This window comes from Pseudomonas sp. NBB, from assembly GCF_032701105.1.
Classification (GTDB): domain Bacteria; phylum Pseudomonadota; class Gammaproteobacteria; order Pseudomonadales; family Pseudomonadaceae; genus Aquipseudomonas; species Aquipseudomonas asiatica.
In genome coordinates this window covers 1,308,464-1,365,152 of sequence record NZ_CP103994.1, presented here as the reverse complement: position 1 = coordinate 1,365,152, position 56,689 = coordinate 1,308,464, and the positions used below count along the sequence as shown (strand labels likewise).

The 56,689-nt window shown below is 62.9% G+C and carries 54 protein-coding genes (2 of these 54 cut by a window edge); 20 read left to right on the top strand and 34 right to left on the bottom strand.

The window, feature by feature from the left end:
- Nucleotides 1-6 carry the 5' end (the start) of a hypothetical protein gene (locus tag NY023_RS06295; RefSeq protein ID WP_038408972.1) on the bottom strand. It extends 294 nt beyond the left edge of the window, so 6 of the gene's 300 nt are visible here — the first part of the coding sequence; its start codon is at nt 4-6; its stop codon lies beyond the left edge, outside the window.
- Between the two features lie 182 nt (nt 7-188).
- On the opposite strand from NY023_RS06295, the gene NY023_RS06290 reads away from it, so the two are divergent.
- From NY023_RS06290 to fdxA, 10 genes are all read left to right on the top strand, one after another.
- Nucleotides 189-518, top strand: a complete 330-nt coding sequence (locus NY023_RS06290; protein WP_013971285.1) for a hypothetical protein — start codon at nt 189-191, stop codon at nt 516-518.
- Nucleotides 515-868 (top strand): DUF4884 domain-containing protein, encoded by a 354-nt coding sequence (locus NY023_RS06285; protein ID WP_038408969.1) that lies wholly within the window; start codon nt 515-517, stop codon nt 866-868. Before NY023_RS06290 ends, NY023_RS06285 begins: the two co-directional genes overlap by 4 nt.
- Complete coding sequence (locus NY023_RS06280) at nt 865-1,377, top strand: hypothetical protein (RefSeq protein ID WP_013971283.1); 513 nt, start codon at nt 865-867, stop codon at nt 1,375-1,377. The genes NY023_RS06285 and NY023_RS06280 overlap by 4 nt, the downstream gene beginning before the upstream one ends.
- Nucleotides 1,374-1,769, top strand: coding sequence for a phage protein NinX family protein (locus NY023_RS06275; protein WP_038408967.1), 396 nt, complete (start codon nt 1,374-1,376; stop codon nt 1,767-1,769). The genes NY023_RS06280 and NY023_RS06275 overlap by 4 nt, the downstream gene beginning before the upstream one ends.
- Nucleotides 1,766-1,954, top strand: a complete 189-nt coding sequence (locus NY023_RS06270) for a hypothetical protein (protein WP_038408963.1) — start codon at nt 1,766-1,768, stop codon at nt 1,952-1,954. The genes NY023_RS06275 and NY023_RS06270 overlap by 4 nt, the downstream gene beginning before the upstream one ends.
- A gap of 176 nt (nt 1,955-2,130) precedes the next feature.
- On the top strand, nt 2,131-2,490 hold the full coding sequence (locus tag NY023_RS06265; RefSeq protein WP_013971281.1) for a hypothetical protein: 360 nt from the start codon (nt 2,131-2,133) through the stop codon (nt 2,488-2,490).
- Nucleotides 2,491-2,528: 38 nt separating this feature from the next.
- The gene (locus tag NY023_RS06260) at nt 2,529-2,723 is read left to right on the top strand and encodes a DUF4224 domain-containing protein (RefSeq protein WP_013971280.1); all 195 of its coding nucleotides are present in this window, start codon (nt 2,529-2,531) and stop codon (nt 2,721-2,723) included.
- A gap of 12 nt (nt 2,724-2,735) precedes the next feature.
- Entirely contained in the window at nt 2,736-3,713 is a 978-nt protein-coding gene (locus tag NY023_RS06255) for a tyrosine-type recombinase/integrase (RefSeq protein WP_038408956.1), read from the top strand.
- Between the two features lie 50 nt (nt 3,714-3,763).
- Complete coding sequence (gene mutS, locus NY023_RS06250) at nt 3,764-6,337, top strand: DNA mismatch repair protein MutS (protein ID WP_038408954.1); 2,574 nt, start codon at nt 3,764-3,766, stop codon at nt 6,335-6,337.
- A 140-nt stretch (nt 6,338-6,477) separates the two neighbouring features.
- Nucleotides 6,478-6,801, top strand: a complete 324-nt coding sequence (fdxA, locus tag NY023_RS06245; RefSeq protein WP_004375459.1) for a ferredoxin FdxA — start codon at nt 6,478-6,480, stop codon at nt 6,799-6,801.
- A 616-nt stretch (nt 6,802-7,417) separates the two neighbouring features.
- Here fdxA and rpoS read toward each other — a convergent pair.
- The 8 genes from rpoS to NY023_RS06205 form a co-directional block, all read right to left on the bottom strand.
- Nucleotides 7,418-8,425, bottom strand: a complete 1,008-nt coding sequence (rpoS, locus tag NY023_RS06240; protein ID WP_013971277.1) for an RNA polymerase sigma factor RpoS — start codon at nt 8,423-8,425, stop codon at nt 7,418-7,420.
- A gap of 108 nt (nt 8,426-8,533) precedes the next feature.
- Complete coding sequence (locus NY023_RS06235) at nt 8,534-9,391, bottom strand: peptidoglycan DD-metalloendopeptidase family protein (RefSeq protein WP_023662488.1); 858 nt, start codon at nt 9,389-9,391, stop codon at nt 8,534-8,536.
- Between the two features lie 217 nt (nt 9,392-9,608).
- Nucleotides 9,609-10,247 (bottom strand): protein-L-isoaspartate(D-aspartate) O-methyltransferase, encoded by a 639-nt coding sequence (locus NY023_RS06230; RefSeq protein ID WP_015269209.1) that lies wholly within the window; start codon nt 10,245-10,247, stop codon nt 9,609-9,611.
- A gap of 35 nt (nt 10,248-10,282) precedes the next feature.
- The gene (gene surE / locus NY023_RS06225) at nt 10,283-11,032 is read right to left on the bottom strand and encodes a 5'/3'-nucleotidase SurE (protein WP_013971274.1); all 750 of its coding nucleotides are present in this window, start codon (nt 11,030-11,032) and stop codon (nt 10,283-10,285) included.
- Entirely contained in the window at nt 11,020-12,078 is a 1,059-nt protein-coding gene (truD, locus tag NY023_RS06220) for a tRNA pseudouridine(13) synthase TruD (RefSeq protein ID WP_013971273.1), read from the bottom strand. Before truD ends, surE begins: the two co-directional genes overlap by 13 nt.
- Complete coding sequence (gene ispF / locus NY023_RS06215; protein ID WP_013971272.1) at nt 12,075-12,548, bottom strand: 2-C-methyl-D-erythritol 2,4-cyclodiphosphate synthase; 474 nt, start codon at nt 12,546-12,548, stop codon at nt 12,075-12,077. The genes truD and ispF overlap by 4 nt, the downstream gene beginning before the upstream one ends.
- 176 nt (nt 12,549-12,724) lie before the next feature.
- Nucleotides 12,725-13,579 carry an S-formylglutathione hydrolase gene (fghA, locus tag NY023_RS06210; RefSeq protein WP_013971271.1) on the bottom strand — a complete coding sequence of 285 codons (855 nt, stop codon included), beginning with the start codon at nt 13,577-13,579 and terminating at the stop codon, nt 12,725-12,727.
- A gap of 8 nt (nt 13,580-13,587) precedes the next feature.
- A complete protein-coding gene (locus NY023_RS06205; RefSeq protein ID WP_013971270.1) occupies nt 13,588-14,700 on the bottom strand; it encodes an S-(hydroxymethyl)glutathione dehydrogenase/class III alcohol dehydrogenase in 1,113 nt (370 codons plus the stop codon).
- A 107-nt stretch (nt 14,701-14,807) separates the two neighbouring features.
- Here NY023_RS06205 and NY023_RS06200 point away from each other — a divergent pair, with 107 nt between their 5' ends.
- Nucleotides 14,808-15,704: a LysR substrate-binding domain-containing protein gene (locus NY023_RS06200; protein ID WP_013971269.1), complete on the top strand. Its 897-nt coding sequence runs from the start codon at nt 14,808-14,810 to the stop codon at nt 15,702-15,704.
- 132 nt (nt 15,705-15,836) lie between these two features.
- Here NY023_RS06200 and ispD read toward each other — a convergent pair whose 3' ends face one another.
- The 23 genes from ispD to rpsB form a co-directional block, all read right to left on the bottom strand.
- A complete protein-coding gene (gene ispD, locus NY023_RS06195; RefSeq protein ID WP_013971268.1) occupies nt 15,837-16,544 on the bottom strand; it encodes a 2-C-methyl-D-erythritol 4-phosphate cytidylyltransferase in 708 nt (235 codons plus the stop codon).
- Nucleotides 16,541-16,822, bottom strand: a complete 282-nt coding sequence (gene ftsB, locus NY023_RS06190) for a cell division protein FtsB (RefSeq protein WP_004375443.1) — start codon at nt 16,820-16,822, stop codon at nt 16,541-16,543. Before ftsB ends, ispD begins: the two co-directional genes overlap by 4 nt.
- A gap of 167 nt (nt 16,823-16,989) precedes the next feature.
- Complete coding sequence (gene eno, locus NY023_RS06185) at nt 16,990-18,279, bottom strand: phosphopyruvate hydratase (protein ID WP_013971266.1); 1,290 nt, start codon at nt 18,277-18,279, stop codon at nt 16,990-16,992.
- 153 nt (nt 18,280-18,432) lie between these two features.
- Nucleotides 18,433-19,278 carry a 3-deoxy-8-phosphooctulonate synthase gene (gene kdsA / locus NY023_RS06180; protein WP_013971265.1) on the bottom strand — a complete coding sequence of 282 codons (846 nt, stop codon included), beginning with the start codon at nt 19,276-19,278 and terminating at the stop codon, nt 18,433-18,435.
- Between the two features lie 3 nt (nt 19,279-19,281).
- Nucleotides 19,282-20,910 (bottom strand): CTP synthase, encoded by a 1,629-nt coding sequence (locus NY023_RS06175; RefSeq protein WP_004375437.1) that lies wholly within the window; start codon nt 20,908-20,910, stop codon nt 19,282-19,284.
- Between the two features lie 269 nt (nt 20,911-21,179).
- On the bottom strand, nt 21,180-22,463 hold the full coding sequence (tilS, locus tag NY023_RS06170) for a tRNA lysidine(34) synthetase TilS (RefSeq protein ID WP_013971264.1): 1,284 nt from the start codon (nt 22,461-22,463) through the stop codon (nt 21,180-21,182).
- Nucleotides 22,464-22,598: 135 nt separating this feature from the next.
- Nucleotides 22,599-23,546: an acetyl-CoA carboxylase carboxyl transferase subunit alpha gene (gene accA, locus NY023_RS06165; RefSeq protein WP_013971263.1), complete on the bottom strand. Its 948-nt coding sequence runs from the start codon at nt 23,544-23,546 to the stop codon at nt 22,599-22,601.
- A 106-nt stretch (nt 23,547-23,652) separates the two neighbouring features.
- Nucleotides 23,653-27,177 carry a DNA polymerase III subunit alpha gene (dnaE, locus tag NY023_RS06160; RefSeq protein ID WP_013971262.1) on the bottom strand — a complete coding sequence of 1,175 codons (3,525 nt, stop codon included), beginning with the start codon at nt 27,175-27,177 and terminating at the stop codon, nt 23,653-23,655.
- A gap of 251 nt (nt 27,178-27,428) precedes the next feature.
- Nucleotides 27,429-28,052: a ribonuclease HII gene (rnhB, locus tag NY023_RS06155; RefSeq protein WP_013971261.1), complete on the bottom strand. Its 624-nt coding sequence runs from the start codon at nt 28,050-28,052 to the stop codon at nt 27,429-27,431.
- Between the two features lies 1 nt (nt 28,053).
- On the bottom strand, nt 28,054-29,181 hold the full coding sequence (lpxB, locus tag NY023_RS06150; protein WP_013971260.1) for a lipid-A-disaccharide synthase: 1,128 nt from the start codon (nt 29,179-29,181) through the stop codon (nt 28,054-28,056).
- Between the two features lies 1 nt (nt 29,182).
- Nucleotides 29,183-29,959 carry an acyl-ACP--UDP-N-acetylglucosamine O-acyltransferase gene (gene lpxA, locus NY023_RS06145; protein WP_013971259.1) on the bottom strand — a complete coding sequence of 259 codons (777 nt, stop codon included), beginning with the start codon at nt 29,957-29,959 and terminating at the stop codon, nt 29,183-29,185.
- Complete coding sequence (gene fabZ, locus NY023_RS06140; protein ID WP_004375427.1) at nt 29,956-30,396, bottom strand: 3-hydroxyacyl-ACP dehydratase FabZ; 441 nt, start codon at nt 30,394-30,396, stop codon at nt 29,956-29,958. The genes lpxA and fabZ overlap by 4 nt, the downstream gene beginning before the upstream one ends.
- A 114-nt stretch (nt 30,397-30,510) precedes the next feature.
- Complete coding sequence (gene lpxD, locus NY023_RS06135; RefSeq protein ID WP_013971258.1) at nt 30,511-31,566, bottom strand: UDP-3-O-(3-hydroxymyristoyl)glucosamine N-acyltransferase; 1,056 nt, start codon at nt 31,564-31,566, stop codon at nt 30,511-30,513.
- Nucleotide 31,567: 1 nt separating this feature from the next.
- Nucleotides 31,568-32,071 (bottom strand): OmpH family outer membrane protein, encoded by a 504-nt coding sequence (locus NY023_RS06130; protein ID WP_015269197.1) that lies wholly within the window; start codon nt 32,069-32,071, stop codon nt 31,568-31,570.
- Nucleotides 32,072-32,115: 44 nt separating this feature from the next.
- Nucleotides 32,116-34,476 (bottom strand): outer membrane protein assembly factor BamA, encoded by a 2,361-nt coding sequence (gene bamA / locus NY023_RS06125; protein ID WP_013971256.1) that lies wholly within the window; start codon nt 34,474-34,476, stop codon nt 32,116-32,118.
- Nucleotides 34,477-34,550: 74 nt separating this feature from the next.
- On the bottom strand, nt 34,551-35,903 hold the full coding sequence (gene rseP, locus NY023_RS06120; protein ID WP_038408813.1) for an RIP metalloprotease RseP: 1,353 nt from the start codon (nt 35,901-35,903) through the stop codon (nt 34,551-34,553).
- Between the two features lie 71 nt (nt 35,904-35,974).
- Nucleotides 35,975-37,165 (bottom strand): 1-deoxy-D-xylulose-5-phosphate reductoisomerase, encoded by a 1,191-nt coding sequence (ispC, locus tag NY023_RS06115; RefSeq protein ID WP_013971254.1) that lies wholly within the window; start codon nt 37,163-37,165, stop codon nt 35,975-35,977.
- Nucleotides 37,162-37,977 (bottom strand): phosphatidate cytidylyltransferase, encoded by an 816-nt coding sequence (locus NY023_RS06110; RefSeq protein ID WP_013971253.1) that lies wholly within the window; start codon nt 37,975-37,977, stop codon nt 37,162-37,164. Before NY023_RS06110 ends, ispC begins: the two co-directional genes overlap by 4 nt.
- The gene (gene uppS, locus NY023_RS06105; RefSeq protein WP_013971252.1) at nt 37,977-38,732 is read right to left on the bottom strand and encodes a polyprenyl diphosphate synthase; all 756 of its coding nucleotides are present in this window, start codon (nt 38,730-38,732) and stop codon (nt 37,977-37,979) included. Before uppS ends, NY023_RS06110 begins: the two co-directional genes overlap by 1 nt.
- A gap of 15 nt (nt 38,733-38,747) precedes the next feature.
- The gene (gene frr, locus NY023_RS06100) at nt 38,748-39,305 is read right to left on the bottom strand and encodes a ribosome recycling factor (RefSeq protein ID WP_013971251.1); all 558 of its coding nucleotides are present in this window, start codon (nt 39,303-39,305) and stop codon (nt 38,748-38,750) included.
- The gene (gene pyrH / locus NY023_RS06095; protein WP_003252294.1) at nt 39,302-40,045 is read right to left on the bottom strand and encodes a UMP kinase; all 744 of its coding nucleotides are present in this window, start codon (nt 40,043-40,045) and stop codon (nt 39,302-39,304) included. The genes frr and pyrH overlap by 4 nt, the downstream gene beginning before the upstream one ends.
- Before the next feature lie 180 nt (nt 40,046-40,225).
- Nucleotides 40,226-41,089, bottom strand: a complete 864-nt coding sequence (tsf, locus tag NY023_RS06090; RefSeq protein WP_013971250.1) for a translation elongation factor Ts — start codon at nt 41,087-41,089, stop codon at nt 40,226-40,228.
- Between the two features lie 186 nt (nt 41,090-41,275).
- Nucleotides 41,276-42,013, bottom strand: coding sequence for a 30S ribosomal protein S2 (rpsB, locus tag NY023_RS06085; protein WP_003252287.1), 738 nt, complete (start codon nt 42,011-42,013; stop codon nt 41,276-41,278).
- A 346-nt stretch (nt 42,014-42,359) separates the two neighbouring features.
- Between rpsB and map the strand changes: the two genes are divergently transcribed.
- From map to dapC, 3 genes are read left to right on the top strand one after another with little or no spacing between them, the layout of a single operon-like run.
- Entirely contained in the window at nt 42,360-43,142 is a 783-nt protein-coding gene (gene map, locus NY023_RS06080; protein ID WP_004375406.1) for a type I methionyl aminopeptidase, read from the top strand.
- A gap of 42 nt (nt 43,143-43,184) precedes the next feature.
- Nucleotides 43,185-45,887, top strand: coding sequence for a [protein-PII] uridylyltransferase (locus NY023_RS06075; RefSeq protein ID WP_023662319.1), 2,703 nt, complete (start codon nt 43,185-43,187; stop codon nt 45,885-45,887).
- A gap of 30 nt (nt 45,888-45,917) precedes the next feature.
- The gene (gene dapC / locus NY023_RS06070) at nt 45,918-47,114 is read left to right on the top strand and encodes a succinyldiaminopimelate transaminase (protein WP_013971248.1); all 1,197 of its coding nucleotides are present in this window, start codon (nt 45,918-45,920) and stop codon (nt 47,112-47,114) included.
- A 151-nt stretch (nt 47,115-47,265) separates the two neighbouring features.
- On the opposite strand, the gene NY023_RS06065 is transcribed toward dapC, so the two are convergent.
- Nucleotides 47,266-48,912 carry a Na+/H+ antiporter gene (locus tag NY023_RS06065; protein WP_013971247.1) on the bottom strand — a complete coding sequence of 549 codons (1,647 nt, stop codon included), beginning with the start codon at nt 48,910-48,912 and terminating at the stop codon, nt 47,266-47,268.
- 371 nt (nt 48,913-49,283) lie between these two features.
- On the opposite strand from NY023_RS06065, the gene NY023_RS06060 reads away from it, so the two are divergent.
- The 4 genes from NY023_RS06060 to NY023_RS06045 all read left to right on the top strand — a co-directional run bounded on the left by NY023_RS06060 (nt 49,284) and on the right by NY023_RS06045 (nt 52,430).
- Nucleotides 49,284-49,631, top strand: coding sequence for an ArsC family reductase (locus NY023_RS06060; protein ID WP_013971246.1), 348 nt, complete (start codon nt 49,284-49,286; stop codon nt 49,629-49,631).
- Between the two features lie 31 nt (nt 49,632-49,662).
- Nucleotides 49,663-50,697 (top strand): 2,3,4,5-tetrahydropyridine-2,6-dicarboxylate N-succinyltransferase, encoded by a 1,035-nt coding sequence (gene dapD, locus NY023_RS06055; protein ID WP_013971245.1) that lies wholly within the window; start codon nt 49,663-49,665, stop codon nt 50,695-50,697.
- Nucleotides 50,698-50,817: 120 nt separating this feature from the next.
- Nucleotides 50,818-52,023, top strand: a complete 1,206-nt coding sequence (locus NY023_RS06050; protein ID WP_013971244.1) for a cysteine desulfurase — start codon at nt 50,818-50,820, stop codon at nt 52,021-52,023.
- Nucleotides 52,020-52,430, top strand: coding sequence for a SufE family protein (locus tag NY023_RS06045; RefSeq protein WP_013971243.1), 411 nt, complete (start codon nt 52,020-52,022; stop codon nt 52,428-52,430). The genes NY023_RS06050 and NY023_RS06045 overlap by 4 nt, the downstream gene beginning before the upstream one ends.
- Nucleotides 52,431-52,541: 111 nt before the next feature.
- Here NY023_RS06045 and tcdA read toward each other — a convergent pair whose 3' ends face one another.
- On the bottom strand, nt 52,542-53,351 hold the full coding sequence (gene tcdA, locus NY023_RS06040; RefSeq protein WP_161795758.1) for a tRNA cyclic N6-threonylcarbamoyladenosine(37) synthase TcdA: 810 nt from the start codon (nt 53,349-53,351) through the stop codon (nt 52,542-52,544).
- A gap of 119 nt (nt 53,352-53,470) precedes the next feature.
- Here tcdA and NY023_RS06035 point away from each other — a divergent pair, with 119 nt between their 5' ends.
- Nucleotides 53,471-56,062: a glycosyltransferase gene (locus NY023_RS06035; protein ID WP_013971241.1), complete on the top strand. Its 2,592-nt coding sequence runs from the start codon at nt 53,471-53,473 to the stop codon at nt 56,060-56,062.
- 198 nt (nt 56,063-56,260) lie between these two features.
- Nucleotides 56,261-56,689: the 5' end (the start) of a succinyl-diaminopimelate desuccinylase gene (dapE, locus tag NY023_RS06030; RefSeq protein ID WP_013971240.1), read on the top strand. Its footprint extends 723 nt past the window's final position; the window shows 429 of its 1,152 coding nt (coding positions 1-429); it begins with the start codon at nt 56,261-56,263; its stop codon lies beyond the right edge, outside the window.

The following is a 56,689-nucleotide window of genomic DNA, read 5'->3' as shown; positions in this document are numbered from 1 at the left end:
CCTCATGTCGGCCTCCTACGACTTTAGTTGTATGCCACAGGTGAACCCTCACCATAGCCAAAGCGAGGCGAGACGCAATCTCGGTATCGCAGCTTGAGAACTGAATCGGACCACCGGCCGATTTTCTTGTACCGAACCAAACCACTTGTACAACTTACTGCCGCGATATGGCGGCTAAGGACGAAGTCATGCCTGAAGAAAAGCAACTGATCCAGCCGCTGCAGGTTGAGCGCGACGAATACGGCTTCTGGACCCACCCGGCCTGGCCGGACGACGGCGACGAATGCGCGCTTCCGTTCAGCTGGTTCGGCGACCACGGCCTGGAGTACTGCGTGGTCGAGATGGAAAACGACGGCCCGGAAGAACTGAATGCGGAATGGCTCGACGCCGGCGGCGACTATGACTGCACGCCCTGGCAGCCAAGCAAGCCGGTCGGTGATGGCTGGTTCACCTTCTCGATCCACGACACCGAAGACGGCCCTGTTTGCGTGTGGGTCCGCCACAAGGTGGCGGCATGACCCGCCTCGCCCTCTGCCTACTGCTGCTGGCCACCCTGGCCGGCTGCCAAGGGGAAGCTGAATCAACCACGAGCGCCGGCTCGGATTTCAAGGTCGACCGGCTCTTCAAGGTCGATGGCTGCACCGTCTACCGATTCCACGACGGCGGCCGGGCCCGGTACTTCACCAACTGCGCCGGCTCCACCCAGTGGGAAGAGAGCTGCGGGAAGAACTGCTCGCAGCAGAGCGGCGTCACCGGCAGCAACTACCAGGCCAGCAACGAGCGCCAGCTCTCCCCGCACGAAACCCAACCCGAACCTACACCCGCTCTGGCGCCTGGGCGCTGGATTGATGAGAGGTATCAGCTGTGACAGAAGACGACATCATCAAGCTGTCGGCCAAGGCCATGGGCTTCGAGCTGGAGTACCGGCGCGGCAGTGACGCCTTCTACTACGACGACCCCGAGACGGGCCGGGAGGTTTGGCTGCCGATGCAGGATGACCGGCAGACGATGCTCATCATCTCGAAGTTGAAGGTGGACATCTGCTCCCTTCACAGCCGCGCTCGCGCAACTGCCTTCGTGCCGTACACCGGCTACAAGGCGTGCGAGATTCCGCATGCAGATGAGCCAGCGGCTCGCCGCGCAGCTCTGCGCCTGGCTATCGCCACAGTGGCAGCCAAGTACGCGGAAAACATGATCGACGGCGGCCCTGATGAGCGGGTCCTGGTGCACCTGCTTGGCATCGAGGGATCAACGGCCCACGCCATGTGCGGGACCATCCGCGAATCTCGCGAGGAGATCAGCAAGGCATGTCAGCGCCTGAAGCGAAAGGGCCTGGTGACCAACAAGGGGCCGTTCTGGCAGGCGGTGCAGCGATGACCGACCTGATCGAAGTGAGGTTATCCAACCTGGTCGGCGCGGCGCTGGACTGGGCTGTGGCCATGGCCGATGGCTTCGGCACAGACCCCGAGTGCCGGACCACAATCTGGATCACCAGGACTGACCCTACCAGCGTCAGCATCCGAGGCGCGGCCGAGGGCTTCGGCTATCGCCCTTCCAGCAACTGGGATCACGGCGGGCCGCTGATCGACAAATACCAGGGAAGCTTGAGCCATGACCGGTATCTGTCAGGCGGACCATGTGGTTGGAGCGCAGGCCCGCACAACTCGACTTGGCTTTCAGGCCCGACTCCCCTTATCGCCTTCTGCAGAGCCCTGGTCCACGCGAAGTTCGGACAGTCCGTCAAAGTGCCGCAAGAGCTCATGCCATGATTGAGCAATTCACCCTTTACGAATTGGAGGCCGCTCTGAAAGGCCGCGCCATTCCCGGCGACCTGCGATGTGGCGAGTCCATCGCCCAGTATCTGCACCGCGAGATTCAGCGGCTGGCCACCGAACGCGACAACCTTCGGCAAGACCGCGACGGCCTGCTGGAAGGCGGAGCTCACCTTCTATGACCCTACCCCTGAAAGCTCTCGTCCTCGGCTTCGCCGCCGGGCTTGGATTCATGATTGCGCAGGATTTCTGGTGGCTCATCACCGGCTTGCTGAGCATCTGCCGCGGCTGACCTCCCCCTTTCTAAACCTCTACCCGTAAATCCCGCCGACATGCGCGGGAATGGAGAGCTATTGCCATGACGAAGCATAAGTACACGCCGGGCCCATGGTTCGTTGAGTCCAGCGACAAAACCCCGATCTACGTCTCGCCAGTTGATCGCCACGAGCAGATCGCCATCTGCAATGTGATGGTCATCGATGAGGATAGCGAGAGCGACTCGGGCGAATGGTTCAACGGCGAACAGACCAAGGACAACGCCAAGCTTATCGCCGCTGCCCCCCTGCTTCTGGCTGATCTGTCCGAAGCTGCCGCCCAGCTGCGCAAGTACGAAACCCTGCACCGGGCCAAGGGCACTCAGGACAGCCTGGCCAAGGCGGAGGTCAACGCCGAACTTGCCTCGCGCTTCGAGCAGACCATTGCCGCGGCCACGGCCTGACCACCAACCTGCCGCCACCGGCGGCGTGGAGTGAAACCATGTTCATGACCCCGGATGAGGTAGCCGACATGACGGGCTACCTTCGCCCCAAGGACCAGGTTCGCTGGCTGCAGGGTGAAAAATTTGGCTATGTGATGGGTGCCGACGGAAAACCGAAGGTGCTGAGGCAAGTCGTGATCGCCCGCCTGGGCGGTAAGTCTGAGAAGAAAGGGCCGGAACTCCGGCTTGGATAGAAGGGACGACCGATGCGGCCGCGAAAGAAGGATAGGCATCTACCCCCGTGCATGTACATGAAGCACGGGGCGTACTACCTGGTCAGGAAGGGAAAGTGGGAGCGCCTCGACAAGGATTATCAAGGCGCCCTGCTGGAATATGCCAAGATCATGGGTGGCAAAGGCCAAGGCGCAATGCCGAAGCTGATTGATGACGCCCTGGACGCCATGCGCGGGCGCCTGGCAGAGAACACCGTAAAGCAATATGAGGCGGCGGCCGAGCGGCTGAAGAAGTACTTGGCCGAGTTCGAGCCCCGCCAGGTGCTGCCAAGGCATGTGGCAGCCTTAAAGCTGCACATGTCAGACACGCCGAACATGGCGAACCGGGTTATCTCGTTCCTGCGGATGGTGTTCAACTTCGCATTGGAGCAGCAGATAGTCGACTCAAACCCATGCACAGGAATCAAGCGGCACACCGAGAAAAAGCGGGACCGCTATATCACCGACGAGGAATTTTCGGCGATCTGCGATGCATCGTCACCGTACATCCGGGCAATTCTCGAAATGTGCTATCTCACTGGGCAGCGCATTGGCGACGTGCTGGCCATCAAGCTCTCGGACATCAGCGAGAAAGGCATCGCCTTTGACCAGCAAAAGACCGGGGCCAAGCTGATCGTTGGCATGACACCGGATCTGGAGCAACTGATCGCACGGGCGAAGGCCATACCCAGGAAAGTGCGCGGGCTCACGCTGTTCTGTACCAGGGGCGGCGGTAAGCCGGTCTCATACGATACGGTGAAGGATGCCTTCAAGAAGGCTTGCGAGAAGGCAAAGGTCACCGGCGCCACCATACACGACCTCAGGGCGAAATCGCTGACCGACACCGACGACCAAGGCAACGATGCGCAAAAGCTCGGCGGCCACACAAACGCCAAGATGACCGAGCGCTATCTCCGCCTGCGTAAAATTGACATCGCACAGCCTCCAGCAATGCCGAAAAAAAGCCTGTAGTATTAGACACTTTGCGATTGTCTAATAGACGCTTAGCTCCAAGGCCTTGAATGTCCAGTCTTTCCGACCACACCCCGATGATGCAGCAGTACTGGAAGCTGAAGAACCAGCACCCGGACCAGCTGATGTTCTACCGCATGGGCGACTTCTACGAGATCTTCTACGAAGATGCGAAAAAAGCCGCGAAACTGCTGGACATCACCCTGACCGCGCGCGGTCAGTCGGCCGGCCAGTCCATCCCAATGTGCGGGATTCCGTTCCATTCGCTGGAAGGCTACCTGGCCAAGCTGGTCAAGCTCGGCGAATCGGTGGTGATCTGCGAGCAGATTGGCGACCCTGCCACCAGCAAGGGCCCGGTGGAACGTCAGGTTGTGCGCATCATCACCCCGGGTACGGTCAGCGACGAGGCCCTGCTCGACGAGCGTCGCGACAACCTGATTGCCGCGCTGCTCGGGGACGAGCGCCTGTTCGGCCTGGCCGTACTGGACATCACCAGTGGCAACTTCAGCGTGCAGGAGATCAAGGGCTGGGAAAACCTGCTGGCCGAGCTCGAGCGCCTCAACCCGGTCGAGCTGTTGATCCCCGACGACTGGCCGCGCGACCTGCCGGCCGAGAAACGACCGGGCGCCCGTCGCCGTGCGCCATGGGACTTCGACCGCGACTCGGCGCGCAAGGCCCTGTGCCAGCAGTTCGCGACCAAGGACCTCAAGGGCTTTGGCTGCGACAAGCTGACCCTGGCCATCGGTGCCGCCGGTTGCCTGCTGATCTATGCCAAGGAAACCCAGCGCACCGCCCTGCCACACCTGCGCAGCCTGCGCCACGAACGCCTGGACGACACGGTCATTCTCGACGGTGCCAGCCGCCGCAACCTGGAGCTGGACATCAACCTGGCCGGCGGCCGAGACAACACCCTGCAGTCGGTGATCGACCGCTGCCAGACCGCCATGGCCAGCCGTTTGCTGAGCCGCTGGTTGAACCGCCCGTTGCGCGATCTCAAGGTGCTGCAGGCGCGCCAGGACTCGATCCGCTGCCTGCTCGACGGCTACCGCTTCGAGAAGCTGCAGCCGCAGCTCAAGGAAATTGGCGATATCGAGCGGATTCTCGCCCGTATCGGCCTGCGCAATGCCCGCCCACGCGATCTGGCACGCCTGCGCGATGCACTTGGGGCGCTGCCCGAGTTGCAGAATGCCATGGCCGAGCTGGAGGCACCGCACCTGGCGCGTCTGGCCGCCATTACCGGCACCTATCCCGAACTGGCTAGCCTGCTGGAGCGGGCGATCATAGACAACCCGCCGGCGGTGATCCGCGATGGCGGCGTGCTCAAGGCCGGCTATGACAACGAACTGGACGAGTTGCTGGCGATCAGCGAAAACGCCGGCCAATTCCTGATCGATCTGGAAGCGCGGGAAAAGGCCCGTACTGGCCTTGCCAACCTCAAGGTCGGCTACAACCGGGTGCACGGCTACTTCATCGAACTACCGACCAAGCAGGCCGAGCAGGCCCCGGGTGACTACATCCGCCGTCAGACCCTAAAGGGCGCCGAGCGCTTCATCACCCCGGAGCTGAAGGCGTTCGAGGACAAGGCACTGTCGGCCAAGAGCCGCGCCCTGGCACGCGAGAAGATGCTCTACGATGCCCTGCTGGAAACCCTGATCAGCCACCTGGCACCGCTGCAGGACAGCGCCGCCGCCCTGGCCGAACTGGACGTGCTCAGCAACCTGGCCGAACGAGCACTGAACCTCGACCTGAACTGCCCACGCTTCGTAGACGAGCCGTGCCTGCGCATCGAGCAGGGCCGTCACCCAGTGGTGGAACAGGTACTGACCACACCCTTCGTGGCCAACGACCTGGGCTTGGACAACAGCACGCGCATGCTGATCATCACCGGCCCGAACATGGGCGGTAAGTCCACCTACATGCGCCAGACCGCCCTGATCGTGCTGCTGGCGCATATCGGCAGCTTCGTGCCGGCTGCCAGCTGCGAGCTGTCGCTGGTCGACCGCATCTTCACCCGCATCGGCTCCAGCGACGACCTGGCCGGTGGCCGCTCGACCTTCATGGTCGAGATGAGCGAAACCGCCAACATCCTGCACAACGCCACCGACCGCAGCCTGGTGCTGATGGATGAAGTGGGCCGCGGCACCAGTACCTTCGACGGCCTGTCGCTGGCCTGGGCCGCCGCAGAGCGCCTGGCCCAGCTGCGCGCCTACACGCTGTTCGCCACGCACTACTTCGAACTCACCGTGCTGCCGGAAAGCGAGCCACTGGTGGCCAACGTGCACCTGAACGCCACCGAACACAACGAACGCATCGTATTCCTGCACCACGTGCTGCCTGGTCCTGCCAGCCAGAGCTACGGTCTGGCCGTGGCGCAGCTGGCCGGCGTGCCGACGGCCGTCATCCAGCGTGCCCGTGAACACTTGGCGAGGCTGGAAACCACCAGCCTGCCGCATGAACAACCCACGGCCCAAAAGGCCAAGGACGTGCCACAGGTCCCGCACCAGAGCGACCTGTTCGCCAGCCTGCCACACCCGGCCATAGAGAAGCTGGGCAAGCTGCAGCTGGACGAAATGACACCGCGTCAAGCTATCGAAATGCTATATCAACTAAAGAACCTGTTATAACGGCGCCCACTACAAGCTGGTAGAATCCGCCGCGGTTTGCTGGTGCTGCAGGTTATTAGCCTGGCCTGCAGCCACATACCCGTAAACCGCGCGGCCCTGAGAGGAAGGGCCGCCGCCGTCGCCTGAGGAGAGAATTAGAAATGACCTTCGTCGTCACCGACAACTGCATCAAATGCAAATACACCGACTGCGTGGAAGTCTGTCCGGTGGACTGCTTCTACGAAGGCCCGAACTTCCTGGTCATCCACCCGGACGAGTGCATCGACTGTGCCCTGTGCGAGCCGGAATGCCCAGCGCAAGCCATCTTCTCGGAAGACGAAGTGCCTGCGGGCATGGAAAACTTCATCGAGCTGAACGCCGAACTGGCGGAAATCTGGCCGAACATCACCGAGCGTAAGGACGCCCTGCCGGACGCTGAGGAATGGGATGGCAAGACTGGCAAGATTGCCGATCTGGAGCGCTGATAGCGTCCGGACACTAAAAAGGCCCTTTGGGGCCTTTTTTGTTTTCTGCGGGCAAAAAAAGGGGCGGTTTGACCCGCCCACATTTTTTCCGTAGTCCCTGCTTGTCCCAAACATCATCCTGATGAAATCGCGTCTTGCGATGTCCCTGGCTTTCCTCCTGAAAGCCTGTGCATGTCCCTGTGCACAGTTCGAATACTAGCGACTTGAGCCTGGCCGGCAACCGCGAAACCTCACAGGGTGTTGCAGGTGACACATCTCCTCACAGCTGAATAAGTCCGGATTTTCAATGAGTTGGGAAAACGCAGGATCTGGATACGACAATGATTTACTGAAGCGTGCATAAAAGGCTTACAGAACAAGTAAGCAAAGGCTTACACGCGATGTTATTGGGGTAGCGCAGTACATAATGTCTTGGGGCTGCTTTGCAGCCCTTTCGCGACACAAGGCCGCTCCCACAGGATAGTGGTGCATTCAAAGGCGATGAAATACCTGTGGGAGCGGCCTTGTGTCGCGAAAGGGGCGCAAAGCGCCCCCGCAATTTTGAATGGGACACCTCTGATCGCCACATACAAAAACGCCCCGAAATCATCGGGGCGCTTTGTGTTACAGACTTCCGCTACTGGAACAACGACTCACTGGACAGGCCGTTCTTCTCGAGAATCTCACGCAAACGCTTGAGCCCCTCGACCTGGATCTGCCGCACCCGTTCGCGGGTCAGGCCAATCTCCAGTCCAACATCTTCCAGGGTGCTGCTTTCATGCCCGCGCAAGCCAAAGCGGCGCACCACCACTTCACGCTGCTTGTCGGTCAACTCGCCCAGCCACTGGTCGATACTCTGCGACAGGTCATCATCCTGCAGCAGTTCGCATGGGTCGGTCGGGCGGTCGTCGGTCAAGGTATCGAGCAGGGTCTTGTCCGAGTCTGGGCCGAGCGACACATCCACCGAAGACACCCGCTCGTTCAGGCCCAGCATACGCTTGACCTCGGCGACCGGCTTCTCCAGCAGCGTGGCTATTTCTTCTGGCGAGGGTTCGTGGTCCAGTTTCTGGGTCAGCTCGCGCGCAGCGCGCAGGTAGACGTTCAGTTCCTTGACCACGTGGATCGGCAGGCGAATGGTGCGGGTCTGGTTCATGATCGCCCGTTCGATGGTCTGGCGAATCCACCAGGTCGCATAAGTCGAGAACCGGAAACCACGCTCCGGGTCGAACTTCTCGACCGCACGGATCAGCCCAAGGTTGCCCTCCTCGATCAGGTCGAGCAGCGACAGGCCGCGGTTCACGTAACGACGGGCAATTTTTACAACCAGGCGCAGGTTGCTTTCGATCATGCGCTTGCGGCCGGCAGGGTCGCCCTTTTGCGACAGGCGCGCAAAGTGCACTTCCTCTTCCGGCGAAAGCAGAGGCGAGAATCCTATCTCGTTGAGATACAACTGGGTGGCATCGAGCGCCCGGCTGTAATCGATGTACTTGTGTTGCTTGAGCGAAGAGCCCGACTTGGCCCTCGTCCGAACCGAAGATACAGCAGGTTCGTCTGACACCACATCCGTTTCCAAAACGATACCCGTCTCCATCAGAAGCAGGTCATCGTCGATGTCAAACTCCGGCACTTCTTTACTGAGAGCCATTGTTATAGTCCTTTGCTGAGTTCGAACTCAGACTCGAGCGGCACCTATCTCCTTGGCAGCGCTGGAGCCTGTCCCCTCTACATCACAGGAACAGGCCGGGTACAACGGTCAACGACGTGGCAGGAACTGGAGCGGATCGACGGGTTTGCCCTGGCGGCGAATCTCGAAATGCAGCTTCACCCGATCTGTGCCCGTGGACCCCATTTCAGCAATCGACTGCCCTGCCTTGACCTGCTGCCCCTCCCGAACCAACAGCCTGCGGTTATGGCCGTAGGCACTGACGTAGGTATCGCTGTGCTTGATGATGATCAGTTCGCCGTAGCCCCTCAAGCCACTCCCGGCGTACACCACTGCACCATCAGACGCAGCAAAAACAGGCTGTCCCAAATCACCGGCGATATCAATGCCTTTATTCAAACTACCGTTTGAAGCGAATTTTCCAATCAGCACGCCGTTGGCGGGCCAGGTCCAGCCACCTACCGCACGCTCCGCGGCAGGCACCGTGGCGACCACCGGGGCGCTGCTGGAGGCTGCCGGCGTGGCCGGTTTGCTGGTGTTGCCAGGAGGTGTGCTGGTGCTTCCCACAGGCCGCCGGATGACCGTGGTCTTGCTCGACGACGACGGGCTGGACACCACCGTGGTGCTGCCGGTAGAGCCGCTGCTGAAACGAATCGCTTGCCCCGGGCGAATGGTGTAGGGCGCCGCGATACCGTTGCGCGCAGCCAGCTCCTTGTAGTCCCAGCCATAACGGAAGGCGATGGAGAACAGCGTATCGCCAGGTTTGACGATGTACTGCCCGGTGGTTACTGCCGGGCGCTTGGGCACGGTGTTGTTGCGGTCGACCACCCGCGCGCTGTTGCTGCTGGTGCTCGAGCAACCTACCAGTAGCGTGCCCATGGCCAGTGCAATCACCAGAAGCGTGAAACCCGACCCGTCCTTGCGCTGCCGAATGACTGTGTGACCCACCCGCGCTCCCCTCATGGTGCCGAAAACGAAATGACAACAAATGCAATATTATTGCAATTATAACCAAGCCCGCCCGCATTGGCAGGGTTGGTGAAAGACTGCTGCAAAGCCTTGCAACACGCTGTGCGCTAGCGCTTCACCCCGCCAGATAGACAGGGCGTTGCAGCAAGAATTCGGTGCTGGCGCAAAAATATCGCGCGACTCGAACCAGCAGTGTTCAGGCCAGCGGGCCGTTGAGCAGCGGTACGAAGCGCACGGCCCCCAGCACGCGGCGGGAGAATCCATGCTCCTCGCGCACGATCAGCATCAGCTGCTGGGTTTCGCCGGCTGGGCCCACCGGGATCACCATACGGCCACCCGGCGCAAGCTGGTCGAGCAGTGCCTGCGGCACTTCCGGCGCTACGGCGGTGACGATGATGCCGTTGTACGGCGCCAGCGCCGGCCAGCCTTCGCAACCATCCCCCCAGCGGAACACCACGTTGCGCAGGTTCAGCTCCACCAGGCGCTCCTTGGCCCGGTCCTGCAACACCTTGATGCGTTCCACCGAGAACACCCGCTCGACCAACTGAGCCAGGATTGCCGTCTGGTAGCCCGAGCCGGTGCCGATCTCGAGCACCTTGTCCAGCGGCCCGGCCTCGAGCAGCAGTTCACTCATGTGGGCAACCATGAACGGTTGCGAGATCGTCTGGTTGTGGCCGATCGGCAGCGCGGTGTCTTCGTAGGCGCGATGCGCCAGCGCCTCGTCGACGAACAGGTGGCGCGGGGTACGACGGATGACGTCGAGCACCTTGGTGTTCGAAACGCCCTCCTCGCACAGGCGCTGGATCAGCCGCTCCCGGGTGCGCTGGGAGGTCATGCCGATGCCACGCCGCAGCATATCGTCCTCACGCATCAGAGCAGGCCCTCCAGCCAACCGTCGAGCTGCTCGAAGGCATCACTGAAGGTGCGGTCGAGCTGCAGCGGAGTGATCGATACATAGCCTTGCATCACCGCGTGGAAGTCGGTCCCCGGGCCACCGTCCTCGGCATCCCCGGCGACAGCGATCCAGTAGCCTTCCTTGCCGCGTGGGTTGACCACCTTGGTCGGCGCCGCCGCCCGCGCCCGGTGACCGAGGCGGGTGAGCTGGATGCCACGAATGTGCTCCAGCGGCAGGTTGGGGATATTGACGTTGAGCACGGTGCGCGGTGGCAAGGCCAGGCGCGACTGAGCCTCGACCAGGCGGCGGGCGATGTGGGCCGCGGTGGGCAGGTTGTCCGGCTGGCGCGACAACAGCGAAAACGCCAGCGAGGTACCGCCGAGGAAACGGCCTTCCAACGCGGCCGCGACCGTGCCCGAATAGAGCACGTCGTCACCCAGGTTGGCACCGAGGTTGATCCCCGACACAACCATGTCCGGCGCCTGTGGCAACAGCCCATTGAGCCCCAGATGCACGCAGTCGGTCGGCGTGCCGTTGAGGCTGATGAAGCCATTGGCCAAGGTCTGCGGGTGCAGTGGCCGGTCCAGCGTCAGCGAACTGCTGGCGCCGCTCTTGTCTTGATCCGGGGCAATAACCACGCACTCGGCGTAATCCACCAGCGCAGCATGCAGCGCGGCGATGCCGGGTGCGGTAACACCGTCGTCGTTCGAAATCAGAATACGCATGAGCTGTCCGTCTGCCCCGCCGACACCAGATCCACGATTTCGCGCACCACCACGGTGGCGAAACATCCGGCCGGAAGGACGAATTCCAGTTGCAGGATATCAGGCTCGGGATAATGCCACGTAAGACCGCCAATAGGGAGCCGCAGAATGCGTCGTTCGTGATCCATGCCCGCCAGGGCCAGCCACTGGCAAAGTGCCGGCTGCCGTGCGGCGATCGCATCCTCTTGTTGCGCAGTACTCCCCGTAGCCGGCGAATCGCCTGCCCCCCACAGCGGGCCGGTCGGATGCAGGTCAAGAATCGCCAGCCGAGGATCGGAACATTCCGACTCCCCAGCAGGAAAGAAGCTACGACTCGTGGTGAACGCCAACAGGTCGCCCACCTGCGCACGCGCCCAGCTGCCGTCGGCAACACGGGCTGCCAGCACCTGGTTGAACAGGTAGCTGCGCCCGGCCGAGAGCAACCGCGAACGCACGTTGCGCTGTTCGGGCAGGGCATTGCGTGCGGCCCAATCAAGAGCGTCGTGAACGTTGCCGCCACCGTGGCCGAAGCGCTGGGTGCCGAAATAATTCGGCACACCGTACTGCTTGAGCTGTTCCAGGCGCGCATCCACCGCTTGGTGATCGGCAGCCAGGGCAGTCAGGCGCAGCGTGAAGCCATTGGCCGAATGCGCACCGCGCTGCAGCTTGCGCTGGTGGCGCACCTGCTTGAGCACACGCAGGCTGGCATCCTCGGCACGCGACAGGTCCGGGTCGGCCTTGCCGGGCAGGTGCAGGCTGAACCACTGGCGGGTCAGGGCCTGGCGGTCCTTGAGGCCGGCGTAGCTGATCGTGCGCACCGGCACCCCTGCGGCACGGGCCAGGCGGCGGGCCGCCTCCTCGGTGTTCAGGTCACGCTTTTCGACCCACAGCCACAAGTGCTCGCCCTGTCCCGACAGCGGGATGTCCAGCACTTCGTCGACTTGGAAATCTTCGGCCACTGCCTTGAGAACGGCGGTACCCAGTGGTTCGCCCGATGCACGCGGGCCCAACAGTTCCAGTTCGGTCATGCTGGCAGCAACAGGGCTACCGAATGCACGGCGATGCCCTCCTCGCGGCCGGTGAAGCCGAGCTTCTCGGTGGTGGTAGCCTTGACATTGACCTGGTCGAGTTCGACCTGCAGGTCTTCGGCGATCAGTTTGCGCATGGTTTCGATGTGCGGTGCCATCTTCGGCGCCTGGGCGACGATGGTGGCGTCGATGTTGCCGACCTTCCAGCCCTTGGCCTGGACGATGCCGACCACATGGCGCAGCAGAACACGGCTGTTGGCGCCTTTGAACTGCGGGTCGGTGTCGGGGAAATGCTTGCCGATGTCACCCAGCGCTGCCGCGCCAAGCAAGGCATCGCTCAGGGCGTGCAGCAGCACGTCGCCATCGGAGTGGGCCAGGAGGCCGTATTTGTGGGGGATACGCACCCCGCCCAGGGTAATGAAATCACCGTCGCAGAAACGGTGCACATCGTAGCCGTGGCCAATACGCATAGAAAAACGCCCTGAATGAGTCAGGGCGTGATTCTACCTGCTTTTGAGGCATTGGGGCTGCTTCGCAGCCCATCGCCGGCATGCCAGCTCCCACAGGTATGGCACGGGGCCCGAGGGCCATGCAGTCGAGGTGGGAGCTGGCTTGCCAGCGATGAAGCAAGCACCACAGCTACGCCTTACACCCGCCCCAAGGCCACCGCATGATGACGCAGGTGCTCCTCGATGAAGCTGGCGATGAAGTAGTAGCTGTGGTCATAGCCAGGCTGCAGGCGCAGGGTCAGTTCATGCCCACCTTTGCGTGCCGCCTGCTCCAAGGCTTCAGGCTTAAGCTGCTTCTCGAGGAAGTCGTCGCGGTCGCCCTGGTCCACCAGCAACGGCGGGCATTCGCCGGCCGGAGCCTCGGCCAGCAGCACGCTGGCATCCCACTCGCGCCAGCGCGCCCGGTCTTCACCCAGGTAGCGGCTGAAGGCTTTCTCGCCCCACGGGCAATCCATCGGGTTGCTGATCGGCGAGAACGCCGACACCGAGCGGTAGCGCCCCGGGTTGCGCAAGGCGCACACCAGCGCGCCATGCCCACCCATGGAGTGGCCACTGATGCTGCGCTCGCCCGAAGCCGGGAAGTGCGCCTCGATCAACGCGGGCAATTCCTCCACCACATAGTCGTGCATGCGGTAGTGCTGGGCCCAGGGCTGCTGAGTGGCATTGAGGTAGAACCCGGCACCCAGGCCGAAGTCCCAGGCACCGTCCGGGTCGCTCGGCACCTGCTCACCACGCGGGCTGGTGTCGGGGGCTACGATGATCAACCCAAGCTCCGCAGCCAGGCGCTGGGCGCCGGCTTTCTGCATGAAGTTCTCGTCGGTGCAGGTGAGGCCGCTGAGCCAGTACAGCACCGGCAGCTTCTCGCCCTGTTCGGCCTGCGGCGGCAGGTAGACGGCGAACACCATGTCGCAACCCAGCACCTTGGAGTGATGCCGGTAACGCTTGTGCCAGCCGCCGAAGCTCTTCTGGCAGGAGATGTTATCCAGGCTCATGGCAAACCTCAGAAGTGGATGACGCTGCGGATGCTCTTGCCTTCATGCATCAGGTCGAAGGCCTTGTTGATGTCTTCCAGGCCCATGGTGTGGGTGATGAAGGTATCCAGCGGGATCTCGCCCTTCTCGGACATTTCCACGTAGCTCGGCAGCTCGCTACGACCACGCACGCCACCGAACGCCGAACCACGCCATACGCGACCGGTAACCAGCTGGAACGGACGGGTGGCGATTTCCTGGCCGGCACCGGCCACGCCGATGATCACCGACTCACCCCAGCCCTTGTGGCAGCATTCCAGCGCAGCACGCATCAGCTGCACGTTGCCGATGCACTCGAACGAGAAGTCCACGCCGCCGTCGGTGAGATCGACGATCACTTCCTGGATCGGGCGGTCGTAGTCTTTCGGGTTGATGCAGTCGGTAGCACCCAGCTGACGGGCGATCTCGAACTTGGCCGGGTTGATATCGATGGCAATGATGCGCGACGCCTTGGCCTTGACCGCACCGATCACTGCCGACAGGCCGATGCCGCCCAGACCGAAGATGGCCACGGTGTCACCCGCCTTGACCTTGGCGGTGTTGAGCACCGCGCCGATACCGGTGGTGACGCCGCAACCCAGCAGGCAGACCTTTTCCAGCGGCGCTTCTTTCTGGATCTTGGCCACGGAGATTTCCGGCAGCACGGTGTACTCGGAGAAGGTCGAGGTACCCATGTAGTGGAACAGTTGCTGGCCTTTGTAGGAGAAGCGCGTGGTGCCGTCCGGCATCAGGCCCTTGCCCTGGGTGGCGCGGATGGCCTGGCAAAGGTTGGTCTTGCCCGAGAGGCAGAACTTGCACTTGCCGCATTCCGGGGTGTACAGCGGAATGACGTGGTCACCGACGGCGACCGAGGTGACGCCCTCGCCTACCGCCTCGACGATCGCGCCACCTTCGTGACCGAGGATCGACGGGAAGATGCCCTCCGGGTCGGCGCCCGACAGGGTGTAGGCGTCGGTGTGGCAGACACCGCTGGCGACCACGCGCAGCAGCACTTCACCGGCCTTGGGCATGGCCACGTCGACTTCGACGATTTCCAGGGGTTTCTTGGCTTCGAAAGCTACAGCAGCACGGGACTTGATCATCAAAGGTCTCCAGACAGAGTGTCGATTCAGTCTGGCAGTGTAATTCACCGCTTTTTGATGAATAATCAGGCCAAAGACAAAACATTATTGCCATACAGGGATAATCAATGAGCAGCCGCTGGGAAGGCATCGACGAGTTCGTCGCCGTGGCCGAGTCGGGCCAGTTCACCGCGGCCGCAGAGCGTCTGGGGGTTTCCTCGTCGCACATCAGCCGGCAGATCGCCCGACTGGAGGAACGGCTGCAGACGCGCCTGCTGTACCGCAGCACCCGGCGGGTGACCCTGAGCGAGGCCGGGCAGACGTTCCTGCAGCACTGCCAGCGCTTGCAGGATGGCCGCGAGGAAGCCCTGCGCGCCATGGGCGATCTGGCCAGCGAGCCCAAGGGGCTGCTGCGCATGACCTGCGCGGTGGCCTACGGCGAGCGTTTCATCGTGCCGCTGGTGACGCGGTTCATGGCGCTGTACCCGCAGCTGCGGGTGGAAGTGGAACTGAGCAACCATACCCTCGACCTGGTGCATGAAGGCATGGACCTGGCCATCCGCCTGGGCCGGCTGGCCGACTCGCGATTGGTGGCAACCCGCCTGGCGCCCCGGCGCATGTACCTGTGTGCTTCGCCGGACTACCTGGAACGTTATGGTCGGCCGCACAGCCTGTCGGAACTGGCGCGGCACAACTGCCTGGTAGGCAGTTCGGATTTGTGGGCGCTACAGCAGGACGGCCGCGAGATCAGCCAGCGAGTCCAGGGCAACTGGCGTTGCAACAGCGGGCAGGCGGTGCTGGACGCAGCGCTGCAGGGGATGGGGTTGTGCCAGTTGCCGGATTACTACGTGCTGGAGCACTTGAACAGTGGTGCGCTGGTGTCGTTGCTTGAGGCGCACCAGCCACCGAATACCGCGGTGTGGGCGCTGTATCCGCAGCAGCGGCACCTGTCGCCGAAGGTACGGCGGCTGGTGGATTACCTGAAAGAAGGGTTGGCGGGGTTGCCGGAGTATCGCTTGAACTGAAACCTTGTGCTGGCTGCTCTGGCCTCTTCGCGGGTAAACCCGCTCCCACAGGTACAGCGCAAACCTGAAGGGATGTGCGATACCTGTGGGAGCGGGTTTACCCGCGAAGAGGCCGGCACAGGAGCAAGAAATTCAGCGGCGCCCTGCCCAACGCTGGCGCAACCACTCCAGATCTTCCGGCCGGGTCACCTTGATGTTGTCGCTGCGCCCTTCGACCAGCCGCGGCGCCTGGCCGGACCACTCGATGGCAGAGGACTCGTCGGTCACCAGCACATCCGACACAAGACACTCGGCCAGCGCCTGATGCAACGCCCCAAGGCGGAACATCTGCGGTGTATAGGCCTGCCAGATGGTACTGCGGTCTACGGTAGCGCCCACCCGGCCATCAGCATCGGCCCGCTTGAGGGTATCGCGCGCCGGCACCGCCAGCAGGCCACCCACCGGGTCGTCCGCCAGCTCCGACAATAGCTTGTCCAGATCGCTGCGCGCCAGGTTCGGTCGTGCAGCATCGTGTACCAGCACCCAATCACTGTCCGCAGCCCCGAGAGCATGCAGCACCAGCAAGGCATTGAGCACCGAGTCGGCACGCTCTCGACCACCCGCGGCACGCTGGATGCGCGGGTCGCTGGCGCAGCGCAGGCGAGGCCAGTACGGGTCATCTTCGGCAATGCTGACCACCACGCCCTTGAGCATCGGGTGGCCAAGAAAACAGTCGAGGCTGTGCTCGATAATGGTTTGCCCGGCCAGCTCCAGGTACTGCTTGGGGCGGTCGGCAGCCATGCGGGCACCTACGCCCGCAGCAGGAATCACGGCCCAGAAGGCCGGTAAGGTTTCGATCATTTCTGTGGCAACTGGAAGAGGGTTTCGCCCTCTTTGACCATTCCCAATTCGTGGCGAGCCCGCTCTTCAACGGTCTCCATGCCTTTTTTCAGCTCCAGCACTTCGGCATCGAGCACGCGATTGCGCTCGAGCAAGCGCTCGTTTTCGGCATGCTGCTCAGCAATCTGCTGCTTCAGCTCGGTCACTTGCGCCAGGCTGCCATTACCCACCCACAGGCGGTACTGCAGGCCACCCAGCAGCAGGAGCAGGACGAGGAACAACCAATAGGGACTGCGCATCACGTTATCCAGGTTAAAAAGGCTGCCGGGTATTTTTACTTCCGGGCCTCGAATAGCACGAAGCCTGGCCGAGGCCAGGCTTCGTCGACAGAAACCCGTTGAAATGTAGGAAAGTTCAGTACGAACGTTCCCACAACTCCGGCTGCTGTCTTTTTACCATCTCTTGCTTAACCGCGAAACTCGGCACGACCGCGGTAAACCGCTTTGGCACCCAGTTGCTCTTCGATGCGCAGCAGTTGGTTGTACTTGGAAACGCGGTCGGAACGGCACAGCGAGCCAGTCTTGATCTGGCCGGCAGCAGTACCCACGGCCAGGTCGGCAATGGTCGAGTCTTCGGTTTCACCGGAGCGGTGCGAAATCACTGCGGTGTAGCCAGCAGCCTTGGCCATCTGGATGGCTTCCAGGGTTTCGGTCAGCGAACCGATCTGGTTGAACTTGATCAGGATCGAGTTACCGATGCCCTTCTCGATGCCTTCCTTGAGGATCTTGGTGTTGGTCACGAACAGGTCGTCGCCAACCAGCTGCACCTTGGCACCGATCTTGTCGGTGAGGATCTTCCAGCCAGCCCAGTCGGACTCGTCCAGGCCGTCTTCGATCGAGATGATCGGGAAGCGCTCGGTCAGGCCTTTCAGGTACTCGGCAAAGCCTTCAGCGTCGAACGACTTGCCTTCGCCGGACAGGTTGTACTTGCCGTCTTCGTAGAACTCGGAAGCCGCGCAGTCCAAGGCCAGGGTCACGTCGGTGCCCAGCTTGTAGCCGGCTTTCTCAACGGCTTCGGCGATGGCGCCCAGAGCGTCTTCGTTGGAAGCCAGGTTAGGGGCGAAACCACCTTCGTCACCAACGGCGGTGTTCAGGCCACGGGCCTTGAGCACGGCTTTGAGGTGGTGGAAGATTTCGGTACCCATGCGCAGGCCGTCGGAGAAGGTCTTGGCGCCAACCGGCTGTACCATGAACTCCTGGATGTCGACGTTGTTGTCGGCGTGCTCGCCACCGTTGATGATGTTCATCATCGGTACCGGCATCGAGTACTGGCCAGGGGTGCCGTTCAGGTTGGCGATGTGCGCGTACAGCGGCAGGTCCTGGTCCTGGGCAGCGGCCTTGGCGGCAGCCAGGGAAACGGCCAGGATGGCATTGGCGCCCAGCTTGGCCTTGTTCTCGGTACCGTCCAGCTCGATCATGGCGCGGTCCAGGGCCTTCTGGTCGGCAGGGTCCTTGCCCAGCAGCAGGTCACGAATCGGGCCATTGATGTTGGCAACAGCCTTCAGCACGCCCTTGCCCAGGTAACGGCTCTTGTCGCCATCACGCAGCTCCAGCGCTTCGCGCGAGCCAGTGGAAGCACCGGACGGCGCGCAGGCGCTGCCGATGATGCCGTTGTCGAGCAGTACATCGGCTTCCACGGTGGGGTTGCCACGCGAATCGAGAACTTCACGACCTTTGATGTCGACGATTTTTGCCATTGTTGTAAGCACTCCAGAATTGACGAAAACAACTTAGCTTAGGAAATTCCAGCCGTTCACCGGGCGGACTTGCAGTGGGCAGGCCGGGTGAAGGGAACCCCTGACCGACTGGTCAGGGGTGGATCGGGCGGTACTTTACCCGAGAATCGAGCTTTACGCGGTTTCTACCGTCGGAAAACTTTTCACCAGGTCGTCCAGTTGCTTGAGCTGGGCCAGGAATGGCTCCAGTTTGTCCAGGCGCAGGGCACATGGGCCATCGCACTTGGCGTTGTCCGGATCGGGGTGGGCTTCGAGGAACAGACCGGCCAGGCCTTGGCTCATGCCGGCCTTGGCCAGGTCGGTGACCTGGGCGCGGCGACCACCGGCGGAATCGGCGCGACCACCCGGCATCTGCAGGGCGTGGGTCACGTCGAAGAACACCGGGTACTCGAACTGCTTCATGATGCCGAAGCCGAGCATGTCCACCACCAGGTTGTTGTAGCCGAAGCTCGAACCACGCTCGCAGAGAATCAACTGGTCGTTACCGGCTTCTTCGCACTTGGTCAGGATGTGTTTCATTTCCTGAGGCGCGAGAAACTGGGCCTTCTTGATGTTGATCACTACGCCGGTCTTGGCCATGGCCACCACCAGATCGGTCTGGCGCGACAGGAATGCCGGCAGCTGGATGATGTCGCACACTTTGGCTACAGGCTCGGCCTGATAAGGCTCGTGTACGTCGGTGATGACCGGCACGTTGAAGGTGCGCTTGATCTCTTCGAAGATCTTCAGCCCCTCTTCCATGCCAGGGCCACGGTAGGAGGTTACCGACGAACGGTTGGCCTTGTCGAAGCTGGCCTTGAACACGTACGGGATACCAAGCTTCTCGGTCACCCGCACGTACTCTTCGCAGACCTTCATTGCCAGGTCACGGGACTCCAGGACGTTCATGCCGCCGAACAGGACGAACGGCTTGTCGTTGGCGATCTCGATGTTACCGACGCGAATGATCTTCTGGGTCATTGATCAGGCCTTGTTCTTCTGAGCCAGGGCTGCCTTGACGAAACCGCTGAACAGCGGGTGGCCGTCACGCGGGGTCGAGGTGAATTCCGGGTGGAACTGGCAGGCGACGAACCATGGGTGGTCCTTGGACTCGACCACTTCCACCAGCGCGCCGTCTTCAGAGCGGCCGGAAACCACCAGGCCGGCATCGATCAGTTGCGGCAACAGGTTGTTGTTCACTTCGTAGCGATGGCGGTGACGCTCGGTGATCACGTCCTTGCCGTAGCAATCGTGCACCTTGGAACCGGCCGCCAGCTGGCAATCCTGTGCGCCCAGGCGCATGGTGCCACCCAGGTCGGAGGCTTCGCTGCGGGTTTCGACGGCACCGGTGGCATCGGCCCACTCGGTGATCAGGCCGACTACCGGGTGGCCGCTGTTGCGGTCGAACTCGGTGGAGTTGGCGTCCTTCCAGCCCATCACGTTACGGGCGAATTCGATCACGGCCACCTGCATGCCCAGGCAGATACCCAGGTACGGCACCTTGTTCTCACGGGCGTATTGCACCGCGGTGATCTTGCCTTCCACGCCGCGCAGGCCGAAACCGCCCGGCACCAGGATGGCATCGGCACCTTCGAGCAGGCTGGTGCCCTGGTTCTCGATGTCTTCCGAGTCGATGTAGCGCAGGTTGACCTTGGTGCGGTTGGTAATGCCGGCGTGGCTCATCGCTTCGATCAGCGACTTGTACGCATCCAGCAGCTCCATGTACTTGCCGACCATGGCGATGGTCACTTCGTGCTCAGGGTTTAGCTTGGCATCGACCACCTTGTCCCACTCGGACAGGTCGGCGCCATTGCACTGCAGGCCGAAACGCTCGACGACGAAGTCATCCAGGCCCTGTGCGTGCAGCACGCCCGGGATCTTGTAGATGGTGTCGACGTCTTCCAGCGAAATCACCGCACGCTCTTCAACGTTGGTGAACAGCGCGATCTTGCGACGCGACGAGGCATCGACCGGGTGGTCGGAGCGGCAGATCAGCACGTCAGGCTGCAGGCCGATGGAGCGCAGCTCCTTGACCGAGTGTTGGGTCGGCTTGGTCTTGGTCTCGCCAGCGGTGGCGATATACGGGACCAGGGTCAGGTGCATCAGCATGGCGCGCTTGGAGCCCACTTCGACGCGCAGCTGGCGGATGGCTTCGAGGAACGGCTGCGACTCGATGTCACCCACGGTACCGCCGATTTCCACCAGGGCCACGTCGGCATCGCCGGCGCCCTTGATGATGCGACGCTTGATTTCATCGGTGATGTGCGGGATGACCTGGATGGTCGCGCCCAGATAGTCACCACGACGTTCCTTGCGCAGTACGTGCTCGTAGATGCGGCCGGTGGTGAAGTTGTTGTTCTGGGTCATGGTGGTGCGGATGAACCGCTCGTAGTGGCCCAGGTCGAGGTCGGTCTCGGCGCCATCGTGGGTGACGAACACTTCACCGTGCTGGAACGGGCTCATGGTGCCCGGATCGACGTTGATGTACGGATCCAGCTTGAGCATGGTGACCTTCAGGCCCCGCGCTTCCAGGATGGCCGCCAGGGAAGCCGAGGCAATGCCTTTCCCCAATGAAGAAACAACACCGCCCGTGACGAATATGTAGCGCGTCATGAAAAACCCTAGAAGTCTGCGTTAAGGCGGCCAGCGCCGCCGGAGAAAGCGAAGGAAGGCCGAAGCCCCCGATCACCTGCGTCAATCACAGTGCATCTCGAAAAACTGCCGCGTCTGTACAGACCAGGGGTATCCCCGGCATGGAGCTCGCTCGTCATTTCCAGAATCAGCCCAGCAAAAAACTGCTTGGTAATCGGCAACTCCTGTGTTTTCGCGGAACCCACAGAAGCTGTATCAAGAAGGGAGGGTAGTCTACCCGAATGTACCCTTCAGCTCAAACCTTGCGCGTTCGTCGGCAACTGCCAGGACAGCTGGCAATCAGCCTGCACCAGCCCGGGCAGGTTGGCCACCGCCAGCAAGCGTTCGCCCTGGTACAGCAGTGGCAGGCGCGGGCGCAGGAAAAGCGGCACCTGCAGTTCGTTTAACAGGCGCTTGAGGTCGCGTCGGCCGCGGCCGGGGACATCCAGCACTTCACCGCCCTGGCGGTAGGCAATGCGCAAGCCGCCCAGCGGCGCTGCGCCAACAAGACGCACCCTGCCGTTACCCGGCAACAGCAAAGGCTTGGTGGGATCGGCCCAGGGCAGTTCGCCGACGGGCAGCTGCAGCCAGTCACCACTCAACCACCAGATGCGGCCATGACTGCGCAGCAACTGCCCATCGGCAAGCTGCCAGGCGGGCCGGGCATCGGCCGCGGCATCGCGCAGGTCCGCCCAGCCGGCCCAGTGTCGGGTGTCGGGCAGGCGGGTACGGTGGCTCAGCCAGTACTGCAGGGCATTGCGCTGACGGGCCGGCGACAGCGCCACCAGGTTGGCCAGATCGAGGGAGTCCAGCCCCGGCCAAGCCAGCGGCGCGCCCTCCCCGGCGAGCGCCAGGTCGTCCTGGGCAAGCTCGTCCAGCAGGCCTTGGGCTTCGCTCAGGTGCTCGGCGGCGCGGGCAAGGTTCTGGCTGGCCTGCGGCCAACGTTGCCGAAGCAGCGGAAAGACTTCGCTGCGCAGGTAGTTGCGGGCAAATTGTGTGTCAGCGTTCGTCGGATCTTCGATCCAGGCCAGCCCATTGACCTGGGCGTGGTCCTGCAGTTGCTGGCGGGAACAGCCCAGCAACGGCCTGACCAGGCTACCCTGCCCTAGCGCCCGCTGCCCCGGCATTGCAGCCATGCCACGCAGGCCTGCGCCGCGCAGCAGGCGGAACAGCAGGGTTTCGGCCTGGTCGTCGCGGTGCTGGCCGGTGAACAGGATGTCGCCTGGGCCGAGGGCTTGCCTGAAGGCAGCATAGCGGGCGTCGCGGGCGGCCTGTTCGAGGCTGGCGCCGGGGATGACCTGGACGTGGATGACCTGGAGTTCGATGCCGAGATTGTCGCAGACGGTTTGGCAGTGGGCGGGCCAGGCATCGGCGGCGGGTTGCAGCCCATGGTGGACGTGGATGGCGCGCAATGGAGGGGATGCGTGATTGCGGGCGTAGTCGGCCAGCAGGTGCAGGAGGACGGTGGAATCGAGGCCGCCGGAGAAGGCGATGTACCAGGCTGGGGCGTTGAGCCAAGGGGTGAGGTTGATCATCGAACCCGCACTCAATTCGAGAATGCATTCGCGGGTGAACCCGCTCCCACAGGGATCGCGCCGTTTCAGAGGGCTGCGCAGTACCTGTGGGAGCGCCCGCGAACACCGGCGAAGCCGGTGCCATTCATCTCGCTATCAGATACCGTAGCTCATCAGGCGATCGTAACGGCGAGCCAGCAGCGCGTCATGGTCGAGCTTGCCGAGCATGTCCAGCTGCTGTACCAGGTCGGCACGGATGCTTTCCGACATCTTCGCCGGGTCACGGTGGGCGCCGCCCAGCGGCTCCTGGATGACCTTGTCGACGATGTTCAGGCTCTTCAGGCGCTCGGCAGTGATGCCCATTGCCTCGGCCGCGTCAGCTGCCTTGTCGGCTGTCTTCCACAGGATCGAGGCGCAGCCTTCCGGCGAGATCACCGAGTAGGTGGAGTACTGCAGCATGTTCAACTGGTCGCACACACCGATGGCCAGCGCACCGCCGGAACCACCCTCACCGATCACGGTGGCGATGATCGGGGTTTTCAGGCGCGCCATCACGCGCAGGTTCCAGGCGATGGCCTCGCTCTGGTTGCGCTCTTCGGCGTCGATGCCCGGGTAGGCGCCCGGGGTGTCGATGAAGGTCAGGATCGGCATCTTGAAGCGCTCGGCCATTTCCATCAGGCGGCAGGCCTTGCGGTAGCCTTCAGGGCGCGGCATGCCGAAGTTGCGGCGTACCTTCTCGCGCACTTCGCGGCCCTTCTGGTGACCGATGACCATGACCGGCTTGCCGTCCAGGCGCGCAGTACCGCCGACGATGGCAGCGTCGTCGGAGAAGTGGCGGTCGCCGTGCAGCTCTTCGAACTCGGTGAAGATGTGCTCCAGGTAGTCCAGGGTGTAAGGACGACGCGGATGACGAGCCAGGCGGGCGATCTGCCAGCTGGTCAGGTTGCCGAAGATGCTTTCGGTCAGGGTGTTGCTCTTGTCTTGCAGACGGGCAATTTCATCGCTGATGTTCAGCGAGTTGTCGTTGCCTACCAGGCGCAGGCCTTCGATCTTGGCTTGCAGGTCGGCAATCGGCTGTTCGAAATCGAGAAAATTCGGGTTCATAGTCATCCGTCTTGGGTCTACGGCCAGGCGGCCGGCCGGTTGATCCGTTTGGCGCCCTACCTTAAGGGATCAGGCGCATTCAGGTCGAGATTAAATTTTTGTCGGTTCAACGATATTGCAGGAAGACGTTCTCACGCCCGAACTGGTCACGCAGCGCCTGAATCAGCCCATCGGCCGGGTCGATAGCCCACTGCTCGCCGAACTGCAGCATGGCCTTGGCGTCGCTGCCGGTGTATTCGAGAGTGATCGGGCAAGCGCCGCGATGGCGGGTAATCAACTCGCCCAGCCACTTCAGCCGGTCGCCCTTGAGCGCTTCGTGTGCCACCTTCAGGCGCAGGCTCTCGGCCAGCTTGGTGCGCGCATCTTCCATGGTCATCACCTGCTTCACCCGCAGGCGCAGGCCACCGGAGAAATCGTCGTTGCTGACCTCGCCTTCGACAACCACCATGGCATCGGTCTGCAGCAAGGACTGTGCCGCCATGAAGGCATCGGCAAACAGCGACGCCTCGATGCGCCCGGAGCGGTCATCCAGGGTGACGAAGCCCATCTTGTCACCCTTCTTGTTCTTCATCACCCGAAGGGCAATGATCATGCCGGCGATGGTCTGGGTATCGCGTGACGGCTTGAGGTCGATGATGCGCTGGCGGGCGAAGCGGCGGATCTCGGTCTCGTACTCGTCGATCGGGTGGCCGGTGAGGTACAAGCCAAGGGTGTCTTTTTCGCCCTTCAGGCGTTCCTTGAGGGTCAGTTCGCGCACCTTGCGGTGGTTGGCGTAGACGTCGGCATCCGCCTCTTCGAACATGCCGCCGAACAGGTCAACGTGCCCACTGTCAGCGGTGTGGGCGGCCTGCTCGGCAGCCTTGATTGCCTCGCCCAGCGCCGAGAGCAGGGTTGCACGGTTGATGTCGATGTTGGCGTGGTAGGCCTTGATCTCGTCATGGAAGTGCGGGCCCAGGCGGTCCAGCGCACCACTGCGGATCAGCGCGTCGAGGGTGCGCTTGTTGACCCGTTTGAGGTCGATGCGCTCACAGAAGTCGAACAGGTCCTTGAATGGGCCACCCTGGGCGCGGGCCTCGACGATCGCCTCCACCGGGCCCTCGCCGACGCCCTTGATGGCGCCCAGGCCGTAGACGATGCGCCCGTCATTGTTGACGGTGAACTTGAAGTCGGAGAAGTTCACGTCGGGCGCGTCGAGGCGCAGCTTCATGCTGCGCACTTCCTCGACCAGCACCACCACCTTGTCGGTGTTGTGCATATCCGCCGACAACACCGCAGCCATGAACGGCGCCGGGTGGTGGGTTTTCAGCCACGCGGTCTGGTACGACACCAGGCCATAGGCGGCGGAGTGGGATTTGTTGAAGCCGTAACCGGCGAACTTTTCCACCAGGTCGAAGATGTTACCAGCCAGGTCTGCATCGATATTGTTGTTGGCACAACCTTCGATGAAACCACCGCGCTGCTTGGCCATCTCCTCGGGCTTCTTCTTACCCATCGCACGGCGCAGCATGTCGGCGCCGCCGAGGGTATAGCCAGCCATCACCTGGGCGATCTGCATCACCTGTTCCTGGTACAGGATGATGCCGTAGGTCGGTGCCAGCACCGGCTTCAGGCCTTCGTACTGGTAGTCCGGATGGGGGTAGGCGAGCTCGGCGCGGCCGTGCTTGCGGTTGATGAAGTCGTCCACCATGCCCGACTGCAGCGGGCCTGGGCGGAACAACGCCACCAGTGCGATAAGGTCTTCCAGGCAGTCGGGCTTGAGCTTCTTGATCAGCTCTTTCATGCCCCGCGATTCAAGCTGGAACACCGCCGTGGTTTCGGCCTTCTGCAACAGCTCGTAGGTCTTGCGGTCGTCCAGCGGGATGAAGTCGATGTTTACATCGGGCAGGTTCTTCTTGGCCTGCTCGCGGTTGATGATCTCCATCGCCCACTTGATGATGGTCAGGGTCCGCAGGCCGAGGAAGTCGAACTTCACCAGGCCGGCGGCCTCGACGTCATCCTTGTCGAACTGGGTTACCAGGCCGCCGCCCTCTTCATCACAGGCGATCGGCGAGAAGTCGGTGAGCTTGGTCGGGGCGATGACCACACCACCGGCGTGCTTGCCGGTACCGCGTGTCACGCCCTCGAGCTTCAGGGCCATGTCCCAGATTTCGCGGGCGTCTTCGTCACCCTTGAGGAAGTCGCGCAGGATCTCTTCCTGCTCGTAGGCCTTTTCCAGGGTCATGCCCACTTCGAACGGGATCATCTTCGACAGGCGGTCGGCTAGACCGTATGACTTGCCCTGTACCCGCGCCACGTCCCGCACCACCGCCTTCGCCGCCATGGTACCGAAGGTGATGATCTGGCTGACCGCGTTGCGGCCATAGGCTTCGGCCACATAGTCGATCACCCGGTCACGGCCATCCATGCAGAAGTCGACGTCGAAGTCGGGCATGGAAATACGTTCAGGGTTGAGGAAGCGCTCGAACAGCAGGTCGTAGGCCAGCGGGTCGAGGTCGGTGATCTTCAGTACATAGGCCACCAGCGAGCCAGCACCCGACCCCCGGCCCGGGCCGACAGGCACACCGTTGTTCTTGGCCCACTTGATGAAGTCCATCACGATCAGGAAGTAACCGGGGAAGCCCATCTGGATGATGATGTCCAGTTCGAACTTCAGGCGGTCCAGGTAAACCTGGCGCTTCTCTTCGTAGTTGGGCGTGGTCTCTTTCGGCCACAGCACTGCCAGGCGCTCTTCCAGGCCTTCGTGGGACACATGCCGCAGGTAGTCATCGATGCCCATGCCATTGGGCGTGGGGAAGTCGGGCAGGAAGTACTTGCCCAACTGCACCTGGATGTTGCAACGCTTGGCAATCTCGACGGTGTTGGCAATGGCGTCGGGCAGGTCGCTGAACAGTTCGGTCATTTCTTCGGCCGACTTCAGGTACTGCTGGTCGCTGTACATCCTTGGCCGGCGCGGATCGTCGAGGGTCCAGCCCTCACCGATGCATACGCGGGTTTCGTGAGCATCGAAGTCCGATTGCTTGATGAAACGCACATCGTTGGTTGCCACCAGCGGAGCGCCGAACCTGTCGGCCAAGGCCACGGCGGCGTGCACATATTCCTCGTCGCGGGCGCGGTTGGTGCGCTGCACCTCGACATAGAAGCGCTCGGGGAACATCGCCATCCAGTCCTGCAGCAGGGCCTCGGCTTCATCTTGCCGCCCCGCCAGCAAGGCCATGCCGATGTCACCTTCCTTGCCTGCGGACAGGGCGATCAAGCCCTCGCTGGCCGGGGCGATCCATTCACGCTGAAGGATCACCAGGCCGTTGCGCTGGCCCTCGGTCCAGCCGCGCGAGATCAGCTCGGTGAGGTTGCGGTACCCCTTGGGGTTCATGGCCAGGAAGCAGATACGCGACAGCGGTGCTTCCGGGTCGGCAGCGGCCAGCCACAGGTCGGCGCCGCAGATCGGCTTGATGCCCGCGCCCATGGCAGTCTTGTAGAACTTTACCAGCGAGCACATGTTGCTCTGGTCGGTGATCGCCACCGCCGGCATGTTCATCCCGGCCAGCGCCTTGGCCAGCGGCTTGATCCGCACCAGGCCGTCGACCAGCGAGAATTCGGAGTGGACGCGCAGGTGAACGAAGGGAACCGACATGGAAGATCCTGTAGCAGTGCTGAACGACAAGGGCGGGATTGTAGCGTAAATGGGGATAGGATTTGGGATTGCGGTGTCGGCCAGAGAATAAAGAATGTGCGCGCACCGCCCCACTGTGGGAGCGGGTTCATCGAGGCGTCGAACCGCCGCGAAGAATCCAACGCGGTGTATGGCACCGGCTGCGCCGGTGTTCGCGGCTAAAGCCGCTCCCACAGAGGATAGCGTGACATCTGCAGCAACGAACTAATAGGTCAGATCAGGGAGTCGGTAACGCCTTCACGTGCGTCCCACGCGGCCCGCACCGGGGCAAAGGAGCGCCGATGAATGGGCGTAGGCCCCAACCGTGCCAGCGCCTCGAGGTGCACCGGGGTCGGGTAGCCCTTGTGCCCGCCAATGCCATAGCCCGGGTAGATCAGCTCGAATGCGCTCATCTCCCGGTCACGGGTCACCTTGGCCAGGATCGACGCCGCCGCGATGGCCGGCACCTGGCTATCGCCCTTGACTACCGGCGACGCCGGTACGGCCAGTTTCGGGCAACGGTTACCGTCGATCAGGGCCAGCTTCGGTGTAATGTGCAGGCCTTCCACCGCGCGCTGCATGGCCAGCATGGTCGCGTGCAGGATGTTCAGGCGGTCGATTTCCTCGACCTCGGCGCGGGCGATGCAGAAGCTCAGGGCCTTTTCGCAGATCTCGTCGAACAGCGCCTCGCGCTTGGCTTCGGTGAGCTTCTTCGAATCGTTCAGGCCGAGGATCGGGCGCGCCGGGTCGAGGATCACCGCTGCGGTCACCACCGCGCCGCACAGCGGGCCACGGCCCACTTCGTCGACGCCGGCGACCAGGTCTTCGACCAGGTTGAAGTCCAGTCCAATTTGCATGTCACCGGTCCTTGAGCAAGGCCAGTACCGCCTCGGCCGCCTGGTTGGAGGCGTCACGGCGAAGGGTGCGGTGAATTTCGTCGAAACTTTCGGTCTGCCGGCTGCCATCGGCTACCAGCGGCGCCAGGGTATTGGCCAGTGCTTCGCTGGTGGCGTCATCCTGCAGCAGCTCGGGTACCAGCGCACGCTGGGCCAGCAGGTTCGGCAACGAAACGTAGGGGCTCTTTACCAGACGTTTGAGGATCCAGTAGGTCAGCGGCGCCAGGCGATAGGCCACAACCATCGGCCGCTTGTACAGCAGCGCTTCGAGGGTGGCAGTACCCGAGGCGATCAGCACCGCGTCACAGGCCGCCAGGGCCTGGTGCGACTGGCCATCGAGCAGGGTCAGCGGCAGCTTACGCCCTTCGAGCATCTGCTCGATCTGGGCGCGCCGCGCGGCATTGGCACAGGGCAGTACGAAACGCACGCCCGGTACCTGCTGGCGCAGCCTTTCGGCAGCATCCAGGAACAGTGCCCCCAGGCGCCCTACTTCGCCGCCCCGGCTGCCCGGCATCAACGCCACTACCGGCCCTTCGCCCAAGCCCAGCGCGGCACGCGCCGCAGGACGGTCGGCTTCTAGCGGGATGGTATCGGCCAACGGGTGGCCAACGAAGCGCACTGGCACGCCCTGCTCTTCATAGAACCGCGCCTCGAATGGCAACAGCGTCAGCATCAGGTCGCAGCCTTCGCGAATCTTCAGCACACGCTTCTGCCGCCAGGCCCATACCGACGGGCTGACGTAGTGCACGGTCTTGATCCCGGCCTGACGCAGTTTCAGTTCGATGTTGAGGGTGAAGTCGGGGGCATCGATGCCGATGAACACATCGGGTTTTTCACCGATCAGGGTCTCGATCAGCAGCTTGCGCCGCTTGAGCAGCTCGCGCAGGCGCCCCAGCACTTCGACCAGGCCCATGACGGCCAGGCGCTCCATGGGGAAATAGGATTGCAGGCCTTCGGCTTCCATCAAGGGACCACCAACGCCGATGAACCGTACATCGGGGTGGCGTGCCTTGATGGCACGCATCAAGCCTGAACCGAGAATATCGCCGCTGGCCTCACCTGCGACCAAGGCTACGCAAAGCTGGGCCATGTCAGCGGGTGATGCCGCGGGCGGAGTTCACGATCGACTGGCGGAACAGATCGACCTCAGGGTGCTTCGCAGCCAGTTCGTCCAGCTCCTTGAGCGCGTCTTCGACGGTCAGGCCCTGGCGATAGACGATCTTGTAGCAACGGCGCAGCACATGGATCACCTCGTCGCTGAAACCCCGGCGGCGCATGCCTTCGAAGTTCATGCTGCGGGCTTCGGCCGGGCTGCCGAACACGGTGACGAAGGCCGGGACATCCTTGCCGATCGCCGTGCCCATGCCGGAAAACGCGTGGGCACCGATATGGCAGTACTGGTGCACCAGGGTGTAGCCGGACAGGATCGCCCAATCCCCCACGTGCACATGGCCGGCCAAGGCCGTGTTGTTGACCAGGATGCAGTGGTTGCCGATGACGCTGTCGTGGCCGATGTGGGCATAGGCCATGATCAGGTTATGGTCACCGACGGTGGTTTCAGAACGGTCCTGGACGGTACCGCGGTGGATGGTCACCCCTTCGCGGATCACATTGTGGTCACCGATCACCAGGCGCGTCGGCTCACCCTTGTACTTGAGGTCCGGGGTGTCTTCGCCGATCGAGGAAAACTGAAAGATTCGGTTGTGCTTGCCGATGCGGGTCGGCCCTTTGAGCACAACATGCGGGCCGATAACGGTGCCCTCCCCGACTTCCACATCAGGGCCAACGATCGACCAGGGGCCGACCTCGACACCATCGGCCAGCCTGGCCGACGGGTCGATAATGGCCCGAGGATCAATCGAATTCATAGGGAGCGTTCCGCGCAGGTGATTTCTGCCGAGCAAACCGGCTTGCCGTCGACCAGGGCGCGGCACTCGAATTTCCAGATCATGCTCTTGCGGCTGAGGAACTTGGCTTCCAGCACCAACTGGTCACCTGGCAGTACCGGCTGACGGAAACGCAGCTTGTCGGAGCCGACGAAGTAGTACAGGGTGCCATCGGCCGGTTTGGCGTCGAGCATCTTGAAACCGAGGATACCCGCGGCCTGTGCCATGGCTTCGATGATCAGGACGCCCGGCATGATCGGGTGCGCCGGGAAATGGCCGTTGAAGAACGGCTCGTTGATGCTGACATTCTTGTAGGCACGAATGCTCTGGGCCTCGTAGTCCAGCTCCGTCACGCGGTCCACCAACAGGAACGGGTAACGGTGAGGCAGGTATTCGCGAATCTCGTTGATGTCCATCATTTCGGGGGGGAAGCCTGTAATAAGAATAGGGAGCGCAGGTGCTGACCACACGCTCCTTTTGCAGTCCAAAGAGGAGCCAGCTAGCGACTGTTCACTCTTGCTCAGGGAATGGTATCAGCCTTCTGATGTCGGCTGGCCACCTGAGGTCACGGTATCGACGCGTTTTTCCAGCTGCTGGAGACGCTTGGCCATGTCGTCCAGGTGGCGGATACGCGCGGCGCTCTTGCGCCATTCAGCCAGTGGCTGCATGGCAGTGCCGGAAGAATAGGCACCCGGTTCGGTGATCGAACGGGTCACCATGGTCATCCCGGACACGAAAACGTTATCACAGACATCGATATGACCCACCATGCCGACACCTCCGGCAATGGTGCAATGCTTGCCGATGCGCGTGCTGCCGGAAATCCCGACGCATGCAGCCATGGCCGTATGCTCACCGATCTGAACGTTGTGGGCGATCTGGATCTGGTTGTCGAGCTTGACCCCATCAGCGATGCGAGTATCCGACAGTGCCCCGCGATCGACCGCAGTGTTGACACCGATTTCCACGTCGTCGCCGATGGTAACACCACCGATCTGGGCAATTTTGCGCCACACGCCCTTCTCGTTGGCAAAACCGAAGCCTTCACCGCCAATCACGGCACCTGACTGGATGACCACACGCTTGCCGATGGTCACATCATGGTACAGGGTGACCCTCGGGGCCAGCCAGCCGCCCTCACCGATCACGCAACGGGCACCGACCACACAGTGTGCTCCCACACTGACATTGGCCGCGATGCGCGCACCGCTTTCGATGACCGCGAACGGCCCGATGCTGGCACTGGCGTCCACCTGCGCGTCCTCGGCCACCACGGCGCTGGGATGAATACCCGCCACAGCCTTGGGTTTGGGGTCGAACAGGTGGGAGATGCGCGCATAGGCCAGATACGGGTCGGCGACGATCAGCGCATTGCCGGCAAAGCCTTCGGCGTCCGCCGCCTTCAGCAGCACCGCAGCCGCCTGGCTGCTATCCAGGAACTTGCGGTACTGCGGGTTGGCGAGGAAGCTCAACTGACCTGGGCCAGCCTCCTGCAAGGTGGCCAGCCCGGTAATCTGCAGCGCCTCGGGGCCCTTGAGAGTGGCGCCGAGGGCCTCGGCCAACTGGCCTAGCGTCATGGTCACGGTCATATCAACGGGCTTGGTTCATGCGCTCGATGACCTGGCGGGTGATGTCGTACTGAGGCTTGACATCGATGACCGCGCCACGCTCGAGGACCAGGTCGTAACCACCTTTCTTGATCACTTCCTCGACAGCGCCATCCAACTTCGGCTTCAGCTGCTTGAGCATGTCGCGGTCAGCAACGGCCTTGGCTTCGTTCAGTTCCTTGGACTGGAACTGGAAGTCACGGGCCTTCTGCTTGAACTCGAGTTCCAGGCGCTCGCGCTCCTGCTGCTGCATCTTGTCGCCGCCCTTGATCAGACGGTCCTGGATGCCCTTGGCGCTGCTTTCCAGGCTTTTCAGCTTGGTCAGTTGCGGGCCGAACTTCTTCTCGGCATCCACCGCGTATTTCTTGGCGGCGTCCGACTCCAGCAGGGCCATCTGATAGTTCAGGACGGCAACCTTCATTTCGGCGAAAGCCGGGGTGGCGACAAGCGCCGCGGCCACTACGGCCAGTTGGGTCAACTTACGCACGATGCACTCCTGGATAAACCGTTGTCATTAAGCGAGGGCCGACCTCAGAAGGTCTGGCCCAGAGAGAATTGGAACACCTGGGTGTCGGCATCGTCCGGCTTCTTCACCGGCATTGCCAGGCTGAAGCTCAGCGGGCCCAGTGCGGTGATCCAGGTCACGCCCAGGCCGACCGAGCTGGCCATACCCGAGAAACCGACCTTCTCGCAATCAGGCTGGTTGCCGCAATTGGTGTCGAACACGTTACCCACATCCCAGAACACGGACGTGCGCAGCGAACGCTGATCCTTGACGAATGGCAGCGGGAACAGCAGCTCCACACCACCTTGTACCAGCACGTTGCCACCAAACGGCAACGGATCCTGGTCCGGGTCGGCAATGGTGCCTGGCTTGCCACCGTTGGCCTCGCCGCGGCTTGGGGTACTGCGTGGGCCCAGGCTACTGTCCTTGAAGCCACGGACGGAGTTGAAGCCACCCGCGAAGTAGTTCTCGTAGAACGGCAGGCCGGAGGTGCTGCCGTAACCATCACCATAGCCCAGTTCGGTGTGCAGGCGCAGGGTGTAGTCGTTGGTAATCGGCTTGAACAGCTGGCCGCGGTAGTCGAGCTTGAAGAACGACAGGTCGCTGCCCGGAATGGTGGATTCCAGGGTCAGGCTTTGCGAGTGACCACGGGTCGCCAGCACGCCTTTGTTCAGGGTCGACTCCGACCAGCCGATCGAGGCCTTGAAGTTCAGGAAGCTGTCGCCTTCCTCTTCGAGGAAATCGAAGATCTCGTCAACGGTGTACTTGCCGGTCTTGATCTTGTCCTGCTGCACGCTCAGGCCATAGGTCAGGCGCGAGGTCTCGCTGATCGGGTAGCCGAGGCTGACGCCTGCACCGTAGCTGTCCACCGCGTAGCTGGCCACGTCGACGTCGAGGTCGTCGTAGTCGGTGCTGCGGTAGAAGGCGTTGTAACCCAGGCTCACGCCATCGGCAGTGAAGTAGGGGTCAACGAAGCCGAAGTTGTAGCGGGTCTGGTATTCCGAACGGGTCAGGCCGATGGATACCTTGTTACCAGTACCGAGGAAGTTGCTCTGGCTGATCGAACCACCGAGGATCAGGCCGGCGCTCTGGGCGAAACCGACGCTGGCGGTGATCGAGCCGGAGGCCTGTTCCTCGACGCTGTAGTTGACGTCGACCTGGTCGTCGGTGCCCGGCACCGGCGGGGTCTCGACGTTCACTTCCTTGAAGAAGCCCAGGCGTTCCAGGCGGGTCTTGGACTGGTCGATCAGGTAGGTCGAGGCCCAGCCGCCTTCCATCTGGCGCATTTCGCGACGCAGCACTTCGTCTTCGGTCTTGGTGTTGCCGCGGTAGTTGATGCGGTTGACGTAGGCACGCTTGCCCGGGTCGACCACGAACATGATGTCGACGGTGTGGTCTTCATCGTTCGGCTGCGGCACGCCGTTGACGTTGGCGAAGGTGTAGCCTTCGTTACCCAGGCGGCGGGTGATCAGCTCGGAGGTGCTGGTCATCACCTTGCGCGAGAACACCTGGCCAGGCTGCACCAGCAGCAGCGACTTGACCTGGTCTTCCGGCACCTTCAGGTCACCGGACAGCTTCACGTCACGGACGGTGTACTTCTCGCCTTCGTTGATGTTGACGGTGATGTAGACGTGTTTCTTGTCCGGCGTGATGGACACCTGGGTGGAGGCGATGTCCATGTTGATGTAGCCGCGGTCCAGGTAGTAGGAACGCAGGCGCTCCAGGTCACCGGAGAGCTTTTCGCGGGCGTACTTGTCGTCGTTCTTGAAGAACGACAGCCAGTTGGTGGTCTTCAGCTCGAACAGCTGCGCCAGGGTCTCGTCGTCGAACACGTTGTTGCCAACGATGTTGATGTGCTGGATGGCGGCGACGGTGCCTTCGTTGATCTTGATCTTCAGCGCCACGCGGTTGCGCGGCTGCGGCACCACCTCGGCGTCGACCTCGGCCGAATAGCGGCCCTGGGCCACGTATTGGCGCTGCAGTTCGTTACGCACACCTTCGAGGGTGGCACGCTGGAAGATCTCGCCTTCGGCCAGGCCGGATTGCTTCAGGCCTTTCATCAGGTCTTCGGTGCTGATCGCCTTGTTGCCTTCGATCTCGATGCTCGACACCGACGGGCGTTCGACCACGTTGATGATCAGGACATTGCCATCGCGGTTCAGCTGAATGTCCTGGAAGAAGCCGGTCTTGAACAGGGAACGGGTCGACTCCACCAGTCGGCGGTCATCGGCCTGGTCGCCGACGTTCAGCGGCAAGGCACCGAAGACACTGCCGGCGGAAACCCGCTGCAGGCCGTTGACGCGGATATCGGAGATGGTGAAGGACTCGGCGTGAACTTCAGCGATCATCAGTGCGGACATGACCGCAGTTAGCAGCAGACGTTTCATGAAGTCCTTTTATTCCAACTGGCAATAAACAGCCCGCCGCGACAAGACGGCAGGTTTCGCAATTGAGCGAAGCTTTATAGTCGACCCAGATCGTTGATCAGGGCGAGCAACATCACCCCTATGACCAAACTGATACCGATCTGGACCCCCCAACCTTGCACCCGATCCGACAGCGGACGACCGCGCACCCACTCGACCAGGTAAAACAGCAAATGCCCCCCATCCAGAACCGGGATAGGCAGCAGGTTAAGAACCCCCAGGCTTATGCTCAGGTAGGCCAGGAAATTCAGGAAATCCCCCACGCCGGACTGGGCTGAAGCGCCCGCCACTTTAGCAATGGTTATCGGTCCGCTCAAGTTTTTTACCGAGAGCTCCCCGAACAGCATTTTCTTCAGCGATTCAAGGGTCAGGACGCTCATGTTCCAGGTGCGTGACAAGCCCTCACCCACCGCATCCAGCGGGCCGTAGCTGACTTCGCGGAGCATGTTGGCAGGCCATTCGCCACCTTTTACCCCGGCGCCCAGATAGCCGCCGGCCGCCTTGCCCTCGCCCTTGCGCGCCAGGGTGACCGGGACGTCCAGCACAGCATCATCGCGCTCGACACGCACCAGAACCTTGGCTTGCGGGCGGGCCCGCACGGCATCGACCACCTGCTGCCATTCGCTCACCGCCACGCCATCGAGCGCCAGCAGCTTGTCACCGGTTTTCAGGCCCGCAGCGGCAGCCGGCCCCTTCGGATCGATCTCGGCCAACACCGGCAAGATCGCCGGGCGCCAAGGGTGCAGCCCAAGGGACTGGATCGGGTCCGGCTCGTCGGCGCCCTTGAGCCAGCTGTCCAGCTTCACCTGCAGCTGGCGCTCGGCGCTGGCGCCCTCTTCACGCACGCCAACCTGCAAGGTGCCGCTCTCGCCCAGGCGGCGAACCAGTTGCAGGTTGACCGCAGACCAACCATTGGTCGGCTTGCCATCGATGGAGACGATTTCCTGACCTGCGGTCAGGCCTGCCGATGCTGCCAGGCTGCCCGCATCGACCGCGCCGATCACCGGGCGGATCTGCTGGGTACCCAGCATCGCCAGCACCCAGAAGAACAGGATGGCCAGCAGGAAGTTGGCAACCGGGCCCGCCGCGACGATCGCGATGCGCTGGCGTACGGTCTTGCGGTTGAACGACTGCTCGATCAGCGCCGGCGGCACGTCCCCCTCGCGCTCGTCGAGCATCTTGACGTAGCCACCCAGCGGGATCGCCGCGATCACGAACTCGGTGCCATGGCGGTCATGCCAGCGCAGCAGCGGCGTGCCGAAGCCCACCGAGAAGCGCAGCACCTTGACACCGCAGCGGCGTGCCACCCAGAAGTGGCCGAATTCATGGAAAGTGACCAGCACACCCAAGGCTACGAGGGTGCCGATAATCATGTAGAGCGCTGTCATATCCATCTCCGAATGATGTTCAGCGGGCTGGCATCATGCCCAGCCCCCTCGTGAACCGTGGCGAGCCTGCATCAGCGACCGTGACGCCTCAGCCACTCACGGGAAAGCTCCCGGGCACGCTGGTCGGCGGCGAACACCGCGTCCAGCGACGGCAGCGGTACGACGGGCTCCTGATCGAGCACCTGTTCGATCATACCCGCGATCTCCGGGAAGCGGATACGCCGCTGGAGAAATGCCTCGACTGCGACCTCATTTGCCGCATTGAGCACGGCCGGTGCGCTGTTGCCGGCCTCGGCAGCCTGCCGCGCCAGGCGCAGGCAAGGGAAGCGCTGTTCGTCGGGCGCCTGGAAGTCCAGACGGGCGATGGCGAACAGGTCCAGCGGCGCCACCCCGGAATCGATCCGCTCGGGCCAGGCCAGGGCGTTGGCGATGGGTGTGCGCATGTCCGGGTTACCCAACTGCGCCAGCACCGAACCGTCCACATAATCCACCAGGGAGTGGATCACGCTCTGCGGGTGCACCACCACCTCGACCTTGGCCGGTGCAGCATCGAACAACCAGCAGGCCTCGATCAGCTCCAGGCCCTTGTTCATCATGCTGGCCGAATCCACGGAAATCTTGCGCCCCATGGACCAGTTGGGGTGCGCGCAGGCCTGTTCCGGGGTGACGTCCAGCAGCGCCTCGACGGGGGTCTCGCGGAACGGGCCACCGGATGCGGTGAGCAGGATCCGGCGCACGCCGACGGCACTCAGTCCGCGCGCGTAGTCGCCGGGCATGCACTGGAAGATCGCATTGTGCTCGCTGTCGATCGGCAGCAGCACGGCACCACTGCGCCGCACCGCCTCCATGAACAGCGCGCCGGACATCACCAGCGCCTCCTTGTTGGCCAGCAACACCTTCTTGCCCGCCTCGACCGCCGCCAGGGTGGGGCGCAGGCCGGCGGCGCCGACGATGGCCGCCATCACCGCGTCCACTTCCGACGCAGAAGCCACCTGGCACAACCCGACCTCGCCTTCCAGCACCTCGGTGGCGCAACCTGCCGCAACCAGGCTTTCGCGCAGTCGCGCGGCCGCCTCGGCATTCGGTACCACGGCGAATGTCGGCCGATGGCGCACGCACAGCGCAAGCAATTCGTCGATACGCGAATAGCCACTCAGGGCGAACACCTGATAACGGTCGGGATGGCGCGCGATGACATCCAGCGTGCTCAGGCCGATGGAGCCGGTGGCCCCGAGCACGGTAATACGCTGCGGACGACTCACATCACACCCCATTCGGCGGCCCATAGCAGCACGGCGAAAATCGGGATCGCCGCAGTCAGGCTGTCGATACGATCGAGTACCCCACCATGGCCAGGCAACAGGTTGCTGCTGTCCTTGATGCCGGAACGGCGCTTGAACATGCTTTCGGTCAGGTCACCGACCACCGAAGACATGACCACCAGGGCTGCACTCAGCAGGCCCAGCAGAATCTGGCCGAAGCCCCAGTCGCGACTGATTCCGACCACCAGGGTAATCACCAGGCTGACCGCCAGGCCGCCATACACGCCTTCCCAGCTCTTGCCAGGGCTGACCTGAGGCGCCAGCTTGCGCTTGCCGAAGGCACGGCCAGAGAAGTACGCGCCAATATCGGCAGCCCACACCAGCACCATGACCGACAGGATCAGCCAGTTACCCAGCGGCCAGTGCTTGAGCAGCACCAGACCCTGCCAGGCCGGCAGCAAAACCAGCAGGCCGATCAGCAACCGGCAGGCTGCACTGGCCCACAGCTCGCTACTACGTGGATAGGTAAGCACCAGCCAGGTGGCCAACCCCCACCAGATCACCGCAGCGCCCAGCACCCAGGGCGCCAGCTCCGGAAGGATGTACAGCAGCATCAGCGCTCCGGCGACGACCACGGCATAGGCGATGCGCAGCGGCTGGGCCATGAGCCCGGCCAGACGCGCCCACTCCCAGGCGCCGAGGGTCACCACGAAGCCGATGAACAGGGCGAAGTCCCCACCGTTGAGCAGGAAGAAGCCACCCAGCGCGATCGGCAGCAGGATCAGCGCGGTAATGATGCGTTGTTTAAGCATTAAGCACGAGCTCCAGCCTCGACCTGCTCGCTGGTCTTACCGAAGCGGCGCTGGCGCGAAGCGAAATCGGCCAGGGCGGTGCGCATGGCCTCGTGTTTGAAGTCCGGCCAGTACAGGTCGGAGAAGTACAGCTCGGCGTAGGCCAGCTGCCACAATAGGAAGTTGCTGATGCGGTGCTCGCCACCGGTGCGGATGCACAGGTCCGGCAGCGGCAGCTCGCCGGTTGCCAGGCAGGTCTGCAGCAGGCCCGGGGTGATGTCTTCCGGGCGCAGGTGCCCGGCTTGCACTTCCCGCGCCAGCCGCTGGGCGGCCTGGGCGATGTCCCACTGGCCACCGTAGTTGGCCGCGATCTGCAGGATGAAGCGGTTGTTGCCGGCGGTCAGCGCCTCGGCCTCGCGCATGGCGGCCTGCAGCTCGGGATGGAAGCGCGAACGGTCACCGATGATACGCAGGCTGATGTTGTTCTCGTTGAGGCGTTTGGCCTCGCGGCGCAGGGCCGAGAAGAACAGTTCCATCAGCGCACCGACCTCTTCGGCGGGACGCTGCCAGTTCTCGCTGGAGAAGGCGAACAGGGTCAGCACCTCGACCCCGGATTCGGCACAGACTTCGATGACCGCGCGAACGGCGTCGACACCCGCCTTGTGCCCGGCAACACCGGGCAACAGGCGTTTTTTCGCCCAGCGGTTGTTGCCATCCATGATGATCGCGACATGACGCGGCACCGAGGACGGTGCCGCTGGCTTGGTCTTTTCCATTAAAAAACCCCGGCCTTAGACGGCCATCAGGTCCTTTTCCTTGGCTTTGAAGGCGGCATCGACTTCGGCAACGTACTTGTCGGTCAGCTTCTGGATCTCGTCAGCGGCGCGACGTTCTTCGTCTTCGCTGATTTCCTTGTCCTTGGTCAGCTTCTTCAGGTCGGCCAGAGCGTCACGGCGCACGTTGCGCACAGCCACCTTGGCATCCTCGGCAACGCCGCTGGCCTGCTTGGTGTAGCCCTTGCGGGTTTCCTCGGTCAGGGCCGGCATCGGCACACGGATGGTGGTGCCGGCGCTGGACGGGTTCAGGCCCAGGTCGGAGGTGAGGATGGCCTTTTCGATGGCAGCACTAAGGTTTTTGTCGTGCGCGACGATCTTCAGGGTGCGGGCATCTTCGACGGTGATCGCGGCCACCTGGTTCAGCGGCATCTCGCTACCCCAGGCAGTGACCTTGACGCTGTCCAGGATGCTTGGGTGGGCGCGACCGGTGCGGATTGCCGCGAGGTTGCGAGCCAGGGCCTCGAGGGACTTGGTCATGCGCTCCTGCGCGTCTTTCTTGATGTCGTTGATCATGCTTGGCCTTCCTCGATCAGAGTACCTTCAGCGCCACCCACCACAATGTTCAGCAGGGCGCCAGGCTTGTTCATGTTGAATACCCGCAATGGCATCTTGTGGTCACGGCACAGGCAGATTGCGGTCAGGTCCATTACACCCAGCTTGCGATCCAGGACCTCGTCGTAGGTCAGGTGATCGAACTTCTCGGCATGCGGGTCCTTGAATGGATCGGCAGTGTACACACCATCGACCTTGGTCGCCTTCAACACCACGTCGGCATCGATTTCGATGGCGCGCAGGCAGGCGGCGGAGTCGGTGGTGAAGAACGGGTTGCCGGTACCGGCGGAGAAAATTACCACATCCCCGGAGTTGAGGTGGCGAATAGCTTTGCGACGATCGTAATGATCGGTGACACCGACCATGGAAATGGCCGACATTACCAGGGCCGGGATGTTCGAGCGCTCCAGCGCATCGCGCATGGCCAGGCCGTTCATCACGGTGGCCAGCATGCCCATGTGGTCACCGGTGACGCGGTCCATGCCGGCTGCGCTGAGCGCGGCACCGCGGAACAGGTTGCCACCACCGATCACCAGGCCGACCTGGACACCGATCCCTACCAGCTGGCCAACTTCGAGGGCCATGCGATCCAGCACTTTCGGGTCGATCCCGAAGTCTTCCGAGCCCATCAGGGCCTCGCCGCTAAGTTTGAGCAAAATGCGTTTATAGCGAGGTTGGCGACCACTCACCTGCTGAGCCATTGCGAGTCTCTCCTGCGGCGTACTTTTAGAAAATTCGTGCGGGCTGTTTGCAGCCTGCTAACTGTAGCGTGGCACCGCTTCGGTGCCAGCGGCGACGGGCCTTATAAACCCTTCGCCGTTTTGACAAAGAGGCTGCGCGCGTGAGCGGGCAGCCTCTTCGGGGCGACAGACGGGGCTGTCTTACTGCTTGGCAGCAGCTACCTGAGCGGCAACTTCAGCAGCGAAGTCGTCGACTGGCTTCTCGATGCCTTCGCCTACTTTGAAGTAGGTGAAGGAAACGATTTCAGCACCGGCTTTCTTGGCCAGCTCGCCAACCTTGACTTCCGGGTTCATGACGAAGGCTTGCTCGACCAGCGAGGCTTCGGCCAGGAACTTCGAGATACGACCTTTGATCATGTTCTCGACGATGTTTTCCGGCTTGCCGGCGATCTTGTCAGCGTTCAGCTGCAGGAAGACGCCCTTCTCGCGCTCGATGGCTTCGGCCGATACTTCCGACGGCAGCAGGAACTCAGGGTTCGAAGCTGCAACGTGCATGGCGATGTTCTTGGCCAGATCGACGTCGCCGCCTTTCAGGACAACGGCAGCGCCGATCTTGTTGCCGTGCAGGTAGGCACCGACAACGTCACCTTCAACGCGCACCAGGCGACGGATGTTGACGTTCTCGCCGCACTTGGCAACCAGGGCTTCACGAGCAGCTTCACGCGAAGCGATCAGCGGAGCAGCGTCGGTCAGCTTCTGGGCGAAGGCTTCTTCGATGCTGTCGGCAACGAAGTTCTTGAAGTCGTCTTGCAGGGCCAGGAAGTCGGTCTGCGAGTTCACTTCCAGCAGGACGGCGGATTTACCGTCGGTCTTGACGGCGATAGCGCCTTCAGCAGCGACGTTGCCAGCCTTTTTGGCGGCCTTGATGGCGCCCGAGGCACGCATGTCGTCAATGGCTTTTTCGATGTCGCCGCCGGCCTTTTCCAGGGCCTTCTTGCAATCCATCATGCCTTCGCCGGTACGCTCGCGCAGTTCTTTGACCAGCGCTGCAGTAATTGCTGCCATTTCAAAATCCTCTTGGAAAGTTTTTCAACCATTCCACCCGTTCGTCACGGGCGTTCAATTCTGCAAATCCACTGTGTTTATCTCAGCGGGCCCATGATGCGGGGCCGATGCTGACAGCAGGATTTCAAGGTGGCAAAAAGGGGGCAGAGCCCCCTTTTTGCGTGCCAAGTCGACGCTAGCGTCTAATTACTCGGCAGCAGGTGCAGCCGCTTCTTCAGCGTAAACTTCGGTGCCGCCGGCAACGTTGTTGCGGCCGCGGATGACTGCGTCAGCCATCGAAGTCATGTACAGCTCGATAGCGCGGATGGCGTCATCGTTACCTGGGATGATGTAGTCAACACCTTCCGGGCTGCTGTTGGTATCGACAACGCCGATTACCGGGATGCCCAGCTTGTTGGCTTCGGTGATCGCGATGCGCTCGTGATCAACGTCGATAACGAACAGAGCGTCTGGCAGACCACCCATGTCCTTGATGCCGCCCAGGCTGCGATCCAGTTTTTCCAGGTCGCGGGAGCGCATCAGGGCTTCTTTCTTGGTCAGCTTGGCGAAAGTGCCGTCTTCGGCCTGGGTTTCCAGGTCGCGCAGACGCTTGATCGAAGCGCGGATGGTCTTGTAGTTGGTCAGCATGCCGCCCAACCAACGGTGGTCAACGTACGGCGAACCGCAACGAGCAGCTTGCTCGGCGACGATCTTGCCGGCGGAACGCTTGGTGCCGACGAACAGGATCTTGTTCTTGCCCTGAGCCAGGCGCTCTACGAACGACAGAGCGTCGTTGAACATTGGCAGGGTTTTTTCCAGGTTGACGATGTGGATCTTGTTACGCGCGCCGAAAATGTACTTGCCCATTTTCGGGTTCCAGTAACGGGTCTGGTGGCCGAAGTGCACACCGGCCTTCAGCATATCGCGCATGTTGACTTGGGACATGATAGTTCCTTGATAAGTCGGGTTGGGCCTCCACGTATCCCAATGACCAACCCGCGAATTCTGCAACTCGGGGCACCCAGGTCATCGTGTCGACACGTGTGTGGGTTAAGTGCTGACGGGGTCGTCCCCGAAAGCGGCGCATTTTATACCACAGACCGCGACCGAACGGAACCCGGATACTGTTGCGTCCGTCAGCGGTTTTTGCAGCACCCCGGCTTTCGCGCCAGAATGCCAGCTGTAGACAGCAGCATTGCCGCCTTTATCCCGACCGATCGGCGCCCTGCTCTGCTAGAATCCGGCCTTTCCCGTTTGTTCGCGCCGTGCACGGCGCTGTAGAGAGCCTGTAATGACCGTCACCATCAAGACCGCAGAAGACATCGAGAAGATGCGCATCGCTGGCCGCCTGGCCGCCGAGGTGCTGGAAATGATCGAGGAACACGTCAAGCCCGGTGTCACCACCGAAGAGCTGGACCGCCTGTGTCACGACTACATCGTCAACGTCCAGCAGGCCATCCCGGCACCGCTCAACTACAAGGGCTACCCGAAGTCGATCTGCACCTCGATCAACCATGTGGTCTGCCACGGCATCCCCAACGACAAGCCGCTCAAGGACGGTGACACGCTGAACATCGACGTCACCGTGATCAAGGACGGCTACCACGGCGACACCAGCCGCATGTTCCACGTCGGCACCGTGCCGGTATGGGCCGAGCGCCTGTCCAAGGTCACCCAGGAGTGCATGTACAAGGCCATCGAACTGGTCAAGCCGGGCTGCCGCCTGGGCGACATCGGCGAAGTGATCCAGAAGCACGCTGAAAAGAACGGCTTCTCGGTGGTGCGCGAGTTCTGCGGCCACGGCATCGGCAAGGTGTTCCACGAAGAGCCGCAGATCCTGCACTACGGCCGCGCCGGCACCGGCATGGAGCTGAAGGAAGGCATGACCTTCACCATCGAGCCGATGATCAACCAGGGCAAGGCCGACACCAAGGTGCTGGGCGACGGCTGGACCGCCATCACCAAGGACCGCAAGCTCTCGGCCCAGTGGGAGCACACCCTGGTGGTGACCGCAACCGGCTACGAGATCTTCACCCTGCGCAAGGACGACACCATCCCGCGCACCTCGGCCTGACCGCACTCCCACAGGCCACCCCCACGACAGGAACGTGACGCGATGCCCCAGGTGGACCCCGAGCTGTTCGACCGCGGCCAGTTCCAGGCGGAACTGGCCCTCAAGGCGAGCCCCATCGCCGCCTTCAAGAAAGCCATCCGCCAGGCCGGCGAGGTGCTCGACAAGCGTTTCCGCAGTGGCAGCGAAATCCGCCCACTGATCGAGGCCCGCGCCTGGCTCGTCGACAACATCCTGCAACAGGCCTGGAACCAGTTCGACTGGGGCGACCAGAGCGGCATCGCCCTGGTCGCGGTGGGTGGCTACGGGCGCGGCGAGCTGCACCCGCATTCGGACATCGACCTGCTGATCCTGCTGGGTGCTGCCGAACACGAGCAGTACCGCGACGCCATAGAGAGGTTTCTCACCCTGCTGTGGGACATCGGCCTGGAAGTGGGCCAGAGCGTGCGCACCGTCGACGAGTGCGCCGAGCAGGCCCGCGCCGACCTGACGGTCATCACCAACCTGATGGAAAGCCGCACCATTGCCGGCCCCGAGGCGCTGCGCCAACGCATGCTTGAGGTGACCAGCACTGCGCACATGTGGCCGAGCAAGGACTTCTTCCTGGCCAAGCGCGCCGAACTCAAGGCCCGCCACCACAAGTACAACGATACCGAGTACAACCTCGAACCCAACGTGAAAGGTTCACCCGGTGGCCTGCGCGACATCCAGACAGTGCTGTGGGTGGCCCGCCGCCAGTACGGCACACTCAACCTGCACGCCTTGGCCGGCGAAGGTTTCCTGCTGGAAAGCGAGAACGAGCTGCTGGCCTCGTCCCAGGACTTCCTGTGGAAGGTGCGCTACGCCTTGCATATGCTGGCCGGGCGCGCCGAGGACCGCCTGCTGTTCGACCACCAGCGCAGCATCGCCGCGCTGCTGGGCTACAGCGACGACAACCCCAAGCGGGCGATCGAGCAGTTCATGCAGCAGTACTATCGGGTGGTGATGAGCATCAGCCAGCTGTGCGACCTGATCATCCAGCACTTCGAGGAGGTCATCCTCGCCGATGACGACAGCGGCACCACCCAGCCGCTGAATGCGCGCTTCCGCCTGCATGATGGCTATATAGAGGCAGTCAGGCCGAACGTGTTCAGGCGCACACCGTTCGCCATGCTGGAAATCTTCGTGCTGATGGCTCAGCATCCCGAGATCAAGGGCGTACGCGCCGATACGGTGCGGCTGCTGCGCGAACACCGGCACCTGATCGACGACACTTTCCGCACCGATATCCGCAACACCAGCCTGTTCATCGAGCTGTTCAAGTGTGAAATCGGTATCCACCGCAACCTGCGGCGGATGAACCGCTACGGCATCCTTGGCCGCTATCTGCCGGAGTTCGGCCTGATCGTCGGGCAGATGCAGCACGACCTGTTCCACATCTATACGGTCGATGCGCACACCCTCAACCTCATCAAGCACCTGCGCAAGTTGCAATACACCCCGGTGTCCGAGAAATTCCCGCTGGCCAGCAAGCTCATGGGCCGCCTGCCCAAGCCCGAGCTGATCTACCTGGCCGGCCTGTATCACGACATCGGCAAGGGCCGCCAGGGCGACCATTCCGAGCTGGGTGCGGTGGATGCGCAGAAGTTCTGCGAGCGCCACCAGTTGCCGGCCTGGGACAGCCGGCTGATCGTCTGGCTGGTGCTGAACCACCTGGTGATGTCGACCACCGCCCAGCGCAAGGACCTGTCCGACCCTCAGGTAATCAACGATTTTGCCCTGCACGTGGGCGACGAGACACGCCTGGACTACCTGTACGTGCTGACCGTGGCCGATATCAACGCCACCAACCCCAGCCTGTGGAACTCGTGGCGGGCCAGCCTGCTGCGCCAGCTGTACACCGAGACCAAACGCGCCCTGCGCCGAGGCCTGGAAAACCCGCTAGACCGCGAAGAGCAGATTCGCCAGACCCAATCGGCGGCGCTGGATATCCTGGTGCGCGAAGGCACCGACCCGGACGATGTCGAGCAGCTGTGGTCGCAGCTGGGCGATGACTACTTCCTCAAGCACACCGCCGCCGACGTGGCCTGGCACAGTGACGCGATCCTCCAGCAGCCGGCCGATGGCGGGCCGCTGGTGCTGATCAAGGAAACCACCCAGCGCGAGTTCGAGGGTGGCACGCAGATCTTCATTTATGCCCCCGACCAGCACGACTTCTTCGCCGTGACCGTGGCGGCGATGTCGCAGTTGAACCTGAACATTCATGACGCGCGGATCATCACCTCGAGCAGCCAGTTCACCCTCGATACCTACATCGTGCTGGACAACGACGGCGGCTCGATCGGCGACAACCCGCAGCGGGTCAAGCAGATTCGCGACGGCCTGACCGAAGCGCTGCGCAACCCCGAGGACTACCCGACCATCATCCAGCGCCGGGTACCGCGCCAGCTCAAGCATTTCGACTTCCCGCCACAGGTAACCATCCTCAACGATGCCCAGCGGCCGGTGACCATCCTCGAAATCACCGCACCTGACCGCCCTGGCCTGCTGGCCCGGCTGGGGCGGATCTTCCTGGAGTTCGACCTGTCGCTGCAGAACGCCAAGATCGCCACCCTTGGCGAGCGGGTGGAAGACGTGTTCTTCATCACCGATGCCGACAACCAGCCGCTGTCCGACCCGCAACTGTGCAGCCGACTGCAGGAAGCCATCGTCCAGCAGCTGCAGGCCGGCCAGGCCAGCGATGCCAGCCCTACCCGCGTGACCTTTTAACGATTAGACGATTGACGAGACCTTGCGCCGATGAACCATGCCTTGACCCAGCTTCAGCCCTACCCGTTCGAGAAACTCCGCGCCCTGCTGGGCAGCGTTGCACCTGCGGCGGACAAGCGCGCCATCGCCCTGTCGATCGGTGAGCCGAAGCACGAATCGCCGGCGTTCGTCGCCCAGGCCATGGCCGACAACCTCGACAAGCTGGCGGTGTACCCGAGCACCATCGGCCTGCCCGCCCTGCGCCAGGCCATCGGCCAGTGGTGCGAGCGGCGCTTCGGCGTACCGGCCGGCTGGCTGGATGCCGACCGCCACATCCTGCCGGTCAACGGCACCCGTGAAGCGCTGTTCGCCTTCACCCAGGCCGTGGTCAACCGCGCCGATGACGGCCTGGTGGTCAGCCCCAACCCGTTCTACCAGATCTACGAAGGCGCAGCGCTGCTGGCCGGTGCCACCCCGCACTACCTGCCGTGCCTGGAAAGCAACGGTTTCAACCCCGACTTCGACGCCGTGCCGGCTGAAGTGTGGAAGCGTTGCCAGATCCTGTTCCTGTGCTCGCCGGGCAACCCCACCGGCGCACTGGTGCCGATGGACACCCTGAAGAAGCTGATTGCCCTGGCCGACGAGCACGACTTCGTGATTGCCGCCGACGAGTGCTACAGCGAGCTGTACTTCGACGAGGATGCCCCACCACCAGGCCTGCTGACTGCCTGTGCGGAACTGGGCCGCAGCGACTTCAAGCGCTGCGTGGTATTCCACAGCCTGTCCAAGCGCTCCAACCTGCCGGGCCTGCGCTCGGGCTTCGTCGCCGGTGACGCCGAGATCATCAAGCCGTTCCTGCTGTACCGTACCTACCACGGCTGCGCCATGCCGGTACAAACCCAGCTGGCCAGTATCGCTGCCTGGCAGGACGAGGCGCATGTGCGTGAGAACCGCGACCAGTACCGCGCCAAGTACGACGCCGTGCTTGATATCCTGCAGCCGGTGCTGGATGTGCAGCGCCCGGATGGCAGCTTCTACCTGTGGGCCAAGGTGCCCGGCAGCGATGCCGAGTTCACCCGCGACCTGTTCGAGGCCCAGCATGTGACGGTGGTACCGGGGTCGTACCTGTCGCGTGAAGTGGATGGCGTGAACCCGGGTGCCGGGCGTGTGCGCATGGCACTGGTTGCACCGCTGGCCGAGTGCATCGAAGCGGCGGAGCGGATTCGCGAATTCCTGCAGAACCGCTGATTCGACAGGCGCCGTACAGCCCTCGAGTGTTGTGCAGTACCTGTAGGAGCGGGTTTACCCGCGAACACCGGCACAGCCGGTGCCATGCACCGCGTCGCCTGATTCGCGGGTAAACCCGCTCCCACAGGGCCGCAAAGCGGCCCCTTGGGGTCTACCTGACTGACCCCAGGTTTGCTTCACTCATATCCAGCTCACCCAGCACCTGCCTCACCACTTCATCCCCCACCAGATGCTGGCGATGCAGTTCATACAGCTCCAGCCGCTGGGCCCGCAGCGCCCGCAGGCGCAAACGCCGCTCCAGCAAGTCCATCTGCTCAGCCAGGGCCTTGGCCTCGGCGCTGTCATTGTAGCTGTCCAGCTCATCGCGGTATTCCGCCATCAAGCGCGCCTTCAACTCGGTCGCCAGGGTCGCCTGCGCGGCATCCTGCGGCGCGTTGCTGTCGATCACTTCCTCTGCCTCCAGCGCATGGATCGCCGCCTCGGCCGTCCGTCGCCAGGCCTCCTGCACTTCCTGGTGCAAGCGCTCGTCCGGGCTCTTGGTCACCCCGCGCAGCAACAGCGGCAGCGCGATACAAGCGCTGATCAATGACAACAGGATCACACCGGCCGCAATGAAGATCAGCAAGTCACGCTCCGGGAAGGCCTTGCCTGCTCCCATAAGCAACGGGATCGACATCACACCGGCCAGGGTAACCGCACCGCGCACACCACCCAGGGTCAGCAGCCAGCAGGAGCGCGCCGTGGGCATCAGCACCAGCGCCGGCTTGCCGCGCCAGCGGCGTACCACACCGATCGAGCGCCAGATGCTCTGGACCCAGATGAACCGCAGCAAGATCAGCGCCACAAAGATCGCCACCACGTCCAGGCAGCGCCAGGCCAGGGTCGGCCATACGGTGGGTTCATGGCTGACCACGGCCTTGATGATGTCCGGTAACTGCAGGCCCAGCAGCAGGAAGATCAGGCCGTTGAAAGCGAACTCCAGCAGCGACCACACACTGCGGTTGAGCAGGCGCGTGCTGGTCTGCCGTGGCAGCAGGTCGAGCCAACTCTGCATCATGCCAGCCGCTACCGCCGAAAGGATGCCCGACACGCCCAGGCGCTCGGCCAGCACGTAGGCAGCGAACGGCAGCAGCAACATGAACACCACGTGGGTGGCCGGGTCGTCCCAGCCGCGAGCGATCATCCAGGCACGCAGGCGGCCGATCAGCCAGCTCAGGGCCACGCCCACCGCCAGGCCACCCAGGGCGACCAGTACGAAGCTGAAGCTTGCGTCGGTCAGCGAAAACACCCCGGTGATCGCCGCCGCCAGGGCGAACTTGAAGGTCACCAGGCCCGAGGCATCGTTCATCAGGGCCTCGCCCTGGAGCATGTGCATCAGCGGGGTGGGCAGGCGGTCCTGGGTAATGGCCGAAACCGCCACGGCGTCGGTTGGCGACAACACTGCGGCCAAGGCGAAGGCCACGGGCAGCGGGATGCTCGGCAGCAGCCAGTGAATGAAGTAACCGGCCCCAACCACGGTAAACAGCACCAGGCCCACGGCCAGCGCCACCACCGGCCCACGAATGCGCCACAACTCGCGCTTGGGAATGCGCCAGCCGTCGGCGAACAGCAACGGTGGCAGGAACAGGAACAGGAACAGCTCGGGGTCCAGTGCCACATGCAGGCCCAGTGTCGGCCAAGCGAGCAAGGCACCAGCGGCGATCTGTACTAGCGGCAAGGGCAGCGGAATCATGCGGCCGACCAGCTTCGACACGCTGACCAGCGTCAGCAGGATGAGGACGGTGTAGGCGGACTGCATCCGGGAAAGCTTCCTTTGTGAACCAGAAACGACAACAGGGCGACACATCGCCATTGAAACAATATGTTAGCGGCGGTGGGCGATTCGGGGCCGCTGCACGATAGTCGCAGGTGGCGGATGAATATGTAACATGATGATACTTCGGTTTGTCGGTGGCGCAGGTTCGACCCCTTATCGCCCAGCAGATGCATGCCTTGAGCCTTGCAGTGTGTCGGAGACCGAGCGCCGCGCGGGCGGCGCTCGGTCTCCGACACACTGCAAGACCCAAGACATGCACACCCGTGGCGCTCACAGGATCGTTCCCGCATAATCCCGCGACTGAAATCGGAAAACGGAGAGATTGGGGCAGCCTGTGATCCCCAATGCACACAATGACCTACACGCTCTACGGCATTAAAGCCTGTGACACCATGAAAAAGGCACGTACCTGGCTCGAAGACCAGGCCATCGCCTACGAATTCCACGACTACAAGGCCCAAGGCATCGACCGTGACAGCCTGAACCGCTGGTGCGAGGAACACGGCTGGGAAGTCATCCTCAACCGTGCCGGCACCACCTTCCGCAAGCTGGACGACGCCAGCAAGGCCGACCTCGACCAGGCCAAGGCCGTCGAGCTGATGCTGGCCCAGCCGTCGATGATCAAGCGCCCGGTGCTCGACCTTGGCGCGCGCACCCTGGTCGGCTTCAAGCCCGACCTGTACGCCGCTGCCCTGGCCTGAGCCCCTACCCTATTTCGCACGAGGTAATCACATGTCCAATACCCTGTTCAGCCTGGCCTTCGGTGTCGGCTCCCAGAACCGCCAGGGCGCCTGGCTGGAAGTGTTCTACGCACAACCGCTGCTCAACCCGAGCGCCGAACTGGTCGCTGCAGTAGCCCCTGTTCTCGGATACCAAGGTGGCAACCAGGCCATCGCCTTCAGCAACGCCCAGGCCGCGCAACTGGCCGAAGCCGTGAAAGGTGTGGATGCCACCCAAGCCGCCCTGCTGACCCGCCTGGCCGAAAGCCACAAGCCGCTGGTCGCCACCCTGCTGGCCGAAGACGCCGCGCTGACCTCGACCCCAGAGGCCTACCTCAAGCTGCACCTGCTGTCGCACCGCCTGGTCAAGCCGCACGGCGTGAGCCTGGCTGGCATCTTCCCGCTGCTGCCTAACGTGGCCTGGACCAACCAGGGCGCGGTCGATCTGGCCGAACTCGCCGAACTGCAACTGGAAGCGCGCCTGAAGGGCGAGCTGCTGGAAGTGTTCTCGGTGGACAAGTTCCCGAAAATGACCGACTACGTGGTCCCGGCCGGCGTGCGTATCGCCGACACCGCCCGCGTGCGCCTGGGCGCCTACATCGGCGAAGGCACCACCATCATGCACGAAGGCTTCGTCAACTTTAACGCTGGCACCGAAGGCCCGGGCATGATCGAAGGCCGCGTTTCCGCTGGCGTATTCGTCGGCAAGGGCTCGGACCTGGGCGGCGGCTGCTCGACCATGGGCACCCTGTCCGGTGGCGGCAACATCGTCATCAAGGTTGGCGAAGGCTGCCTGATCGGCGCCAACGCCGGTATCGGCATTCCGCTGGGCGACCGCAACACTGTCGAAGCCGGCCTGTACATCACCGCCGGTACCAAGGTGAACCTGCTGGACGAGAACAACCAGCTGGTCAAAGTGGTCAAGGCCCGCGACCTGGCCGGCCAGACCGACCTGCTGTTCCGCCGCAACTCGCTGAACGGCGCGGTGGAGTGCAAGACCCACAAGTCGGCCATCGAGCTGAACGAGGCGCTGCACGCGCACAACTGAGACCCCTTCAACCGCTGCCGGAGCGAGCTTGCTCGCGAACAGCGGATTCTCAGCGTTTGAAATGTTAAGATCGGGTCTGGCACCACGCCAGACCCGATTTTCATTCCAGGCCCCGCGACCATGTTTCAGCCCTCCCCCTGGCGTGCCGATTTTCCCGCCATCGCCGCCCTGCAACGGCAGCACCAGACCTACCTGGACAGCGCCGCCACCACCCAGAAGCCGCAAGCCCTGCTCGATGCCCTGAGCCATTACTACGGCCATGGCGCAGCCAACGTGCACCGTGCCCAGCACTTGCCCGGCGCACTGGCCACACAGGCCTTCGAAACCAGCCGCGACAAGGTTGCCGCCTGGCTCAATGCGCCAGACTCGCGGCAGATCATCTTCACCCACGGTGCCACTTCGGCGCTGAACCTGCTGGCCTATGGCCTGGAACACCGCTTCGAGGCCGGTGACGAAATTGCCGTCAGTGCCCTGGAGCACCATGCCAACCTGCTGCCCTGGCAACAGCTGGCGCGCCGGCGCAACCTGCGTCTGGTGGTGCTGCCGCTGGATGCCCATGGCCGCATCGACCTGGACCAGGCGCTGCAACTGATCGGCCCGCGCACCCGGGTGCTGGCGGTGAGCCAGCTGTCCAACGTGCTGGGCACCTGGCAACCGTTACCGGCACTGCTGGCCCATGCCCGTGCGCAAGGCGCGCTGACAGTGGTCGACGGTGCCCAGGGCGTGGTGCATGGCCGCCATGATGTGCAGCAGCTTGGCTGCGACTTCTATGTGTTCTCCAGTCACAAGCTGTACGGCCCGGAAGGCGTGGGCGTGCTGTACGGCCGCAGCCAGGCGCTGGAGCTGCTGCACCATTGGCAGTTCGGCGGCGAGATGGTGCAACTGGCCGAGTACCACAGCGCCAGCTTCCGCCCGGCGCCGCTGGGGTTCGAGGCTGGCACGCCACCGATCGCCGGGGTGATCGGCCTGGGTGCGACCCTAGACTACCTGGCCAGCCTCGATGCCCAGGCACTCGTAGCCCATGAAACCAGCCTGCACCAGCACTTGCTGCGCGGCCTGGCAGACCGCGATGGCGTGCGCATCCTGGGGACGCCACAGGCGGCCCTTGCCAGTTTCGTCATCGAAGGCGTGCACAACGCCGACATCGCCCACCTGCTGACCGAGCAAGGCATTGCCGTGCGTGCCGGGCACCACTGTGCGATGCCGCTGCTGAAGGGCTTGGGCCTGGAGGGCGCGATCCGCGTGTCATTGGGGCTGTATAACGACAGCGATGACTTGCAGCGTTTCTTCGAGGCGTTGGATCAAGGCCTGGAGCTGTTGCGATGACCTTGCCCGATCAGGCGCGCCAGGCGCTGGAAGCTTTCGAGCAGGGCAAGGGTTGGGAACAGCGTGCGCGGCTGCTGATGCAGTGGGGCGATCGGCTGGAACCGCTGGCTGATACTGAAAAGACCGAGGCCAACCGGGTGCATGGTTGCGAAAGCCTGGTATGGCTGGTGGCCGAGCAGGCCGAGGGTTTGTGGCGGTTCAAGGCCAGCAGCGATGCACGCCTGTTGCGCGGGCTGCTGGCGTTGTTGCTGGTGCGGGTGCAGGGGTTGGCCAGTGAAGAACTTGCCGGGCTCGATCTGCGTGAGTGGTTTACTCAGCTGGGCCTGGAGCGCCAGCTTTCGCCATCGCGCAGCAATGGGCTGCATGCGGTGTTGCAGCGGATGGCGGAGCTGGCGTCCAACCGTTGAATCGGTGCTGGCTTCTTCGCGGGCTCGCCCGCTCCCACAGGACCTTCACCTATCTTGAGAGAGATGCAGTACCTGTGGGAGCGGGCAAGCCCGCGAAGAAGCCCACGCGGTCTATTCAGGCTTGACCCGCTCCGAAGGCCGCCGCGCCCCCGCTACCAGTTTTTCCACCGCCTTGCTCGCTGCCACCATGCCAAAGGTCGCGGTCACCATCATCACCGCGCCAAAGCCACCCGAGCAGTCCAGCCGCACGCCCTCGCCCACGAAGCTTTTCTGCAGGCAAACGCTGCCATCGCCCTTGGGGTAGCGCAGCTGTTCACTGGAGAACACGCATGGCACGCCATAGTTGCGGCTGACATTGCGCGAGAAGTTATAGTCGCGGCGCAGGGTGGAACGCACCCGCGAGGCCAGCGGGTCGTTGAAGGTCTTGTTCAGGTCGGCGATCTGGATCTGTGTCGGGTCGATCTGCCCACCGGCGCCCCCCGTGGTGACGATGGCGATCTTGCGCCGCCGGCACCAGGCAATCAGCGCCGCCTTGGCCATGACGCTGTCGATGCAGTCGATCACACAGTCGAGGTTCTCGGTGATGTACTCGACCATGGTGTCGCGGGTGACGAAGTCAGCGACAGCATGCACCGTACACCCCGGGTTGATCGCCCGCAGGCGCTCGGCCATGACCTCGACCTTGGGCCGCCCCACCTGCCCTTCCAAAGCATGGGCCTGGCGGTTGGTGTTGCTGACGCACACATCGTCAAGGTCGAACAGGGTGATCTCGCCCACGCCACTGCGTGCCAGCGCTTCCGCCGCCCACGAGCCTACTCCGCCAATGCCGACCACGGCCACATGGGCCTGGCCCAGACGGTGCAACCCCTGGTCGCCATACAGCCGGGCAACGCCGGCGAAGCGTGGATCTTCTGTGCTCATGTTCATACCCCAAAAAACCGGCGCGCATTATATGCCAGCGGGCCCATGGCCTGCATCGTTAGGAAAGAGACTACCAACCCTGCTTTAATGTCCTATCACTTCGACACATATGGACGACAATGTCTTCACGTAAATTCGGCCTGAACCTGGTCGTGGTCCTGGCCATCGCCGCGTTGTTCACCGGGTTCTGGGCACTGATCAACCGCCCGGTCTCCGCCCCCGCCTGGCCAGAGCAGATCTCTGGCTTCTCGTATTCACCCTTCCGCCTGGGCGAAAGCCCGCAGAAGGGCCAGTACCCCAGTGACGACGAGATGCGCCAGGACCTGGAGCAGTTGAGCAAACTGACCGACAGCATCCGGATCTACACCGTGGAGGGCACCCAGGCGGATATCCCGCGCCTGGCCGAGGAATTCGGCCTGCGGGTGACGCTGGGCATCTGGATCAGCCCGGACCTGGAGCGCAACGAACGCGAAATCGCCACGGCCATCCAGCTGGCCAACACCTCGCGCAGCGTGGTGCGGGTGGTGGTCGGCAACGAGGCGCTGTTCCGCGAAGAAGTCACCCCGGAAAACCTGATCAAGTACCTGGACCGGGTACGCGCAGCGGTCAAGGTGCCGGTAACCACCAGTGAGCAATGGCACATCTGGAAGGAAAACCCGCAGCTGGCCAAGCACGTCGACCTGATTGCCGCGCACATCCTGCCGTACTGGGAGTTCGTACCTATGAAGGATTCGGTCGAGTTCGTGCTCGACCGTGCCCGCGAGCTGAAGCACCAGTTCCCGCGCAAACCCCTGCTGCTGTCGGAAGTCGGCTGGCCGAGCAACGGCCGCATGCGCGGCGGCGCCGATGCCACCCAGGCTGACCAGGCCATCTACCTGCGTACCCTGGTCAACACCCTCAACCGCCGTGGTTACAATTACTTCGTCATCGAAGCCTACGACCAGCCGTGGAAGGCCAGCGACGAAGGCTCGGTGGGCGCCTACTGGGGCGTGTACAACGCCGAACGCCAGCAAAAATTCAACTTTGACGGCCCGGTGGTGGCAATACCGCAATGGCGCGCCCTGGCGGTGGCCTCGGTAGTGCTGGCGATGATCGCCCTGATGGTACTGTTCATCGACGGTTCGGCCCTGCGCCAGCGCGGCCGCACCTTCCTGACCTTCATCACCTTCCTGTGCGGGTCGGTGCTGGTATGGATCGCCTACGACTACAGCCAGCAATACAGCACCTGGTTCAGCCTGACCGTAGGCGTGCTGCTTGCCCTCGGCGCGCTGGGCGTGTTCATCGTGCTGCTGACCGAGGCCCACGAACTGGCCGAGGCAGTATGGATACACAAGCGCCGGCGCGAATTCCTGCCGGTGCAGGCCGATAGCGCCTACCGGCCCAAGGTATCGGTGCATGTGCCGTGCTACAACGAGCCGCCGGAGATGGTCAAACAAACCCTCGATGCCCTGGCCGCGCTGGACTACCCCGACTACGAAGTGCTGGTGATCGACAACAACACCAAGGACCCGGCCGTGTGGGAGCCGCTCAAGGCCCATTGCGAGAAGCTCGGCGAGCGCTTCAGGTTCTTCCACGTCGCGCCCCTGGCCGGTTTCAAGGGCGGCGCATTGAACTACCTGATCCCGCATACCGCCAAGGACGCCGAAGTGATCGCGGTGATCGACTCGGACTACTGCGTCGACCGCAACTGGCTCAAGCACATGGTGCCGCACTTCGCCGACCCGAAGATTGCCGTGGTGCAGTCGCCGCAGGACTACCGCGACCAGCACGAAAGCGCCTTCAAGAAGCTGTGCTACAGCGAGTACAAGGGCTTCTTCCACATCGGTATGGTCACCCGCAACGACCGGGACGCGATCATCCAGCACGGTACCATGACCATGACCCGCCGCAGCGTGCTGGAAGAGCTAGGCTGGGCCGAGTGGTGCATCTGCGAGGACGCCGAACTGGGCTTGCGGGTATTCGAAAAGGGCCTGTCGGCCGCCTATGCCCACAACAGCTACGGCAAGGGCCTGATGCCCGACACCTTCATCGACTTCAAGAAGCAACGCTTCCGCTGGGCCTACGGCGCCATCCAGATCATCAAGCACCACGCCAGCGCCCTGCTGCGCGGCAAGGGCAGCGAGCTGACCCGCGGCCAGCGCTACCACTTCCTGGCCGGCTGGCTGCCGTGGATCGCCGATGGCATGAACATCTTCTTCACCATCGGCGCGCTGCTGTGGTCGGCGGCGATGATCATCGTGCCGCACCGGGTCGACCCGCCGCTGATGATCTTTGCCATTCCGCCGCTGGCACTGTTCTTCTTCAAGGTCGGCAAGATCATCTTCCTCTACCGCCGCGCGGTAGGGGTGAACCTGAAAGATGCCTTTGCTGCGGCGCTGGCCGGGCTGGCACTGTCGCATACCATCGCCAAGGCGGTGCTGTACGGGTTCTTCACCAGCAGCATGCCGTTCTTCCGCACACCGAAGAACGCCGACAGCCACGGGCTGCTGGTGGCGATTTCCGAGGCGCGGGAAGAGCTGTTCATCATGTTGCTGCTGTGGGGCGCAGCGCTGGGCATCTACCTGGTACAGGGGCTGCCGAGCTCGGACATGCGCTTCTGGGTGGCGATGTTGCTGGTGCAATCGTTGCCTTATGTGGCGGCGCTGGTGATGGCGTTCCTGTCTTCGCTGCCCAAGCCTGGGGAAAAGGCCGCCGAGGCGCAGCAGGCCTGAGATCCTGGGGCCGCTTTGCGCCCCTTTCGCGACACAAGGCCGTTCCCACAGGTATTGCACACGCCTGATGGGCTGTGGTGATCCTGTGGGAGCGGCCTTGTGTCGCGATAGGGCCGCAAAGCGGCCCCAATGGCCCATCGGTTTGATATAAGATAACGCCCTCAGATTTCCCCGCCTTGCCTTGCCCCGGAGTTCCCCATGACGGCCCCTGCCGAGCTCTCGCCTACCCTTCAACTGGCCTGCGACCTGATCCGTCGCCCCTCGGTCACCCCCGTCGACGCCGACTGCCAGGCGCAGATGATGAACCGCTTGGGCGCCGTAGGCTTCCAGCTCGAGCCGATGCGCATCGAGGACGTCGACAATTTCTGGGCCACCCACGGCAGCCAGGATGGCCCGGTGCTGTGCTTCGCCGGCCACACCGACGTGGTACCCACCGGCCCGGTGCAGCAATGGCAGCATGAGCCGTTCGAAGCGCTGATCGACGCCGACGGCATGCTCTGCGGTCGTGGCGCCGCCGACATGAAAGGCAGCCTGGCCTCCATGGTGATTGCCAGCGAACGCTTCGTGCAGGACTACCCGGACCACCGCGGCAAGGTCGCGTTCCTGATTACCAGCGACGAGGAAGGC

What these genes read in the sequence shown, in the direction of transcription:
- NY023_RS06290 (WP_013971285.1), top strand. Translation starts at nt 189, where the DNA reads ATGCCTGAAGAAAAGCAACTGATCCAGCCGCTGCAGGTTGAGCGCGAC.
- NY023_RS06285 (WP_038408969.1), top strand. Translation starts at nt 515, where the DNA reads ATGACCCGCCTCGCCCTCTGCCTACTGCTGCTGGCCACCCTGGCCGGC.
- NY023_RS06275 (WP_038408967.1), top strand. Translation starts at nt 1,374, where the DNA reads ATGACCGACCTGATCGAAGTGAGGTTATCCAACCTGGTCGGCGCGGCG.
- NY023_RS06270 (WP_038408963.1), top strand. Translation starts at nt 1,766, where the DNA reads ATGATTGAGCAATTCACCCTTTACGAATTGGAGGCCGCTCTGAAAGGC.
- NY023_RS06265 (WP_013971281.1), top strand. Translation starts at nt 2,131, where the DNA reads ATGACGAAGCATAAGTACACGCCGGGCCCATGGTTCGTTGAGTCCAGC.
- NY023_RS06260 (WP_013971280.1), top strand. Translation starts at nt 2,529, where the DNA reads ATGTTCATGACCCCGGATGAGGTAGCCGACATGACGGGCTACCTTCGC.
- NY023_RS06255 (WP_038408956.1), top strand. Translation starts at nt 2,736, where the DNA reads ATGCGGCCGCGAAAGAAGGATAGGCATCTACCCCCGTGCATGTACATG.
- mutS (WP_038408954.1), top strand. Translation starts at nt 3,764, where the DNA reads ATGTCCAGTCTTTCCGACCACACCCCGATGATGCAGCAGTACTGGAAG.
- fdxA (WP_004375459.1), top strand. Translation starts at nt 6,478, where the DNA reads ATGACCTTCGTCGTCACCGACAACTGCATCAAATGCAAATACACCGAC.
- rpoS (WP_013971277.1), bottom strand. Translation starts at nt 8,425, where the DNA reads ATGGCTCTCAGTAAAGAAGTGCCGGAGTTTGACATCGACGATGACCTG.
- NY023_RS06230 (WP_015269209.1), bottom strand. Translation starts at nt 10,247, where the DNA reads ATGACCTCCCAGCGCACCCGGGAGCGGCTGATCCAGCGCCTGTGCGAG.
- surE (WP_013971274.1), bottom strand. Translation starts at nt 11,032, where the DNA reads ATGCGTATTCTGATTTCGAACGACGACGGTGTTACCGCACCCGGCATC.
- truD (WP_013971273.1), bottom strand. Translation starts at nt 12,078, where the DNA reads ATGACCGAACTGGAACTGTTGGGCCCGCGTGCATCGGGCGAACCACTG.
- ispF (WP_013971272.1), bottom strand. Translation starts at nt 12,548, where the DNA reads ATGCGTATTGGCCACGGCTACGATGTGCACCGTTTCTGCGACGGTGAT.
- fghA (WP_013971271.1), bottom strand. Translation starts at nt 13,579, where the DNA reads ATGAGCCTGGATAACATCTCCTGCCAGAAGAGCTTCGGCGGCTGGCAC.
- NY023_RS06205 (WP_013971270.1), bottom strand. Translation starts at nt 14,700, where the DNA reads ATGATCAAGTCCCGTGCTGCTGTAGCTTTCGAAGCCAAGAAACCCCTG.
- NY023_RS06200 (WP_013971269.1), top strand. Translation starts at nt 14,808, where the DNA reads ATGAGCAGCCGCTGGGAAGGCATCGACGAGTTCGTCGCCGTGGCCGAG.
- ispD (WP_013971268.1), bottom strand. Translation starts at nt 16,544, where the DNA reads ATGATCGAAACCTTACCGGCCTTCTGGGCCGTGATTCCTGCTGCGGGC.
- ftsB (WP_004375443.1), bottom strand. Translation starts at nt 16,822, where the DNA reads ATGCGCAGTCCCTATTGGTTGTTCCTCGTCCTGCTCCTGCTGCTGGGT.
- eno (WP_013971266.1), bottom strand. Translation starts at nt 18,279, where the DNA reads ATGGCAAAAATCGTCGACATCAAAGGTCGTGAAGTTCTCGATTCGCGT.
- kdsA (WP_013971265.1), bottom strand. Translation starts at nt 19,278, where the DNA reads ATGACCCAGAAGATCATTCGCGTCGGTAACATCGAGATCGCCAACGAC.
- NY023_RS06175 (WP_004375437.1), bottom strand. Translation starts at nt 20,910, where the DNA reads ATGACGCGCTACATATTCGTCACGGGCGGTGTTGTTTCTTCATTGGGG.
- tilS (WP_013971264.1), bottom strand. Translation starts at nt 22,463, where the DNA reads ATGATCAACCTCACCCCTTGGCTCAACGCCCCAGCCTGGTACATCGCC.
- accA (WP_013971263.1), bottom strand. Translation starts at nt 23,546, where the DNA reads ATGAACCCGAATTTTCTCGATTTCGAACAGCCGATTGCCGACCTGCAA.
- dnaE (WP_013971262.1), bottom strand. Translation starts at nt 27,177, where the DNA reads ATGTCGGTTCCCTTCGTTCACCTGCGCGTCCACTCCGAATTCTCGCTG.
- rnhB (WP_013971261.1), bottom strand. Translation starts at nt 28,052, where the DNA reads ATGCAAATTGGACTGGACTTCAACCTGGTCGAAGACCTGGTCGCCGGC.
- lpxB (WP_013971260.1), bottom strand. Translation starts at nt 29,181, where the DNA reads ATGGCCCAGCTTTGCGTAGCCTTGGTCGCAGGTGAGGCCAGCGGCGAT.
- lpxA (WP_013971259.1), bottom strand. Translation starts at nt 29,959, where the DNA reads ATGAATTCGATTGATCCTCGGGCCATTATCGACCCGTCGGCCAGGCTG.
- fabZ (WP_004375427.1), bottom strand. Translation starts at nt 30,396, where the DNA reads ATGATGGACATCAACGAGATTCGCGAATACCTGCCTCACCGTTACCCG.
- lpxD (WP_013971258.1), bottom strand. Translation starts at nt 31,566, where the DNA reads ATGACCGTGACCATGACGCTAGGCCAGTTGGCCGAGGCCCTCGGCGCC.
- bamA (WP_013971256.1), bottom strand. Translation starts at nt 34,476, where the DNA reads ATGAAACGTCTGCTGCTAACTGCGGTCATGTCCGCACTGATGATCGCT.
- rseP (WP_038408813.1), bottom strand. Translation starts at nt 35,903, where the DNA reads ATGACAGCGCTCTACATGATTATCGGCACCCTCGTAGCCTTGGGTGTG.
- NY023_RS06110 (WP_013971253.1), bottom strand. Translation starts at nt 37,977, where the DNA reads ATGCTTAAACAACGCATCATTACCGCGCTGATCCTGCTGCCGATCGCG.
- uppS (WP_013971252.1), bottom strand. Translation starts at nt 38,732, where the DNA reads ATGGAAAAGACCAAGCCAGCGGCACCGTCCTCGGTGCCGCGTCATGTC.
- frr (WP_013971251.1), bottom strand. Translation starts at nt 39,305, where the DNA reads ATGATCAACGACATCAAGAAAGACGCGCAGGAGCGCATGACCAAGTCC.
- pyrH (WP_003252294.1), bottom strand. Translation starts at nt 40,045, where the DNA reads ATGGCTCAGCAGGTGAGTGGTCGCCAACCTCGCTATAAACGCATTTTG.
- tsf (WP_013971250.1), bottom strand. Translation starts at nt 41,089, where the DNA reads ATGGCAGCAATTACTGCAGCGCTGGTCAAAGAACTGCGCGAGCGTACC.
- rpsB (WP_003252287.1), bottom strand. Translation starts at nt 42,013, where the DNA reads ATGTCCCAAGTCAACATGCGCGATATGCTGAAGGCCGGTGTGCACTTC.
- map (WP_004375406.1), top strand. Translation starts at nt 42,360, where the DNA reads ATGACCGTCACCATCAAGACCGCAGAAGACATCGAGAAGATGCGCATC.
- NY023_RS06075 (WP_023662319.1), top strand. Translation starts at nt 43,185, where the DNA reads ATGCCCCAGGTGGACCCCGAGCTGTTCGACCGCGGCCAGTTCCAGGCG.
- dapC (WP_013971248.1), top strand. Translation starts at nt 45,918, where the DNA reads ATGAACCATGCCTTGACCCAGCTTCAGCCCTACCCGTTCGAGAAACTC.
- NY023_RS06065 (WP_013971247.1), bottom strand. Translation starts at nt 48,912, where the DNA reads ATGCAGTCCGCCTACACCGTCCTCATCCTGCTGACGCTGGTCAGCGTG.
- NY023_RS06060 (WP_013971246.1), top strand. Translation starts at nt 49,284, where the DNA reads ATGACCTACACGCTCTACGGCATTAAAGCCTGTGACACCATGAAAAAG.
- dapD (WP_013971245.1), top strand. Translation starts at nt 49,663, where the DNA reads ATGTCCAATACCCTGTTCAGCCTGGCCTTCGGTGTCGGCTCCCAGAAC.
- NY023_RS06050 (WP_013971244.1), top strand. Translation starts at nt 50,818, where the DNA reads ATGTTTCAGCCCTCCCCCTGGCGTGCCGATTTTCCCGCCATCGCCGCC.
- NY023_RS06045 (WP_013971243.1), top strand. Translation starts at nt 52,020, where the DNA reads ATGACCTTGCCCGATCAGGCGCGCCAGGCGCTGGAAGCTTTCGAGCAG.
- tcdA (WP_161795758.1), bottom strand. Translation starts at nt 53,351, where the DNA reads ATGAGCACAGAAGATCCACGCTTCGCCGGCGTTGCCCGGCTGTATGGC.
- NY023_RS06035 (WP_013971241.1), top strand. Translation starts at nt 53,471, where the DNA reads ATGTCTTCACGTAAATTCGGCCTGAACCTGGTCGTGGTCCTGGCCATC.